The sequence below is a fragment of the Bradyrhizobium sp. 147 genome (assembly GCF_023073935.1).
Taxonomy (GTDB): Bacteria; Pseudomonadota; Alphaproteobacteria; order Rhizobiales; family Xanthobacteraceae; genus Bradyrhizobium.
Genome location: NZ_JADPKL010000125.1, coordinates 95,001 through 151,515, shown reverse-complemented (window position 1 = coordinate 151,515; position 56,515 = coordinate 95,001). Strand labels below are relative to the sequence as shown.

General features: G+C 64.4%; 50 protein-coding genes, 2 tRNA genes, 2 rRNA genes, 1 pseudogene and 1 riboswitch (2 of these 56 only partly in view). Of the genes and pseudogenes, 31 read left to right on the top strand and 24 right to left on the bottom strand.

Annotation, left to right across the window (positions count from 1 at the left end; translation table 11 throughout):
* The 4 genes in view from IVA87_RS30530 to IVA87_RS30515 are tightly spaced (each overlapping or abutting the next) and all read left to right on the top strand, a layout consistent with a single transcriptional unit that may run on beyond the window.
* On the top strand, positions 1–350 hold the 3' portion of the coding sequence (locus tag IVA87_RS30530) for an ABC transporter permease (RefSeq protein ID WP_247279718.1). The gene continues 610 nt to the left of window position 1, outside the view; 350 of the gene's 960 nt are visible here — the last part of the coding sequence; the start codon falls outside the window, past its left edge; it ends in the stop codon at positions 348–350.
* On the top strand, positions 316–1,233 hold the full coding sequence (locus IVA87_RS30525) for an ABC transporter permease (protein ID WP_247279717.1): 918 nt from the start codon (positions 316–318) through the stop codon (positions 1,231–1,233). The genes IVA87_RS30530 and IVA87_RS30525 overlap by 35 nt, the downstream gene beginning before the upstream one ends.
* Entirely contained in the window at positions 1,233–2,228 is a 996-nt protein-coding gene (locus tag IVA87_RS30520; RefSeq protein WP_247299026.1) for an ABC transporter ATP-binding protein, read from the top strand. The genes IVA87_RS30525 and IVA87_RS30520 overlap by 1 nt, the downstream gene beginning before the upstream one ends.
* Positions 2,225–3,193 (top strand): dipeptide ABC transporter ATP-binding protein, encoded by a 969-nt coding sequence (locus IVA87_RS30515; protein ID WP_247279715.1) that lies wholly within the window; start codon positions 2,225–2,227, stop codon positions 3,191–3,193. Before IVA87_RS30520 ends, IVA87_RS30515 begins: the two co-directional genes overlap by 4 nt.
* 24 nt (positions 3,194–3,217) lie before the next feature.
* On the opposite strand, the gene IVA87_RS30510 is transcribed toward IVA87_RS30515, so the two are convergent.
* The 5 genes and pseudogenes from IVA87_RS30510 to IVA87_RS30490 all read right to left on the bottom strand — a co-directional run.
* Positions 3,218–3,865, bottom strand: a complete 648-nt coding sequence (locus tag IVA87_RS30510) for an HAD family phosphatase (protein WP_247299028.1) — start codon at positions 3,863–3,865, stop codon at positions 3,218–3,220.
* Positions 3,866–3,926: 61 nt separating this feature from the next.
* Positions 3,927–5,831 carry a sensor domain-containing diguanylate cyclase gene (locus IVA87_RS30505; protein ID WP_247336599.1) on the bottom strand — a complete coding sequence of 635 codons (1,905 nt, stop codon included), beginning with the start codon at positions 5,829–5,831 and terminating at the stop codon, positions 3,927–3,929.
* 181 nt (positions 5,832–6,012) lie between these two features.
* A complete protein-coding gene (locus tag IVA87_RS30500; RefSeq protein ID WP_247279712.1) occupies positions 6,013–6,234 on the bottom strand; it encodes a dodecin in 222 nt (73 codons plus the stop codon).
* A gap of 143 nt (positions 6,235–6,377) precedes the next feature.
* Positions 6,378–7,646: a glycosyltransferase family 87 protein gene (locus IVA87_RS30495; protein WP_247336596.1), complete on the bottom strand. Its 1,269-nt coding sequence runs from the start codon at positions 7,644–7,646 to the stop codon at positions 6,378–6,380.
* Between the two features lie 161 nt (positions 7,647–7,807).
* Positions 7,808–7,882: pseudogene (locus IVA87_RS30490) on the bottom strand (HNH endonuclease); the annotation flags it as partial.
* Between the two features lie 157 nt (positions 7,883–8,039).
* Here IVA87_RS30490 and IVA87_RS30485 point away from each other — a divergent pair.
* Entirely contained in the window at positions 8,040–9,653 is a 1,614-nt protein-coding gene (locus IVA87_RS30485; RefSeq protein ID WP_247336592.1) for a hypothetical protein, read from the top strand.
* A 29-nt stretch (positions 9,654–9,682) separates the two neighbouring features.
* Here the strand turns inward: IVA87_RS30485 and IVA87_RS30480 are convergent, their stop codons facing one another.
* The 4 genes from IVA87_RS30480 to IVA87_RS30465 all read right to left on the bottom strand — a co-directional run bounded on the left by IVA87_RS30480 (position 9,683) and on the right by IVA87_RS30465 (position 14,161).
* Positions 9,683–10,240: an HNH endonuclease gene (locus tag IVA87_RS30480; protein ID WP_008543309.1), complete on the bottom strand. Its 558-nt coding sequence runs from the start codon at positions 10,238–10,240 to the stop codon at positions 9,683–9,685.
* Between the two features lie 211 nt (positions 10,241–10,451).
* The gene (locus IVA87_RS30475; protein ID WP_247299037.1) at positions 10,452–11,429 is read right to left on the bottom strand and encodes a peptidyl-alpha-hydroxyglycine alpha-amidating lyase family protein; all 978 of its coding nucleotides are present in this window, start codon (positions 11,427–11,429) and stop codon (positions 10,452–10,454) included.
* 140 nt (positions 11,430–11,569) lie between these two features.
* Positions 11,570–13,330, bottom strand: a complete 1,761-nt coding sequence (locus IVA87_RS30470; RefSeq protein WP_247299038.1) for an NAD(P)/FAD-dependent oxidoreductase — start codon at positions 13,328–13,330, stop codon at positions 11,570–11,572.
* Between the two features lie 183 nt (positions 13,331–13,513).
* Complete coding sequence (locus IVA87_RS30465; protein WP_247336588.1) at positions 13,514–14,161, bottom strand: DNA-3-methyladenine glycosylase 2 family protein; 648 nt, start codon at positions 14,159–14,161, stop codon at positions 13,514–13,516.
* 180 nt (positions 14,162–14,341) lie between these two features.
* Here IVA87_RS30465 and gluQRS point away from each other — a divergent pair, with 180 nt between their 5' ends.
* Entirely contained in the window at positions 14,342–15,211 is an 870-nt protein-coding gene (gene gluQRS, locus IVA87_RS30460; RefSeq protein WP_247299042.1) for a tRNA glutamyl-Q(34) synthetase GluQRS, read from the top strand.
* A 91-nt stretch (positions 15,212–15,302) separates the two neighbouring features.
* Positions 15,303–16,595, top strand: coding sequence for an ATP-binding protein (locus IVA87_RS30455; RefSeq protein ID WP_247336584.1), 1,293 nt, complete (start codon positions 15,303–15,305; stop codon positions 16,593–16,595).
* On the opposite strand, the gene IVA87_RS30450 is transcribed toward IVA87_RS30455, so the two are convergent.
* Positions 16,522–17,415, bottom strand: coding sequence for a YihY/virulence factor BrkB family protein (locus tag IVA87_RS30450; RefSeq protein WP_247279706.1), 894 nt, complete (start codon positions 17,413–17,415; stop codon positions 16,522–16,524). The two genes, IVA87_RS30455 and IVA87_RS30450, sit on opposite strands and share 74 nt — an antisense overlap.
* Positions 17,416–17,713: 298 nt before the next feature.
* Between IVA87_RS30450 and IVA87_RS30445 the strand changes: the two genes are divergently transcribed.
* From IVA87_RS30445 to IVA87_RS30420, 6 genes are all read left to right on the top strand, one after another.
* Entirely contained in the window at positions 17,714–17,908 is a 195-nt protein-coding gene (locus tag IVA87_RS30445) for a twin transmembrane helix small protein (RefSeq protein WP_024337274.1), read from the top strand.
* A 1-nt stretch (position 17,909) separates the two neighbouring features.
* Entirely contained in the window at positions 17,910–18,482 is a 573-nt protein-coding gene (locus IVA87_RS30440) for a cob(I)yrinic acid a,c-diamide adenosyltransferase (protein WP_247299046.1), read from the top strand.
* 124 nt (positions 18,483–18,606) lie between these two features.
* Entirely contained in the window at positions 18,607–19,356 is a 750-nt protein-coding gene (locus IVA87_RS30435; protein WP_247299048.1) for an electron transfer flavoprotein subunit beta/FixA family protein, read from the top strand.
* Positions 19,356–20,300, top strand: a complete 945-nt coding sequence (locus tag IVA87_RS30430; RefSeq protein ID WP_247299050.1) for an FAD-binding protein — start codon at positions 19,356–19,358, stop codon at positions 20,298–20,300. Before IVA87_RS30435 ends, IVA87_RS30430 begins: the two co-directional genes overlap by 1 nt.
* 195 nt (positions 20,301–20,495) lie before the next feature.
* On the top strand, positions 20,496–21,377 hold the full coding sequence (locus IVA87_RS30425) for a 3-hydroxybutyryl-CoA dehydrogenase (protein ID WP_247279737.1): 882 nt from the start codon (positions 20,496–20,498) through the stop codon (positions 21,375–21,377).
* Positions 21,378–21,493: 116 nt separating this feature from the next.
* The gene (locus IVA87_RS30420) at positions 21,494–21,688 is read left to right on the top strand and encodes a hypothetical protein (RefSeq protein WP_247299052.1); all 195 of its coding nucleotides are present in this window, start codon (positions 21,494–21,496) and stop codon (positions 21,686–21,688) included.
* Between the two features lie 6 nt (positions 21,689–21,694).
* Here the strand turns inward: IVA87_RS30420 and IVA87_RS30415 are convergent, their stop codons facing one another.
* Positions 21,695–22,360 carry a TlpA disulfide reductase family protein gene (locus IVA87_RS30415; RefSeq protein ID WP_247299053.1) on the bottom strand — a complete coding sequence of 222 codons (666 nt, stop codon included), beginning with the start codon at positions 22,358–22,360 and terminating at the stop codon, positions 21,695–21,697.
* Between the two features lie 105 nt (positions 22,361–22,465).
* Between IVA87_RS30415 and argH the strand changes: the two genes are divergently transcribed.
* The 3 genes from argH (at position 22,466) to lysA (ending at position 25,540) form a co-directional block, all read left to right on the top strand.
* A complete protein-coding gene (gene argH, locus IVA87_RS30410; protein ID WP_247299055.1) occupies positions 22,466–23,863 on the top strand; it encodes an argininosuccinate lyase in 1,398 nt (465 codons plus the stop codon).
* Between the two features lie 94 nt (positions 23,864–23,957).
* On the top strand, positions 23,958–24,251 hold the full coding sequence (locus IVA87_RS30405) for a lipoprotein (protein WP_247299057.1): 294 nt from the start codon (positions 23,958–23,960) through the stop codon (positions 24,249–24,251).
* A gap of 23 nt (positions 24,252–24,274) precedes the next feature.
* Positions 24,275–25,540: a diaminopimelate decarboxylase gene (gene lysA / locus IVA87_RS30400; RefSeq protein WP_247299059.1), complete on the top strand. Its 1,266-nt coding sequence runs from the start codon at positions 24,275–24,277 to the stop codon at positions 25,538–25,540.
* Between the two features lie 158 nt (positions 25,541–25,698).
* On the opposite strand, the gene IVA87_RS30395 is transcribed toward lysA, so the two are convergent.
* Together IVA87_RS30395 and IVA87_RS30390 are read right to left on the bottom strand one after the other, a co-directional pair.
* Entirely contained in the window at positions 25,699–26,604 is a 906-nt protein-coding gene (locus tag IVA87_RS30395; protein ID WP_247299063.1) for an NAD(P)-dependent oxidoreductase, read from the bottom strand.
* Between the two features lie 143 nt (positions 26,605–26,747).
* Positions 26,748–27,131, bottom strand: a complete 384-nt coding sequence (locus IVA87_RS30390) for a carboxymuconolactone decarboxylase family protein (RefSeq protein WP_247299064.1) — start codon at positions 27,129–27,131, stop codon at positions 26,748–26,750.
* A gap of 170 nt (positions 27,132–27,301) precedes the next feature.
* Between IVA87_RS30390 and IVA87_RS30385 the strand changes: the two genes are divergently transcribed.
* Positions 27,302–29,296 (top strand): TIGR02302 family protein, encoded by a 1,995-nt coding sequence (locus IVA87_RS30385; RefSeq protein WP_247299066.1) that lies wholly within the window; start codon positions 27,302–27,304, stop codon positions 29,294–29,296.
* On the top strand, positions 29,284–30,435 hold the full coding sequence (locus IVA87_RS30380) for a DUF4175 family protein (RefSeq protein ID WP_247299068.1): 1,152 nt from the start codon (positions 29,284–29,286) through the stop codon (positions 30,433–30,435). Before IVA87_RS30385 ends, IVA87_RS30380 begins: the two co-directional genes overlap by 13 nt.
* Before the next feature lie 156 nt (positions 30,436–30,591).
* Here IVA87_RS30380 and IVA87_RS30375 read toward each other — a convergent pair whose 3' ends face one another.
* Both IVA87_RS30375 and IVA87_RS30370 read right to left on the bottom strand, forming a co-directional pair.
* On the bottom strand, positions 30,592–30,966 hold the full coding sequence (locus IVA87_RS30375) for a response regulator (RefSeq protein WP_247299070.1): 375 nt from the start codon (positions 30,964–30,966) through the stop codon (positions 30,592–30,594).
* A 46-nt stretch (positions 30,967–31,012) separates the two neighbouring features.
* Positions 31,013–31,891, bottom strand: a complete 879-nt coding sequence (locus IVA87_RS30370) for an MJ0042-type zinc finger domain-containing protein (protein WP_247299496.1) — start codon at positions 31,889–31,891, stop codon at positions 31,013–31,015.
* Between the two features lie 179 nt (positions 31,892–32,070).
* On the opposite strand from IVA87_RS30370, the gene ftsE reads away from it, so the two are divergent.
* From ftsE to IVA87_RS30350, 4 genes are all read left to right on the top strand, one after another.
* Positions 32,071–32,730 carry a cell division ATP-binding protein FtsE gene (gene ftsE, locus IVA87_RS30365; protein WP_247299072.1) on the top strand — a complete coding sequence of 220 codons (660 nt, stop codon included), beginning with the start codon at positions 32,071–32,073 and terminating at the stop codon, positions 32,728–32,730.
* A complete protein-coding gene (locus IVA87_RS30360) occupies positions 32,723–33,691 on the top strand; it encodes an ABC transporter permease (protein WP_247299074.1) in 969 nt (322 codons plus the stop codon). Before ftsE ends, IVA87_RS30360 begins: the two co-directional genes overlap by 8 nt.
* A gap of 272 nt (positions 33,692–33,963) precedes the next feature.
* Complete coding sequence (locus IVA87_RS30355) at positions 33,964–34,668, top strand: YdcF family protein (protein ID WP_247299076.1); 705 nt, start codon at positions 33,964–33,966, stop codon at positions 34,666–34,668.
* Between the two features lie 22 nt (positions 34,669–34,690).
* On the top strand, positions 34,691–35,464 hold the full coding sequence (locus tag IVA87_RS30350) for a 1-acyl-sn-glycerol-3-phosphate acyltransferase (protein ID WP_247336580.1): 774 nt from the start codon (positions 34,691–34,693) through the stop codon (positions 35,462–35,464).
* Here IVA87_RS30350 and IVA87_RS30345 read toward each other — a convergent pair.
* Positions 35,461–36,072, bottom strand: coding sequence for a gamma-glutamylcyclotransferase (locus tag IVA87_RS30345; RefSeq protein ID WP_247299080.1), 612 nt, complete (start codon positions 36,070–36,072; stop codon positions 35,461–35,463). The genes IVA87_RS30350 and IVA87_RS30345 overlap by 4 nt on opposite strands.
* Before the next feature lie 211 nt (positions 36,073–36,283).
* Between IVA87_RS30345 and IVA87_RS30340 the strand changes: the two genes are divergently transcribed.
* On the top strand, positions 36,284–37,468 hold the full coding sequence (locus IVA87_RS30340) for a DUF2125 domain-containing protein (RefSeq protein WP_247299082.1): 1,185 nt from the start codon (positions 36,284–36,286) through the stop codon (positions 37,466–37,468).
* 109 nt (positions 37,469–37,577) lie between these two features.
* On the opposite strand, the gene IVA87_RS30335 is transcribed toward IVA87_RS30340, so the two are convergent.
* From IVA87_RS30335 to IVA87_RS30325, 3 genes are read right to left on the bottom strand one after another with little or no spacing between them, the layout of a single operon-like run.
* Positions 37,578–38,513, bottom strand: a complete 936-nt coding sequence (locus tag IVA87_RS30335) for a prephenate/arogenate dehydrogenase family protein (RefSeq protein WP_247299084.1) — start codon at positions 38,511–38,513, stop codon at positions 37,578–37,580.
* Complete coding sequence (gene hisC, locus IVA87_RS30330) at positions 38,510–39,607, bottom strand: histidinol-phosphate transaminase (protein WP_247336578.1); 1,098 nt, start codon at positions 39,605–39,607, stop codon at positions 38,510–38,512. Before hisC ends, IVA87_RS30335 begins: the two co-directional genes overlap by 4 nt.
* Positions 39,608–39,640: 33 nt before the next feature.
* Positions 39,641–40,489, bottom strand: a complete 849-nt coding sequence (locus IVA87_RS30325; RefSeq protein WP_247299088.1) for a chorismate mutase — start codon at positions 40,487–40,489, stop codon at positions 39,641–39,643.
* A gap of 205 nt (positions 40,490–40,694) precedes the next feature.
* A riboswitch (SAM riboswitch) is annotated at positions 40,695–40,774 on the top strand.
* Positions 40,775–40,864: 90 nt separating this feature from the next.
* Here IVA87_RS30325 and IVA87_RS30320 point away from each other — a divergent pair.
* A complete protein-coding gene (locus IVA87_RS30320) occupies positions 40,865–42,067 on the top strand; it encodes a homoserine O-acetyltransferase (RefSeq protein ID WP_247299090.1) in 1,203 nt (400 codons plus the stop codon).
* A gap of 1 nt (position 42,068) precedes the next feature.
* A complete protein-coding gene (gene metW, locus IVA87_RS30315) occupies positions 42,069–42,731 on the top strand; it encodes a methionine biosynthesis protein MetW (RefSeq protein WP_247299092.1) in 663 nt (220 codons plus the stop codon).
* A 115-nt stretch (positions 42,732–42,846) separates the two neighbouring features.
* Here the strand turns inward: metW and IVA87_RS30310 are convergent, their stop codons facing one another.
* Positions 42,847–43,710, bottom strand: coding sequence for an alpha/beta hydrolase (locus IVA87_RS30310; protein ID WP_247299094.1), 864 nt, complete (start codon positions 43,708–43,710; stop codon positions 42,847–42,849).
* Between the two features lie 197 nt (positions 43,711–43,907).
* Between IVA87_RS30310 and IVA87_RS30305 the strand changes: the two genes are divergently transcribed.
* On the top strand, positions 43,908–44,594 hold the full coding sequence (locus IVA87_RS30305) for a TIGR02594 family protein (protein WP_247299096.1): 687 nt from the start codon (positions 43,908–43,910) through the stop codon (positions 44,592–44,594).
* Positions 44,595–44,716: 122 nt separating this feature from the next.
* Here the strand turns inward: IVA87_RS30305 and IVA87_RS30300 are convergent, their stop codons facing one another.
* On the bottom strand, positions 44,717–45,502 hold the full coding sequence (locus IVA87_RS30300) for an MOSC domain-containing protein (protein ID WP_247336574.1): 786 nt from the start codon (positions 45,500–45,502) through the stop codon (positions 44,717–44,719).
* A 238-nt stretch (positions 45,503–45,740) separates the two neighbouring features.
* Between IVA87_RS30300 and clpB the strand changes: the two genes are divergently transcribed.
* Positions 45,741–48,380: an ATP-dependent chaperone ClpB gene (gene clpB, locus IVA87_RS30295; RefSeq protein WP_247299100.1), complete on the top strand. Its 2,640-nt coding sequence runs from the start codon at positions 45,741–45,743 to the stop codon at positions 48,378–48,380.
* Positions 48,381–48,459: 79 nt separating this feature from the next.
* On the opposite strand, the gene IVA87_RS30290 is transcribed toward clpB, so the two are convergent.
* From IVA87_RS30290 to IVA87_RS30280, 3 genes are all read right to left on the bottom strand, one after another.
* Entirely contained in the window at positions 48,460–48,726 is a 267-nt protein-coding gene (locus IVA87_RS30290) for a hypothetical protein (protein WP_247276784.1), read from the bottom strand.
* Between the two features lie 87 nt (positions 48,727–48,813).
* On the bottom strand, positions 48,814–50,445 hold the full coding sequence (locus IVA87_RS30285; protein WP_247336570.1) for a hypothetical protein: 1,632 nt from the start codon (positions 50,443–50,445) through the stop codon (positions 48,814–48,816).
* Between the two features lie 93 nt (positions 50,446–50,538).
* Complete coding sequence (locus tag IVA87_RS30280) at positions 50,539–52,602, bottom strand: M23 family metallopeptidase (RefSeq protein WP_247299104.1); 2,064 nt, start codon at positions 52,600–52,602, stop codon at positions 50,539–50,541.
* 1,002 nt (positions 52,603–53,604) lie between these two features.
* Between IVA87_RS30280 and IVA87_RS30275 the strand changes: the two genes are divergently transcribed.
* The 4 genes from IVA87_RS30275 to IVA87_RS30260 form a co-directional block, all read left to right on the top strand.
* Positions 53,605–55,093 (top strand): 16S ribosomal RNA (locus IVA87_RS30275).
* Positions 55,094–55,318: 225 nt separating this feature from the next.
* Positions 55,319–55,395, top strand: a tRNA-Ile gene (locus tag IVA87_RS30270).
* Between the two features lie 114 nt (positions 55,396–55,509).
* Positions 55,510–55,585 (top strand) — tRNA-Ala (locus tag IVA87_RS30265).
* Between the two features lie 482 nt (positions 55,586–56,067).
* Positions 56,068–56,515 (top strand): 23S ribosomal RNA (locus tag IVA87_RS30260) (it continues 2,397 nt past the right edge of the window).
* The 16S and 23S rRNA genes sit together here with 2 tRNA genes alongside, the layout of an rRNA operon.

The following is a 56,515-nucleotide window of genomic DNA, read 5'->3' as shown; positions in this document are numbered from 1 at the left end:
TCGTGCGCTCGGCGATGCTCGACGTGATCCGGCTCGACTATGTCACCACGGCGCGCGCCAAGGGCCTCGGACAAACCAAAGTCATCGTCAAGCACGTGATGCGCAACGCCATGATCCCGGTCGTGACGCTCATTGCGTTGCAGATGCCGGCGGTGTTCGGGGGCGCCATCGTCACCGAGCAGATCTTCCGCATTCCGGGCATCGGCTCGCTGCTGATCTCCTCGATCCTGTCCAACGACACGCCGGTGGTGATGGCCGTCACCTTCGTGTTCGCTTGCCTCGTCGTGCTGTTCAATCTCATCGCGGACATCCTTTATGGCTGGCTTGACCCTCGCATCTCCTTCCGCTGAGCGGCGCGTTTACTCGCCCTGGCGGGAGACGTGGCGGCGCTATAGTCGCCACAAGCTCGCTGTAGTCAGTGCGTTCCTGCTCCTCGTCCTGATCCTGGCGGTGGTGATTGGCCCCTTCGTCTGGCGGGTCAAGATCGACGACATCGACATCGTCGCGGGTATGCAGGGCCCGTCGCTGGCCCATCCTTTCGGCACCGACGATCTCGGCCAGGACATCCTGGCCCGCATGATCTATGGCGGGCGCATCTCGCTCGCGGTCGGTCTCGCCGCAATGCTGGTCTCGGTCTTTGTCGGTGTGCTGATCGGCGCGCTCGCCGGCATGTCGCGCGGTGCGCTCGGTCATGGGCTGATGTGGCTCACCGATCTCTTTTTGTCGCTGCCGCAATTGCCGCTCCTGCTGTTGCTCATCTATCTCTTCCGCGACGGGCTGAAAGCCGCGTTCGGCCCAGAGGGCGGCATCTTTATTCTGATCGTGCTCGTGATCGGCGGCCTCCGCTGGATGCCGGTGGCGCGCCTCGTGCGCGCGCAGTTCCTGTCGATCCGCGAGAAAGAATTCGTCGAGGCCGCGCGAGCGCTCGGCGCCAGTCCAGTGCGGCAGGTGGTGCGCCACATCCTGCCCAATGCGCTCGGCCCCGTGATCATCGCCGGCACCATCGACGTCGCTGCCGCCATCATCGCTGAATCGACGTTGTCGTTCCTCGGCCTCGGCTTTCCGCCGGATACCCCGACCTGGGGGCGGCTGCTGTATGACGCCAAGGATTTTCTCGACATCGGCCCGCATTGGGCGCTGTTCCCGGGCGGCGCGATCTTCATCGCGGTGGTCGCCATCAACTTCATTGGTGACGGCTTGCGTGACGCGCTCGATGCGCGACGGGTGATCTGATGCCGCCACTGCTCGAAATCAAGGGTCTGAAAACCCACTTCTCCACCGACGACGGCATCCTCCAGGCCGTCGACGGCGTCGACATCTCCGTCAATCGCGGCGAGACGCTCTGCGTCGTCGGCGAGTCCGGCTGCGGCAAGACCGTGACGGCGATGTCGATCCTGAAACTGATCGCTATGCCGCCGGGCCGGATCGCGGCCGGCCAGATCATCTTCGAGGGCCGCGATCTCGTCCCTTTGACGAGCAATCAGCTTGACGAGGTTCGCGCCAAGGAGATCGGCTTCATCTTCCAGGAGCCGATGACCTCGCTCAATCCGGTGCTCACCATCGGCGAGCAGATTGCCGAGAGCCTGCGGCGGCACGAAGCGGTAACCAAGAAGCAGGCGCTCGAGCGCACCATCGAGATGCTGAAGCTGGTGCAGATCCCGAACGCCGAAGGCCGCGTGCACAACTATCCGCACCAGTTCTCCGGCGGCATGCGCCAGCGCGTGATGATCGCGATGGCGCTCGCCTGCAAGCCGAAGCTGATCATCGCCGACGAGCCGACAACCGCGCTGGACGTCACCATCCAGGCCCAGATCCTCGACCTGCTCCAGGACATGAAGGACCGCTTCGGCATGGCGGTGATGCTGATCACCCATGCGATGGGTGTCGTCGCCGAAACCGCGCAGCGTGTCGTCGTAATGTATGCCGGCAAGGTGGTGGAGGAGGCGCTCGTCGACGACCTGTTCGGCGATCCCCGCCATCCCTATACGCAAGGGTTGATCCGCTCGATCCCGCGCATCGATCTCGACAGCGAGCACAAGACGCGGCTGGAGGCGATCGGCGGCTCGGTGCCGATCTTGATCAATCCGCCGGTTGGCTGCCGCTTTGCCCCGCGCTGCAAGTTCGCCATGAACGTCTGCACCGAGAAAGAGCCGCTGCTGCGCGAGATCGCGCCCGGGCATCGCGTGGCCTGCCACTTGGGAGATACCACTCTGGGAGGCGCGGCATGAGCCAACCGTTGCTGCGCGTCAGCGGCCTGAAGAAACATTTTCCCGTGCTCGGCGGTCTGCTGTCGCGCCAAGTTGGCACCGTCTACGCGGTCGACGGCGTGTCTTTCTCCGTCAATCGCGGCGAGACGCTCGGCCTCGTCGGCGAGTCCGGCTGCGGCAAGTCCACGACGGGGCGTTGCGTGCTGCGCCTGATCGAGCCGACAGACGGCGAGGTCACCTTCGACGGCCAGGACGTGCGTAAGCTCGGCGGCAACGATCTGCGCGCGATGCGGCGGAACATGCAGCTCGTATTCCAGGATCCGTTCGCCTCGCTCAATCCGCGCATGACAGTCGGTGCGATCCTCGGCGAGGCCTTCACCATCCACAATCTCGCCTCGTCCGCGAAAGAGCGCGAGGAGCGCGTCGCGGGTCTCCTGGTCAAGGTTGGGCTCAAGGCCGAGCACATGCGGCGCTACCCGCACGAGTTCTCCGGCGGCCAGCGCCAGCGCATCGTGATCGCGCGGGCGCTCGCGGTCGAACCGAAGCTGATCGTCTGCGATGAGCCGGTCTCCGCGCTCGACGTGTCGATACAGGCGCAAGTGATCAACCTGTTGGAAGATCTGCAGGCCGAGCTGAACCTCACCTATCTGTTCGTCGCGCACGATCTCTCTGTCGTCGAGCACATCTCCGATCGCGTCGCGGTGATGTATCTCGGCCGCATCGTCGAGCTCGCGAAGGCGAGCGATCTTTACCGCAACCCGCAGCATCCCTACACCAGGGCACTTCTGTCCGCGGTGCCGGTGCCCGATCCCAAGTTCAAGCGCGAACGCATCCGCCTCAAGGGCGACGTGCCGAGCCCGATGAAGCCGCCATCCGGCTGCCACTTCCACACCCGTTGTCCGATCGCCCAGCCGCGCTGTGCGGAAAGCGCGCCGGAGCTGAGGGAAGGGGCGGGCGGGCACTTCGTGGCGTGCCATCTGGCTTGATGCCGCCGGAAGGCGGAGCGCGAGTCATTCGTGAAGCAGGCCGTGCTCCGAAAGGGCCTGCTTGAAAGCCTGCACCGACGTATGGTGATGCGCGGAGAGACCCGCCTCGCGCGCGCCGGCAACATTGGCCGCGACATCGTCGACGAACAGGGCCGTCTCCGGCCTCACGTTGAGCTCGGACAGGCAGAGGCGGTAGCAGCGCGGGTCCGGCTTCGCCGTCTTGAACTGGGCCGAGGTGTAGATTCGAGCGCCGAACAGCGGGCGCAGGTCCGGCAGCAGAGTGTCGATATGGTCAGCGACCAGCGTGGTGTTGTTGGTCAGGACGGCAATGTCGACGGTTTTGCGCAAGCTGCCGGCAATCTCCAGCATCGCGCGTTTGGCCTGCATTGAACGGCGCCGCGCCTCGACCCATTCGTCGAGCGACAGGGAATAGCCTATGCGCTCGCCGAACCCGCGCAGATAGTCTGAAGCGTCGAGCGCGCCAGTGTCGCCGAGAAACTCGAATCCGGATTCCCAGATCGCCTTGTAGACGGCTTCACTCGTGATCCCGGCCAGCTCCGCAAGAAAGGCGACGCGCTTTTCCCTCTCGTAGTCACAGAGGACGTTGTCCATGTCGAAAAGGACAAGCTTAATCTCGCCAGTCACCGCAGCACTCTCGGATCGGCCGAACATCCGGCCGCGGTGCAAATCATATCCCGTCCGAACCCGACGGACAAATCCAGAGGAGAGGTCGTCACGCGCTCTTGGCCGGCCACGGAACGACCCGTCCCGACATCACCAGCCGGTCACGGCCGCTGTCCTTGGCTGCGTAGAGCGCGCGGTCGGCGGCCGCGACCAGCGTGCTGCAATCCATCGTGGTTTGGGACGGAAGAGCCGTCGCGCCGCCAACGCTCGCAGTCACCAGCCGGGAAGGTGGATTCTGTGCATGCAGCATGCCGAGACCGTGCAGCGCCTGGCGAATCCCTTCGCCGACCTCGGCGCAGCCATCCGGGCCGGTGTTCGGCAACAGCACGGCGAATTCCTCGCCGCCGTAGCGCGCGGCGAGGTCGGCCGGGCGCTTGGCCTGGGCGGACAGGATCCTGCCGAGCGCGCGCAGGCAGGCGTCGCCCGCCTGATGTCCGTAATGATCGTTGAACTTCTTGAAATGATCGACATCGACCAGCAGCAGCGAGAGCTGCGTGCCGTCGCGCCGGGCGCGCGCCCATTCATCGGCGAGACGTTCGTCGAATGTGCGTCGGTTGGCGAGGCCGGTAAGGCCGTCGGTCGTTGCGAGCGAGGCGAGTTTGTCCTGAAGGTCCTTCTGCTCGGTCATGTCGCGCACCACCGCGACGACGCCGTCGATGGCACCACTGTCCGAGGCAAGGGTCACGTGCAGCGCCGCCTCGGCCCAGATCTCGCCCTTGTCGCGATGACGCTGGCGATAGACGAACCGCGCTTCCTCGGCTTCGCCATTCTTCAGCGCGATGATCGCCTGCTCGACCCGTTGCATGTCGTCCGTGTGAATGCCGGCCAGGGCCGACGTGTCCAGCAGTTCCTCGGCGGACCAGCCGGTGATGCGCGCGCATGAGGGAGAGACGTAGAGCAGCCGGTTATCGAGCCCGATCCGGGTCACCATGTCGCTGGATTGCTCGGCCAGCAGGCGGAAATTCGCTTCCTTGGCAACCAAGGCCTGGGCCATGAGCTGCCGCTGCACCAGCTGACGGACCAAGTAGAAGCCGATCACCGCGATCAGCAGAACGAGGCCGAGGACGAAGGTTATGCGCGCGGCCGCCGCGCGTCGCCAGGGCGCCAGCACGTCATCTTGCGACTTGCTCGCCAGCACCATCAGCGGATAGCGGCTGCTGCGCTGGTAGTAGCTCAGCCGCTCCACGCCATCGAGCGGCGACTTGAAATAGTAGACCGAGGCGGCGGGGCGGCTTTTCCAGCTTCTGAACAGGGGCGCATTGGACAGGTCGCGTCCAACGAAGGCGCCGCTCTCGTCGCGACTGCGCGCCAGCATGATGCCACTATTGTTGAGCAGCGATGCCGAGCCGTTCGGACCGATGTCGAACCGCTCGTAGAACTTGACGAAATAGCTGACGTCGATCGTGAGCAGGGCAACGCCGGCGAAGCCGCCGTCGGAATCGTTGATCCGGCGGGATGCGGTGATGATCCATTGGCCGCCGGCTCTGCTCTTGACGGGCGGTCCGATCAGCGTGCCGGTCGCAGGCGAGTCGCGATGGTGGCGGAAATAACTCCGATCGCTGTTGTTGAGGTTGGAAAAGTCGAGGCGTTCAGTCGTGGCAAGCCAGCGGCCGGTCGCGTCGTAGACGAAGATGCCGCGGATGCGGTCCGATGATTTGCGTGTCGGCAGATAAGCCTGGAGTTTCGCAATCGTGTCCGGACCCGTCCCGTCGATTTCGAGCCGATGGACCAGCCCGACCAGGATCGTATCGACGAGCTCGAATGTATCGTCCGCGTGCTGGATCAGCGAATGCGCCAGATTGGTGACGTCGACTTCGGCTGCCCTGAGATCGGCATTGCGCGCTTCCCATTCGCGCCAGGCGCTCAAGCCGAGGATCGCCACGCAAGTCAGCGCGACGAAACTCGCCGCCCAGAGCGGAAGGCGCGTCTTGCCGAGTTCGCGGCTCGTGACCATCAGGCTTGCTCCAAATCGGCGCAAACCTCTCACTTTGGCCTTAACGGCCTGTTGCAACTTCTGCGATGATTTTGTGCGTCCGTAGTCAACCGGACGGGTCGCCGAGATCTTGACCGACTCTGCTCGGCGATTGTTAACCACCTTCGCCGCAGCGTGACGGCCTCATCCTGCGTCCGCCGCGTCATCCTTCCAGCGTGAAGCCAACGCGCAGCGTGACCTGATAATGACGGACAGTGCCGTTCTCGATGTGGCCGCGCGTCTGCACCACCTCGAACCATTTCATCTCGCGAACGGTCTTGGCGGCGCGGCCGATCGCGTTCTGGATCGCATCCTCGATCGAGGTCTCGGATGATCCGACCAGTTCCAGGATCTTATAGACGTGATCATGTTCGGCTGTGGGCATGACTGCTCTCCCTGGCGCTACAGCGGGTTCGGATATGCATCTCGCGAGGCAACTTGGGTTGGCGAGACAAAACGGGCCTCACTCTGAACCGACTCCGGCGCTTCGGGTTCCATGCTCGCCCGGCGCGCGCAGCGGATCTGGAGTTATCCTGCGAGGTGCGTAGTTTGATGCTGTACCGATGCTGGCCGTGCTCCCTGCCACAACATCTTCAACAGCAGCGCAAGCAGGGCCATCATGGCGAGGCCGGCGATGGCGGGCGTGAAGTGCTGGCTGGAATCGGCCTTCGGCCCGAACTGCACTGTGAGCCGCGCCGACTGCAATAATCCGTAGGCGCCTGCGAGCAGGATCAGGCCGTACATCACACCGCGCTCGCGCGCGCTCGCCAGCTTGGCGAGATCGGGCAGCATCAGGGCGAGACCGATCCCGAGCACCGGCAGATCGTAATCATAGGCATAGGGGCTGACCATCACCGACGCCGTCGCGACGACACCGAGCGCGAATGCGGCCGAGGCGCCACGTGCCCGGTGGAGGAAGACGGCGAGCACGACAGCGAATAACGCGATGCAGGCAAGGCTCGCCTGCCCCCAGAATGCAAAGCTGGCGGAGACGCCGGCCTTGTAGAGCGCCGCGTAAGCCGAGATCATGCGAAACAGCGGATAAAAGCCCTGCTCGAGATAGCTCGCCGATTCCCTGATCGCGCCGAGCCAGGCGGTCCAGATCTGCCAACCGAACAGGAGCGTGCACAGGAGCGAGCTCGCCAGCACCACGGCTGTGGCGGCCGCGAGCGCCGCCCAGCGTCGCGTCGCCAGCAAATAGATGCCCAGGGCAACAGCGAGATGCGGCTTGATCACCATGGCCCCGAGCGCCAGGCCCGAGAACAGCGGTCGCCGCTCGAGGTTGAGGCAGACGAGCCCGATCAGCGCGCCGGTGAGAAAGCCGTTCTGCCCGCAGCCGATGGTGATCGCCAGTGCCGGAAACAGGATCACCAGCACTTGCGCCAGATTATTACCTGCGATCCTTCGCAGCGTCAGGAGATAGAGCACGAGCGTCGCCGCGGTGAACAACAGATAACTGATGCCGACCGGCAGGAATGCGAAAGGCGCCACCAGAAGATCGTATTGCGGCGGATAGGTCCAAGGCATGAAGCCGGTCATGCCGCCGGCCGCCTCCGCCTGCATCTTCAGCAGCGCCTCGAAATGATAGACCTGGTCGAGATCGCCGCCCCAGACGCGCTGCGCGACGATGTGAAAGGCGTCGAAGTCGGCGAGCTCGCGGTTCGCCCAGGCGCCGAAGCGCCCGAACCAGCAGGCCTTGAAGGCGACGATCGCCATCAGCGCCGCGAGCACGAAGCGCACGTAGGCAATCCGCTTCGAAGGCGAGGACTGAATCGCTTCCAGCGTCGCGGCGAACATGAATGGCAGCCTCATGGTAGCCGGACGGAGGCCGCCGGCCATGCCAAGATGGCCCGCAGAGGCTTAAAGGATGGTAACGAAGCGGAAAGGATTGTTGCCGGCGCCGGAGCGCAGTTCGGTGATCCGCAAACGCTAGCGGGACGCGGGACCAGACGTCCACGCTACGGGTCCAGCTCCGTATCCCAGTAAAGATAGTCGAGCCAGCTGTCGTGCATAGAGTTCGGCGGGAATCTGCGGGCAAGCCAAAGCAGCCGGCCACCGTAGTTAACAATGAACTGACGCAATCGATCAGAATCGAAGGCGCCGAAAATCCAGGATTAAGCACTTGTACCGTATGGTCAGTCAGACTGACGGCGGTCCTCGCACAGACCGCGCTTTGACTGGGGGAGCCGTGTGACGGTCATCGTTGGTGATTTCGATCGCCTGAAAGAGGTGCGCGGGTCATCGCCTGAGCGCGTGGGCGCTGTGTGGAGAAGCCCTTCAACGATCGCCGTACTGCTTTGGCTGTCGCTATTTGCGGCGGCGATCATCGTCAGCGTGGTTCTCTGCGACTTCAGGCTCGTATTCACGTTTGACGACGCCTATATCCATCTTGCGGTCGCGGATCAAATTCTCTCAGGTGGCTACGGCATCAACGCTGGGGAATATTCGTCGCCCAGCTCGTCGGTTGTGTGGCCATATATTCTGGCACTGACCGAGGCGATGCATCTCGGCGTTTTCGGTCCGCTGCTGATCAATGCGGTCGCCGCGTGTGCGACAGTTTTCGCCCTGCTGCGCCTGTTCGAAACGAGTCGGCTGCTCGATGCGGGTCCACTTACCTGCGTGATCGTGCCGCTTCTCATTTTCAACACCAGTGCCGTCGCGCTACCCATGACCGGCATGGAGCACAGCGTTCACGTTTGGGCATCTGTCGTGACCTTTGCTGGCCTTGCCGGGGCGGCGCGCAAATCCACGCCAACCTCGCTGCATTTTCTCGCTCTGGTGCTTCTTCCCTTGATCCGCTTCGAAGGGGCAGCATTCGCCTGTGCCGCGACTGCCGGTTTTGCGATGCTTGGTTACAGACGCTTTGCCGCCGGCGCGGCATTTGTCATCATCATCAGCTTGCTGGGTTATTGCGCGCTGATGTCGTCGCGTGGCCTGCCGCTTCTGCCGAGTTCGGTGCTGTTGAAGGGATATCTCGCCAACCTCGATGAGACCGCAGCCTCATTTCGGGCGATTGTCAACAACGTGCTGCGGAGCTTGACGAGCGTCTATGGCCTGCGGCTGACCATGCTTGGGCTTGCAGTTGCGATCTGCGCGAACTGGCTGCGCGCAGATCGCGAAGCGCTGATTGTTCTTCTGACCGTCATAGCTGCCATCGGTGCGCATCTGGTCTTTGGCCAATACGGCTGGCTCAACCGGTATGAGGTCTACATCATGGCGCTCGCGACGGCTGCGCTATTATGGGCTGCCGGGCAGGTGAGGCCGCATCTCTCGGCGTTGCGGTGGTCGATTGCGAAGGTCGTCCTGGCTTTCGGGCTTGGCACTGCAGCCATGCCGTACGTGACAGCGGCGATAGTCTCGCCGATCGCGGCAAGCGATATCTACGAACAGCAATATCAATTGGCTCGCTTTGCCCGTTCATTCTACAGGCATGCGGTCGGGGTCAACGATTTGGGTCTGCTCGCCTACGGCAATACCGATTACGTGCTCGATCTCTGGGGCCTTGGTTCGGAGGACGTACGCAAGGCGAGGATCGCGGGGGAGTACGGGCCGCCCGAGATGGCGGCTCTCGCGAGCAAGCATGTGGTCGGCCTGGTGATGATCTATGATGCCTGGTTTCCGAAGGGGGTACCTGCGGACTGGACAAAGGTCGCCGTCCTCGAGACAAAGACCGTGACGCTGTCGCAAAGAAACGTCGCATTCTATCGAACGCCACTGGGCAACGAGGCGGAAGTGACCTCAGCGCTTCATGCATTCAGCACGACGCTTCCGCCGCGGGACACGCTGCACATCATTGCGCCGTAGCGCCGTGCGAGCCGCAGAACGCGCGCCCCCTACGGATCCAGCTCCGTATCCCAGTAAAGATAGTCGAGCCAGCTGTCGTGCAGATAGTTCGGCGGAAACAGGCGGCCGTTGCGGTGGAGTTGGTGTACGGTCGGCGCGAACGCACTCTGGCGCGGAAACATTTTTGCTTGCGCCGGGGTGAGATTGCCCTTGCGCAGATTGCAGGGCGAGCACGCCGCGACCACGTTCTCCCAGGTGGTCTGGCCGCCTTTGCTGCGCGGGATGATGTGATCGAACGTGAGGTCTTCAGGCGAGCCGCAATATTGGCAGGCGAAACGATCGCGCAGGAAGACGTTGAAACGGGTGAAGGCGGGATGGGTGGTCGGCTTGACGAAGGATTTGAGCGAAACCACGCTCGGCAATTGCATTTCTAACGTCGGACTTCGAACCGCCTGGTCGTAATGCGCGACGATGTTGACGCGGTCGAGGAACACCGCCTTGATCGCGTCCTGCCACGACCACAAAGACAGTGGGTAGTAACTCAGCGGCCGGAAGTCCGCGTTCAGCACCAACACCGGCCAACTGCCTTGCGAGACATGTGCGTTCAAGTAACGCTCCCGGCCTCCAATGTACGCTGCGAAGCAGCAAGTACTGACATACTACATGCAGCGTGACGGGATTGTGAAGCCCGTTGAGCGACTGATTCAGTCGCAAGCAATGCGGCGGCGAGGTGGCAAAAGCGCTCAAAAAGCCGCGATCCCCGGGGACCATGCAGCCGGCCCGGAACCGCCTTCACGGTGCGTTGCAGCTCTATCTTCGCTACTCCCGCACCCGCTCGAGCTTCTGCAAACATCGCGTGGCGCGCACCGCGGGCGGCATCTCCTCGTCCGGAAAGCTCGTCTTCCAGTCGGTAACACCGACTTCACCGACATAGATGGCGCCCTTCGAATCCAGGGCGATGCCGTGCGGCGCCAAAAACTTTCCGCTGGCCACGCCGGACCCTTCCTCGCCGCCAAGCCGCGCGATGCGCCTGCCCTGCGCGTCTACGATCGATAGCCGCGGCCCGAGATTGGGCACCTTGCGGTTGACGGCCAGGCCGGGGCCGAGCTCGCCGACCACGAAGGTCGGGCTCTTAGCCCCACCGCAGCAGCACAGCGCGCAGGGGCGGTGCAAGTTGTTCCACTGCGCCTCGTATTTGCCGTCTCCATCGAACACCTGCACGCGGTGGTTCTCGCGGTCGGCGATGTAAACCCAGCCGTGGGCGTCAGTGGCAATATTGTGCACGATGTTGAACTGACCGGGATCGGTCCCCGGCTCGCCCCAGCTCCTCATCAGCTTGCCGTCGGGGGTGAACTTGTGCACGCGCGCATTGCCATAGCCATCGGAGACGTAGATCTCGCCCTTCGGCGACAACGCGGTGTGGGTGCAGCGGTGGAAGGGATTGCCGCTCATGAACGGCGCTGGCTTCTCGGGAATGCCGATCGTCAGCAGTACCTTGCCCTCAGTGGTGCATTTGCGCACGGTGTGGTCGCCGTCATCGGTGCAGTAGAGATTGTCCTCCGCGTCGATATGCAGGCCATGCGCGCGCGAGAACAGGCCTTCGCCCCAGCTGCGCAGGAAATTGCCTTCGCGATCGAGTACCACCATGGGATGAGCGCCGCGGTTGAAAACGTAGATCTGGTCCTTGCTGTCGACCGCGACCGAGGCGACGTCGGTGAGTTGCCAGCTGTCCGGCAGCTTGGCGAAGTTTTCGACGACGCGGTAGCGGTGCTCGCCGCTGCCAAGAATGGCTGGCATGGGTTCCTCCTCCTGTCATTCGGGGGCGCGCGTTATCGCGAGCCCGGAATCCATCCATCCGCCAATATGCGACGCAATGGATTTCGGGCTCGCGACTTCGTTGCGCCCCGGAATGACGGCTGGATCATGTGGCACTCACCTCACGCCCGCAATATCCCCTCCTCGATCGCCTTGATCTGGAGCGCGAGATATTTCGAGTTGATCCGGCACTGCGCGAGGCTGCCTGCGATGAACCAGAGACCTGGCTGCTTCGTGCGTGTGTACATGTTGCGCAGCTCGAAGCCATCGCCAAAACCCCAGACCGGGCCGACGCGGTCGGCGATGGCGTCCCCAAACAATTTACGCACCAGATATTCCTGCGGCTTGTAGCCGGTGGAGAGGACGATGAGATCAGCCGGAATGATCGAGCCGTCCTTCATCCGTGCACCCTCGGTGACGAAGCTCTCGATGTCGGTAAACTGCTTCAGCTTGATCGCGCCCTCGATGATCAGGTTGGAGCAGCCGACGTTGAAATAATAGCCGCCGCCGCGGGTGAGGTATTTGAATTGCCAGCCGGTACCGGCCTCGCCGAAGTCGAGCTTGAAGCCGACGCGCCGCAGGCCGTCCAGCAGCTCCTTGTCCAACTCCTTCGACTGCTCCGTCAGCATCACATGGGTCTTCCGCGCGAGCGGTGTCGGCATCGAGGCCGCGATCAGATCATTGTCCTCGAGCGTGCCCTCATTGTAGGTCGCGTAAGCCAGTTGCGCCGACGGCTCGATATTGGTGACAAGCGTCGGCGAGCGCTGCACCAGCGTCACCTTCGCGCCGCTGGAGTGAAGGTCCTGCGCGATGTCGTGGCCGCTATTGCCGGTGCCGATCACGATGGCGCGCTTGCCCGTCCAGTTCTCGCCGTCCTCATAGCGGCTGGAATGCAGCAGCGTGCCCTTGAAATCGGCAAGGCCCGCAATGTCGGGCATGTTGGCGATGCCGCTGACTCCGGTCGACATCACCACATGGCGCGGATGCATGGTCCGCTTGCTGCCGTCGGCGCGGCGCAGCGTCACCAACCAGCGCCCCTTCGCCTCGTCATAGACGCCGCCCTCGAGTTCGGTGCCGGTCCAGAAATTCAGCTCCATCGCCTCGACGTAAGCTTCGAACCAATTGGCGAGCTTGTCCTTTGGAATATAGACCGGCCAGGTCGGCGGGAACGGCATGTAGGGCAGGTGATTGACCTGCACCTGGTTGTGCAGGGTCAGCGCATGGTAGCGCTTGCGCCAGTTGTCGCCGATCCTCATCTCGCGATCGACGATCAACGTATCGACATTCAACTGCTTCAACCGCGCCGCGATGGCGAGCCCGGCCTGGCCGCCGCCGACGACCAGCACCGCCGGGTCGCGATCGGCGTAGTGACGCGAGGCGTTGCGGTGGTCGAGCCAGTTCGGCCCGCGGAAATCGCGCGAATAGGCCTGGTCGCGGGGCCGCGACCTGCCGAGCTGCTCCTCGAACCCCTTGAGCTCGTCGAGGGCGGTGAGCAGCGTCCACGCCTGCAGGCGGTCGCCATTGGCAGTATCGGGAACGAGCCGCACGATGCCACTGCCGCGTCCGATCGCCGTCTCGAAATCGAAGATCGCTTCGATGGTGTTGGTGCCGGCGCGCGTGACCCAGCGCGGCGGCGCTCGGTTTGGCGCGATCTTGAAACCGGTCGGTGCCGCCTTCGGTGCGACGATGGTCAACTCCCGTGCGATAGCATCGTGGCCTGCGAGCGTCTGCAGATTCCAGCTTAGTGCCAGCACATCGCGCCAAAAGCTGTCGGTGAGAAAGAGGCGGTCCAGCGCAGCGGGCTCGGGCCGGCCCAATGTGCGCTCGAATTCATCGAGCCAAGCCTGTGCGGAGACGGAAATATCCTTCGTCCTGTCCAGCATGCGCGACCTCGTGGCCGTCTTCGCGGCGTTTGCTCGCGAGCATGATCCGGAAAGGCGTGTAGCGGTTTTCCGAACAGATCATGCTCTGATATAGAGCTCGACGCTATACTGGATGAGCTTTCGTCGAAAGCGGTTTACCCGAGCAGCGAAAGCATGTGGCCCTGCTCGGGCGGAATACGCCCGTCAGGCCGAGAGCACGCCCTCGCGCTTCTTCACCGCGCGATAGTAGCTCCACCACAGATGCGCCGCGGCGCCGCGCAGCGGACGCCAGGGTTCGGCGAGCGGCGCCATCTGCTTCTCCGTCGGCCGCGTCTTCAGGCCGAGCCCAATCTTGATCCCCTCCTGCACAGCGAGGTCGCCGGCCGGCCAGGCGTCGCCATGGCCGAGGCAAAACAGCAGATAGACGTCGGCAGTCCAGGGGCCGATGCCGGGCAGCGAGATCAGCGTGTGATGCGCGGCGTCGGCATCCTCCTCGGCGAGCACCTCGAGGTTCAGCCGTTGCGCGCCGATCTCGCGCGCGAGGTGTTTCAGCGTCTTGATCTTGGCGGCGGATAGGCCGAGCCGCCCCAGCCGGTCGGTGCGGGCGCGCCGGACCGCCTCATGGTCGAACGGATCGAAGGCGGCGGCCAGCCGTCCCCAAATCGCCGCCGCGCTCGCCGTCGACAGCTGCTGCCCGCACACGATATGGGCAAGCCCCGCAAAACCCGGCTCGCGCCGCCGCAAGGCCGGCATGCCGGCAATTTCCAGCACGGGCTTGAGGCGCGGATCGCGCTTGATGAGCGCATGGACGGCCTCTTCGAGATCGGACTGGGATTCGAGGTGGATGGCCATTGCTTTGCTCAACTCGTCATGCGCGGGCTCGCCGTTTCTGCTACAGCTACGCCGGCCCAATGCCGTAAAGCCCGCCGAAGCCTTCGGCGTCGGCGGGACCGGCGCATCGATCTCCTCACAAGAGTCCTGGAAGATGGATTGCCGGGTCAAGCCCGGCAATGACGAATACACCGAGAACTCATGCCGCCCGTTTTCCGATTTGCCCCGAGCCCGAACGGCTTCCTGCATCTCGGCCACGCCTATTCCGCGCTGCTGAACTTCGAGCGCGCACGCGAGACCGGGGGGCGGCTGTTGCTGCGGATCGAGGACATCGACGCGACGCGCTGCCAGCCGGACTATGAGTCGGCGATCTACCAGGATCTCGCCTGGCTCGGGATCTCCTGGGAGACACCGGCGCGGCGGCAGTCGGAGCATCTTGCCGACTATCGCGCCGCGCTGGAAAAGCTCTCTGCGCTCGGTCTCGTCTATCCCGCCTTTGAAAGCCGCGCCGAGATCGCAAGGCTCGTTGCCGCGCGCGAGGTGGATGGGCCGTGGCCGCACGATCCCGACGGCGCGCCGCTATATCCCGGCGACGCCAAATTGCTGTCGGCCGGCGAACGCGAGCAACTGATGACGTCCGGCGCGCCTTATGCGCTGCGGCTCGACATGGTGGCCGCCTCTCGGCGCGTCGCCGGTCTGACCTGGAACGAACTCGGCGCGGGACCGGATGGCGAGCGCGGCATCGTCCCGGCGCGACCGGAAGCCTGGGGCGACGTCATTCTCGCCCGCAAGGAGACGCCAACCAGCTACCATCTGTCCGTCGTGGTCGACGACGCCCTCCAGGGCGTCAGCGAGATCGTGCGGGGCCAGGACCTGTTTCATGCCACATCGGTGCACCGCCTGCTGCAGGTTCTGCTTGGCCTGCCGGAACCCGCTTATCGCCACCATGCTCTGATCCGCGACGGCGAGGGGCGGAAGCTGTCGAAATCGAGCCGCTCGACGGGCCTGCGGGACTTGCGCGCAGCCGGCGCCACGCCGGCCGATATCCGCCGAACGGTGGGATTAGGTTAAGTTTCTCTGGGGGTTAGCCAAACGCCGCCGTGACTCCGGGCGTTCTGCCGTGCCATGCTTCCCCCCGATAGCCCGGGGTTCGAAGGGGATCATGGCGGCGAAAACGCGCCCAGTGCGCACCACGCGGACGTCCAAGCGACCGCCTCGGAAGCGGTCCGGGGCGGCCGGCCGGTTGGGCAAGCGCAGCGCCAAGGCGGTCGCGCCGGACGTGGTCCAGGCCGCGCTCGCCGCCTTTGCCCATGAGGTCCGCACTCCCCTGACCGGTATACTGGCAATCAGCGACCTGCTCGCGACCTCCGATCTCGGCGAGCGGGAGCGGCGCTGGGCCGACACCATCAAGGCCGGCGCCGAACATCTGGCGAGCCTTGCCACGCTGTTTGTGGACGCGGTCCGGACAGGAAAGCGGGCCGGGAAGGGTGGACACGCGCTCCGGCAGGACCTGTTCGACCTGCGGACGCTTGCCCGCAGCGCCGGCGATTCGCTGGCCGGCCGCGCCGCGGCCAAGGGTCTTCGAGCCCAGGTCGATATCTCCGAGAAGTTGCCGGGGCTGGTGGTCGGCGATCCGGTCCGCCTGCGCGCTGCGCTCGAGAACCTGATCGACAATGCCGTGAAGTTCACCGACCAGGGCGGCGTGGCGCTTGCGGTGGCGCCCTGGCGCCCCGTCAAGGACGAGCGCAAGGGCAAAGCAAAGGATAAAGCAAAGGGTAAAGGTAGAGTCGGCATCGCCTTCGCCGTGTCTGACAGCGGCATCGGCCTTACCATGGCCGAGATCAAGCGGCTGTTCCGCCCGTTCACCCAGGCCAATGTGACCATTGCCTCGCGCTTCGGCGGCGCCGGCCTGGGGCTATCCTCGGTGAAGCAATTGGCGCGCGCGATGGGCGGCGACATCACGGTCGCTGCGCGCCGCGGCGGCGGCGCCACGTTCACGCTGACGGTGTCGCTGGATGCGATGGAAGCGGGTAAATCGCGCAAGGCGAAGGACGGTAGTGAGCCCGAGGCGATGGCCGCCCTCCGCGTGCTCAGCGTCGAGGACAATCCATTCGGCCGCGTGGTGCTCAACACCATTTTGACCGAGCTCGGCCATCATGCCGAGTTCATCGGCCGCGGCGAGGACGCGGTGGACCGGCTCGCGCAGGGCACCTTCGATGCGGTGTTGATGGACATGGTACTGCCCGGAATCGACGGCGTCGAGGCCATCCGGCGGATACGCAGCATGGCGCCGCCGCTGGCGCAGATTCCGATTATCGGGGTGTCAGGTCGCGGCGAAGACGAAGCGGCGTCGCGCGAGGCCGGTGCCGACGCCTTCCTGGTCAAGCCTGTGTCCCCGCGGGCCTTAGCGACTGCGCTGCTTGAAGCGACACGCCGTGTGGCAGCCGCGACTTGATGATCGCCGCGTTGAGCTCGCCGCCGTACACGAAGATCGCCGCGATGAAATACAGAAACACCAGCGCGATGATCACCGAGGCCAGCCCAGCATACATCGTCACATAGTTGTTGGCGAAGCGCGCGAGATATTGGCCGAACACGATGCTCGAGATCAGCGACGCCACGATGGTGAAGACGATGCCGGGCAGGATCTGGAGAAAACTGCGGCGTCCCGCCGGCAGCCAGGCGTGCAGGATGAGCAGCGCCACCACCAGCGCGCTGATGGAGATGCCGTAGCGCAGCCAGGTGAGAATGCTTTCGTTTGACTCGACGAACAAGGGAATGTGGCGTCGTGCCGCTTCGATGATCAGCGGACCGAGCACGATCAGGAACGCCATGGCGAGTGCAGTGAAGGCGGCAATCAACGTGTAGGCAATCGATTCCAGCCGCAGCCAGTACCAGCGCCGCATCTCCACCACCGCATAGGCGCGGTTGAGCGCGACGCGGAGCGCCTCGACGCCGTTGGAGGCGAAATAGACCGACAGCGCCGCGCCGATCGTCAGAATACCGGTGCGGGTCGTGGTCAGCACGTCGTGGACCTCGCCGGAGATCGAGTCGGCGACCTGCTTTGGCCAGACCTGGAGCATCAGGCTGGCGGCCTGGTCGGCGAGTTCCTTGGAGCCGAAGAAGCCGGCGAGCGAGGTCAGCACGATCAGGAACGGGAACAGCGCCATCAGCGTCGACAATGCGATGTGGCTCGCGATCGCCCAGCCGTCGTCGGCGAGGAACGTGTAGAAGGCGTCCATCACGACGACGTAGATGTAGCGGATCGCTTTCACGTAGCACCTACACCGCTGCTCTCTCCCCCTGCGCGCAGGGAGAGATCGGAAGAACAGGCAATCGGCGCAAATCGGAAATCATCGCGCTACCATCTGATATTATCGGCCCAAAAGCCAGTTCGCGAAGCGCGGCGCTGGTCATTCCGGGGCGCGCGCAGCGCGAGCCCGGAATCCATTTAGCCGCAGGACAGATGGCCCGATGGATTCCGGGCTCGATGCTTCGCATCGCCCCGGAATGGCGCCGGAGGCTGGCGTGGCACCATGGCGGAGCGGCGCACACGGTGCTATCTACCCTCAAATGGCATCTCTCCTGAGTACTTTCATCCTGCCGGCGGCAGCCGGCGCCGTGGCCCTGGTGCTGCTGCTCGGGCTCATCAACATGATGCGCGGCGGCTCGCCCAACACCTCGCAGAAGCTGATGCGCTGGCGCGTGCTGCTTCAGTTCGTGGCGATCATCATCGCAATGGCCGCGGTCTGGGCGATGGGGCGCTGACATGGTTGTATTGAATCGAATCTACACGAAGACAGGCGACGACGGCACCACCGCGCTCGGATCCGGCGAGCGTCGTCCGAAATACGATCTGCGCATCGAGGCCTATGGCACCGTGGACGAGACCAATGCCGCGATCGGCGTGGTGCGGCTCCACACCTCTGATATGCCCGAGCTCGACGCGATGCTTGGCCGCATCCAGAACGATTTGTTCGATCTCGGCGCCGACCTTGCGGTGCCCGAGCGTGAAGGCAAAGCGGAGCGGCTGCGGGTGGTGGCGAGCCAGGTCGAGCGGCTCGAGCGCGACATCGACGCACTCAACGACAAGCTCGCGCCGCTGACTTCCTTCGTGTTGCCGGGCGGCACGCCGGCCGCGGCTCATCTCCATGTCGCCCGCACGATATGCCGCAGGGCGGAACGAGTGGTGGTAGAGCTGGCGGCCCGGCCCAGCGAACCGGTGAGCGCGGCTGGCATCCAATATATGAACCGTTTGTCGGACTTCCTGTTCGTGGCCAGCCGAGTCGCCAACGGGGACGGTGCCGGCGACGTGCTCTGGGTTCCCGGCCAGAACCGCTGACCCATTTGGGCCGGGCGTTTCTAAGGTCTAAAATTTGGCCCTTCGCGCGTTGACCGGGCCTGATCAGGCCTTTAGGTTCCGCGCCAGTTGATAACCCCTTCCCAAATTGACTGAAAGAGGATCGATGAAGGTCTTAGTGCCGGTAAAGCGGGTGGTCGATTACAACGTCAAGGTCCGCGTCAAAAGCGATGGATCGGGCGTTGAACTCGCCAACGTCAAAATGTCCATGAACCCGTTCGATGAAATCGCGGTCGAGGAAGCGCTGCGCCTGAAGGAAGGCGGCAAAGCGACTGAGATCGTGGTGGTCTCGATCGGGCCCGCACAGGCGTCGGAGACGATCCGCACCGGCCTCGCCATGGGCGCCGACCGCGGCATCCTGGTGAAGGTCGATGGCAATGTCGAGCCGCTCGCGGTGGCCAAGATTTTGAAGAAGGTTGCCGAAGAAGAGCAGCCGGGCCTGATCATCCTCGGCAAGCAGGCAATCGACGACGACTCCAATCAGACCGGCCAGATGCTGGCCGCGCTGCTCGGCTGGTCGCAGGCGACCTTCGCCTCCAAGCTCGAGGTCGAAGGTTCTGACTTCAAGGTCACGCGCGAAGTCGATGGCGGCCTCCAGACCGTGAAGCTGAAGGGACCGGCGATCGTCACCACCGATCTGCGTCTCAACGAGCCGCGCTATGCCTCGCTGCCCAACATCATGAAGGCCAAGAAGAAGCCGATCGCGGAAAAGACCGTCGCCGATTACGGCGTCGACGTCGCTGCGCGCCTCGAGATTCTCAAGACGACCGAGCCGGCGGGCCGCAAGGCAGGCGTCAAGGTCAAGGACGTCGCCGAGCTGGTGTCGAAACTCAAGAACGAAGCCGGGGTGCTCTGATGACGACGCTTCTGATTGCCGAACACGACAATGCGTCGTTGAAGGATGCGACCAACAAGGCGCTCACCGCGGCTGCCGCGCTCGGCGCGGAGGTCGAGGTGCTGGTGGCCGGCCAGAACGCCAAGGCCGCGGCGGATGCCGCCGCCAAGCTTGCCGGCGTCAAGAAGGTGCTGCTCGCCGATGGCGAGCTCTACGCGCACGATCTCGCCGAGCCGCTGGCCGCGCTGGTCGTGTCGCTGGCGTCCAGCTATGACGCGATCGTCGCGCCCGCGACCTCGCGCTTCAAGAACGTGATGCCGCGTGTCGCAGCCCTGCTCGACGTCATGCAGGTCTCGGAGATCATCAAGGTGGTCGCACCCGATACCTTCGAGCGCCCGATCTATGCCGGCAACGCCATCCAGACGGTGAAGTCGAAGGACGCCAAGAAGGTCATCACGGTGCGCACCTCCACCTTCGCCGCAGCAGGCGAGGGCGGCAGTGCGCCCGTCGAGAACGTCGCGGCGGCCGCCGATCCCGGCCTGTCGACGTTCGTCGGCGAGGAAGTCGCCAAGAGCGACCGTCCGGAACTGACCTCGGCCAAGATCATCGTGTCCGGTGGCCGCGCCATGCAGAGCCGCGAGAATTTCGCAAAGTACATCGAGCCGCTCGCCGACAAGCTGGGCGCCGGCGTCGGTGCCTCGCGCGCGGCGGTCGACGCGGGCTATGCGCCGAACGACTGGCAGGTCGGCCAAACCGGCAAGGTCGTGGCTCCCGAGCTCTATGTCGCGGTGGGCATTTCCGGCGCGATCCAGCATCTGGCTGGCATGAAGGACTCCAAGGTGATCGTGGCGATCAACAAGGACGAGGACGCGCCGATCTTCCAGGTCGCCGATTACGGCCTGGTGGCGGACCTCTACCAAGCGGTTCCGGAGCTGACGGCCGAACTCGGCAAGCTCGGCAAGTAAAACGGGCTAAAAACACCGGCCGGAGCTATAAACTCCGGCCGGTGTTGCTTTTCTGAGGCGTTTTCTTTGGCGTGGGGCACGCCTTGGAAGCGATCCAATCTAGGTTTCGAGCCAGGGTTCTGATTAAATCGGAGCTCCCGGCTCGAGGGGATAGGCAGGGCGCGCTCGTCGCGCGCCGTTCCGGTGGATGACATGATGGCGGCAGTGATCAAGAAGGTCGGCGTGATCGGCGCGGGTCAGATGGGCAACGGTATCGCGCATGTTGCGGCGCTGGCCGGCTTCGACGTGGTGCTCAATGACGTCTCGGCCGACCGCCTCAAGTCGGGCATGGCCACCATCAACGGCAATCTGGCGCGACAGGTCTCCAAGAAGGCCGTCACCGAGGACGACAAGGCCAAGGCGCTCGCGCGCATCAAGCTTGCCGAGAAGCTGGACGACCTCGCCGACTGCGACCTCGTGATCGAGACCGCGGTCGAGAAGGAAGAGGTCAAGCGCAAGATTTTCCACGAACTGTGCGCGGTGTTGAAGCCGGAGGCGATCGTCGCCTCCGACACGTCGTCGATCTCGATCACGCGGCTCGCCGCCGCCACCGACCGGCCGGAGCGCTTCATCGGCATTCACTTCATGAATCCGGTGCCGCTGATGGAGCTGGTCGAGCTGATCCGCGGCATCGCTACCGATGATGCGACCTTCGAGGCATCCAAGGAATTCGTCGCCAGGCTCGGCAAGCAGGTCGCAGTCTCCGAGGATTTCCCGGCCTTCATTGTCAACCGCATCCTGCTGCCGATGATCAACGAGGCGATCTACACGCTGTACGAAGGCGTCGGCAACGTCGAGGCGATCGATGCCGCGATGAAGTTAGGGGCCCATCATCCCATGGGCCCGCTGGAGCTCGCCGATTTCATCGGCCTCGACACCTGCCTCTCCATCATGCAGGTGCTGCATGAGGGGCTGGCAGATTCCAAGTACCGCCCGTGCCCGCTGCTCGTGAAATACGTCGAAGCCGGCTGGCTCGGCCGCAAGACCCAGCGCGGCTTCTACGACTATCGCGGCGCCAAGCCGGTACCGACGCGGTAAGGTACTCTCGTGCCCCCGGACGCAGCGCGGAGCGCTGCCGAGCCGGGGCACGGAAACTCGCTCACCTCTCGTTAACCCCTCACGCCTAGGTTAGGGCCGGTACGAGGGTTCGCGTAATGGACATGATGGCGATGGTCAGCACCATGCTGGCCGCTCAGCAAGGCGCGCTGCAATCGAATATCGCAGCGACGCTGACCAAGCAGAACATGGACATGGAGAAATCCACCGTCCTGGCGCTGATGGGCGCCGGCCAGCCCTCGCTCGCCAATGTAGGCCCCGGCATCGGCGGCAATCTCAACGTCACGGCCTAAAATTCTCTAAAGCGACGCGGCAGCCTTGCCCGTCGCCGCCCGGATCAGCTTGAGCGCGTCCTCGCTGGCCCATTCCGCCGGCCCCGCAATCGTCGCGATCTCGCAGCCTTGCGGGTCGACCAGCACCGATGTCGGCATCCCCAAGGCCCGGCCCACGGCTTTAAGATCCTGAAAAACCTTGGCTTTCTGGTCGCTGAAATAGCCGAGCCGGGTCAGATTGGCCTCTCTCAGGAAGGTCTTGGGCTTTTCGGGGTCGCGGGTGTCGATGTTGATCGCCACCACCTCGAAATTCGGGCCCGACAGCTTGCCCTGGAGCTCGTCCAGCGCCGGCATCTCCTTGCGGCAGGGCACGCACCAGGTGGCCCACAGGTTCACCAGCAGCGTCTTGCCGCGGAAGTCGGACAGCTTCTTCGGCTTGCCGTCGGCGTCCTCGAAGACGAGGTCTGGCAGCTTGAAGGGGGTGCTCGCCATGGTCAGCGCCGCCACCTCGCCATGGGCGAGCGGGGCGATTTTCTGCGCAGTCGCCACCGCGGACCGGCAGACCGGATCGCCCGACGGCGCCCGGCTCAGACCCAGCCCGTACAGCGCGGCGAAGCCGGCCAGGCCCCCGATCGCCACAATGGCGATGACGAGTGGGATTCGGCGCGTGGCCGAAGGCGTTTTGTCGAGCATATCGTTTGTCATCCGGTCGCAGATGTGGCTATCAGGGGCCTCTTAATACGGCTGGCCGCGGCCAGCAAACGTGACTAGCGACAGGCAAGGCGTGAGCAGGGGATCATGAGCAACAAGATGTGGGGCGGCCGGTTCTCGGAACGTCCCGATGAGATCATGGAGGAGATCAACGTTTCTATCGACGTCGATCGTCACCTGTTCGCCCAGGACATTGCCGCGTCCAAGGCCCACGCCGCGATGCTCGCCAGCCAGGGCATCATCACTGCCTCTGATGCGAAAAATATCGGCAAGGGTCTAGACACGATTTTGTCAGAGATCGGCAAGGGCGGCTTCGCGTTCAAGCGCGCGCTCGAGGACATTCACATGAACGTCGAGAGCCGGCTGTCCGAGCTGATCGGCCCCGCCGCCGGAAGGCTGCACACGGCGCGCTCGCGCAACGACCAGGTCGCAACCGATTTTCGCCTGTTCGTCCGCGACGTCATCGACGAGACCGATGCTGCGCTGGCCGCGTTCCAGCAGGCGCTGGTGGAGCGCGCGCTGGAGCACGCCGCGACCGTGATGCCCGGCTTCACGCATCTGCAGACCGCGCAGCCCGTCACTTTCGGCCACCACCTGCTTGCCTATGTCGAGATGGCCGCGCGCGACCGCGGCCGCTTCCAGGACGCGCGCAAGCGGCTCAATGAATCGCCGCTGGGCGCGGCCGCGCTCGCCGGCACCTCATTCCCGATCGACCGCCACGCCACGGCGAAGGCGCTCCTCTTCGACCGGCCGATGGCGAACTCGCTCGATGCGGTGTCCGATCGCGACTTCGTGCTGGAGACGCTGGCGGCCGCCTCGATCTGCGCTGTGCACATGTCGCGCTTTGCCGAGGAGATCGTGATCTGGACCTCGCCGCTGGTTGGCCTCATCCGCCTCAGCGATAAATTCACGACTGGCTCCTCGATCATGCCGCAGAAGCGCAACCCGGATGCCGCCGAGCTCGTGCGCGCCAAGACCGGCCGCGTGATCGGTGCGCTCAACGGTCTTCTGATCGTGATGAAGGGCCTGCCGCTCGCCTATCAAAAGGACATGCAGGAGGACAAGCAGGGCGCGATGGAAGGTTTTGCCGCGTTGTCGCTGGCGATCCGCGCCATGACCGGCATGGTCCGCGACCTCGCGCCCGACGAAGCGAGGATGAAGGCGGTCGCGGGCGAGGGTTACGCCACCGCGACCGATCTCGCCGACTGGTTGGTGCGGACGCTGAAGATGCCGTTCCGCGAGGCCCACCACGTCACCGGCCGAATCGTGGCCAAGGCCGCCGAAGGCGGCGTCGCGCTGCACGAGCTGCCACTGAAGGAGATGCAGGCGATCGAGCCCAAGATCACCAAAGACGTGCTCGGCGTGCTCTCGGTCGAATCGTCGGTGAAGAGCCGCACCAGCTTTGGCGGCACCGCGCCGAAGAACGTGGCGTCGCAGGCCAAGGCTTGGGCGAAGCGGCTGGAAAAGCAGCGAAAATCGGGCTAATGGCAAAATTTGGCTTGTTTTTCATGGTCATGCGGGCTCTCGCCAGAGCGCACCAATCTCTGTATGGTGCGCGCCGCGTAGTGGGGATTTCGTCGTGACGTCAAAGTTTCGCCCGGCCGGCTCGGGGTGGGCCATCATTGTCCTTAGTCTGACGGCGCTGGCGCTCGCCGGCTGCGGACGCAAGGGTCCGCTGGATCTGCCGCCGACCGCCTCCAATGCGCCCACGGCCAACGGTGCGGCGCCGACCGACACCGAGATCGAAGCCCAGGGGACGCCGAGCGTGTTCAATCCCACCTACGGTGTGGACGCCGCGCCCGCGGCGGCCAAGGGCAGGAAGAAATCGTTTATTCTCGATCCGCTTCTGGACGAACCTCCCGGTAAGAAATAAGCCGGGACAACCGAGCCTGCGCCATGAACCATTTCGACTATCGCAACGGCGTGCTGCACGCCGAGGCGGTGAACCTGTCCGAGCTGGCCGCAACCGTCGGCACGCCGTTCTATTGCTATTCGACGGCGACGCTGGAGCGGCACTATCGCGTCTTCTCGGAAGCCTTCGCCGGCGAGAAGGTGCTGGTCTGCTACGCCATGAAGGCGAACTCCAACCAGTCGGTGCTGCGCACCCTGGCCAAGCTGGGCGCCGGCGCCGACGTCGTCTCCGGCGGTGAATTGAAGCGCGCGCTCGCCGCGGGCATCCCCCCAGCTAAGATCCTGTTCTCCGGTGTCGGCAAGACGGAAACCGAATTGCGCGCGGCGCTTGCCGCCGACATCCTCTGTCTCAACGTCGAATCCGAGCCCGAGCTCGAGCTTTTGTCGCGACTTGCGACCGAGATGGGCAAGACCGCGCGCATCTCCGTGCGCGTCAATCCCGACGTCGATGCCGGCACGCACGCAAAAATCTCCACCGGTAGGTCCGAGAACAAGTTCGGCATTCCGATCGCTCATGCCCGCGAGGTCTATGCCCGCGCCGCAAGACTCCCGGGCATCGAGGTGACCGGCACCGACGTGCATATCGGCAGCCAGATCACCGACCTCTCCAAGATGGAGACCGCGTTCCGGATCCTCTCCGAGTTCGTGCAGACGCTGCGCGCCGACGGCCACAACATCTCGCATGTCGATTTCGGCGGCGGCCTCGGCATTCCTTATTACATGGATCGCGAGGCGCCGCCGGCACCCGACGCCTACGCCGCCATGGTCAAGCGCGTCAGCCACAATCTCGGCTGCACGCTGATGTTCGAGCCGGGGCGCATGATCGTCGGCAACGCCGGCATCCTGGTCACGAAGGTCATCTACGTGAAGCATGGCGACGGCAAGAATTTCGTCATCATCGACGCTGCCATGAACGATTTGATCCGCCCGACGCTGTACGAGGCGCATCACGACATCCTGCCGGTGACGCAGCCCGCCAAGGGTGCGGCCACCATCATGGCCGACGTCGTCGGCCCGGTCTGCGAGACCGGCGACTATCTCGCCCTCGACCGCACGCTGCCGACGCCAAAGGCGGGCGATCTGCTCGCCATCATGACCGCCGGCGCCTATGGCGCGGTGCAGGCGGGCACCTACAACACGCGGCCGCTGGTGCCGGAGGTGCTGGTGAAGGGCGAGCAATACGCAGTGGTGCGCCCGCGCATCGAGGTCGAACAGCTGATCGCGATGGATACGCCGGCGCCGTGGCTGTGACAGCACGACGGCGGGGCGCCACAAATTCAGTGTCGTCGTGCGACAGCCAGGATCCATAACCCCCGAGGGCGTGTCGCGCGAAGCTGCTAACGACGAATCTTCGGCAGACCTTTCCCTCGGGTAGTGGGTGCTGCATCTGCACTTCGATCTGCACTTCGCTACTTCCCGGCCAAACCGCCCTTCGCTTCAACCACAACTCCCGCCTTCCTCTCGATCGGCTTGATTGCCGCGGTGAAGTCGGACTCGGCGCCTTCCGCGCTGATCACCGTCTCCCACAACCGTCCCACGGCATCAGCGACTTCCATCGATAGCCCGAGCTGCTTCATCTCCTCCAGCGCCAGCCGCACGTCCTTCACCATCAATCCCGTGGCGAAACCGAAGTCGAAGGTGCGCGGCAGAACCGAACGCGGAAACTTGTCGCGGCTCGCCGTGTTCATGCCCGAGCCCGCATTGATGACGTCGATCATCACGGCGGGATCGAGCCCGGCCTTGACACCCATCACCACGGCCTCCGACGTTGCCACGATGGCCGTGGCCGACAGGAAATTGTTGGCGAGCTTCATGGTCTGCGCTGCGCCCGGCTTCTCGCCGATGAAGAACACCTTTCCGATCACGTCGAGCGCCGGCTTGAGCAGCTCGAACTCGGCTTTCGGCCCTGAGACCATCACCGCCAGCGTGCCTTTCTCGGCGCCGCCGACCCCGCCGGACACGGGGCAGTCGACCTGCACGATGTTGCGTTTGGCGAGCAGGCCGTGAATCTTCGAAGCCATCTGCGAGCCGACCGTCGACAGATCGACGAAGCGTTTCGCGCGCCTGCCCTCGATCACGCCGTTTGCGCCCGTCGCGACCTCGAGCGAGGCCTGCAGCGACGGCAGGCTCGCCATCACCGTCTCGACCTGGTCGGCGACATCCTTCGGTGATGTCGCAGCCGTCGCGCCGCGTGCCATCAGCCTGTCGACGACCTCCTTGCGCGTGTCGAACGCGACGAGCTTGTGTCCGGCCTCAATCAGCCGTCGCGCCATCGGGAAACCCATGTTTCCGAGCCCGATGAATCCGATGTCCATGCTGTTTCCTTGGGTTTGTTATTCGTTGTTATGAAAGATGCGCACTCCACCCTCGGAGTCGTCCCGACAAGCGCGGCTCAAGCGCGCGCCGATCGAGATTTGCGCTGACGCTTGACCGGGATGACGGCGGAGGTGGCTTGCCCTCACGCCTTCCCATCGATCTCTGCGAACACCTCGCGCGCGATGCGGAAACTGTCGACGGCGGCCGGCATGCCGCCATAGATCGCGACCTGCATCAGGATCTCGCGGATCTCCTCTCGGGTGACGCCGTTGGTCAGTGCGCCCTTCAGATGCGCGCGGAACTCGTGCTGGCGGTTGAGGATCGCGATCATCGCGATGTTGAGCATGCTGCGGGTCTTGCGCGGCAGTTCCTCGCGGCCCCACACCGCGCCCCAGCAATATTCGTTGAGCATCTCCTGGAACGGACGGTTGAAATCGTCGACGTTCTTCAGGGCGTTGTTGACATAGGCCTCGCCCAGCACCGCTTTGCGGACTTCCAGGCCCTTGTCGTGCATCTTCTTGTCCATGGCGTTTCCTTCGTTTTTCCTCGGAATGGCGTCGCGGAAATTACGGGGTTGCGCCGGGCCAGTCACGTCCTCGTGTTATGCGGGAAAAGGGGGCTCTCCCGTGCCGGAATGGATGCCTCAGTGCTGCCGTTGTGGTAGGCTTCTCTCTACCGGGCAACCTGGAGAGCTGATTGAACGGCGTCACCCCCGACCCGTCAGACCCGATCCGCGAGGGCGACGCTCTGTCGCGGCTGAAGCTGGCGCAGGCCCTCGATCGGGCGACCTATGCCATCGCGTGGGAGCGTGCCTGGCCGAATCTGGCGCGGCTCCTGACTGTCGCCGGCCTTTTCCTGGTGGTGTCCTGGGCTGGCCTCTGGCTGTCCTTGCCGTTTGTCGCCCGCGCGATCGGTCTTGTCATCTTCGCCGGCGTCGCGATTGCTACCCTGTTCCCGTTGATACGCTTTCGCTGGCCGAGCCGTGAGGAGGCGCTGAGCCGGCTCGACCGTGGCTCCGGCATCCGCCACCGCCCGGCCACCACACTCACGGACACGCTGACCTCGCAAGACCCGGTCGCCAAGGCGCTGTGGCAGGCGCAACGCGAGCGCACGCTGGCCTCGCTCAAGCGCATCCGCGCCGGTCTGCCGCATCCGCGGCTCGCGTTTCACGATCCCTGGGCGCTGCGTGCGCTGGTCATGGTAATGCTGGTTGCGACCTTCTTCGCCGCCGGCGACGAGCGCGCGATGCGGCTCCGGGCCGCCTTTGACTGGAATGGCGTGCTGGCCCCGACCAATGTTCGCGTCGACGCTTGGGTGACGCCCCCGCTTTACACCGGCAAGCCGCCGGTCATCCTGTCGGCCGCCAACAAGGAAGCCGCGGCATTGCCGGCCAGCAGCCCCCTTGCCGTCCCGGCCGGCTCGACCCTGATCGTGCGCTCCTCCGGCGGCAGTCTGGATGTCGCGGTCTCCGGCGGCCTCAAGGAGGTCGCCCCGGTGGAAGCCGCGCCCAAGGGCACCAACGAAAAGCACTTTGCCATCGCCGCCGACGGCACCGCGCATGTCCGCGCGCCCTCCGGCCAGCCGCAATGGACCTTCACGGCGACGCCGGACCGCCCGCCGACGATCGCGCTCGCCAAGGACCCCGAGCGGCAGGCGCGCGGCGCGCTCCAGCTCTCCTACAAGATCGAGGACGATTACGGCGTCACCGGTGCCGACGCGCACATTGCGCTGCGCCCCGCCGACGCCAAGGATGCTGCCAAGGATGCCGGCAAGAATGGCGCCAAGGATACCGCCAAGGATAACAAGGACAACAGCAAGGACGCCGACGGCAAAGGCGCGGCGCGGCCGCTGTTCCAGCCGCCGCAATTCCCGCTGGTGCTGCCGAACGCGCGCACCCGTAACGGCGTCGGCCAGACGGTGAAGGACCTCAGCGAGGATCCCTATGCCGGCGCGGAGGTCACGCTGACGCTCACCGCCAAGGACGAGGCCGGCAACGAGGCGCGAAGCGAGCCCTTCAACATGCGCCTGCCCGAACGGCTGTTCACGAACTCGCTCGCGCGCGCGCTGATCGAGCAGCGCCGCATCCTCGCGCTCGACGCCAACAGGAATTCCGACGTCTACACCGCGCTCGACGCGCTGATGATCGCGCCCGAATTGTTCACGCCGGATGCCGGCTGCTATCTCGGCCTGCGCAGCCTGGCGTCCCAGCTGGAGGCGGCCCGCACCGACGACGCGCTGCGCGAGGTGGTGGCGAGCATGTGGGCGTTCGCGGTCACCATCGAGGACGACGGCGTCGCCGGCAGCGTCAACGCGGCGCTGCGTTCGGCGCAGGACGCGCTCAAGGCGGCGCTGGAGCGCGGCGCCAGCGAGGACGAGATCAGGGTGCTGACGCAAAAGCTCCGCGAGGCCATGGCCGGCAAGGTGCGCGACCTCGCGCGGCGCGCCGAGCAAAATCCGCTCGGAGCGCGGCAGCCGTTCCCCGCGGAGGTCCAGCTCATCCTCGACAAGGCGATCGAGCTGCGACAGAAGACCCAGCATGCGACGCCCGAGCAGCTCGCAGAGCTGGCGCAGCAGCAGGACACATTGCGCGAGCAGCTTCAGGCCTATCGGAAGTCGGCAAGCAGCGGTGCCAACAAGACGGGGGACGACAAGACCAACCAGTTTACGCGGGACCGGAAATGCGGAAGCTAGCACGCGTGCCAGTCTTGAAGGCGATGTCGATCGCCTGTGTCGCCCTGCTGCTCGGCGGCGTCTCGCCGGTCGCTGCCCAGCTGGATCAGGATCCTGACGCGCTGCTCGACAGCGCCGAAAAGGCGATGCAGGAGTCCGGCGACAGCCTCAGGCAGAAGGAATCCGGCAAGAGCCTGAGCAATCAGTCTGACGCCATCCAGAAGCTGGAGGAGTACAAGCGGGCGACGGAACGCAGCCAATCCTCCAGCCGCGATCGCAATGTCATCACGCAGCGCGATCTGGACGACCTCTTGCGGCAGATCGAGAAGGCGGCGCGCGAAGGCAACCGCGAGGCGGCCCAGCGCATGCTCGAGCAGCTCGCGCAGATCATGGAAAATCTCCAGATGGCGCAGCCCGGGCAATCCGGCGACAGCGACATGGAGCAGGCGCTCAACGAGCTCAGCGACATGATCCGCAAGCAGCAGCAATTGCGCGACAAGACGTTCAAGCAGGGCCAGGACTCCCGGCGCGACCGTTCGCGCGGCAAGCAGCAGGGCGACCAGTCGATGTCGGACCTCCAGCAGGACCAGCAGGCGCTGCGCGACCGTCTGAAGAAGCTGCAGGACGAACTCGCCAAGCGCGGCCTCGCGCAGAAGGGACAAAAAGGTCAGAGTCAGAAAGGGCAGAAGGGTCAGCAAAGCGACCAGGGCCAGCCCGGCCAGAATGGCGATCAGGACGGCGACCAAGGCGATGACGACGGCAGTCTGGATGACGCCGACGGGGCCATGGGCGATGCCGGATCGAAGCTCGGCGAGGGCAACGCCGACGGCGCCGTGGATTCGCAGGGCAAGGCCCTCGATGCCTTGCGCAAGGGCGCGCAGAAGATGGCCGAGGCCATGCAGCAGGGGGACGGTGACGGGCAGGGCGATGGTCCCGGCAATCGGGCCGGCCGTCAGCAGAGCGGCGCCAATCAGACCGATCCGCTGGGCCGTCCGCTTCACGGCCGCGATCTCAGCGACGACTACACCGTCAAGATCCCCGGCGAGATCGACGCCCAGCGTGTCCGCCGCATCCTCGAAGAGCTCCGCCGCCGCTTAGGCGATACCTCGCGCCCGCAGATCGAGCTCGACTATATCGAGCGCCTGCTCAAGGATTTTTGACCTCACACTTGGTGTCATCGCCCCCCTTGTGCGCTTGCGCACTGGGGCGGGCGATCCAGTATTCCGACACAATTGTGGTCCGAACGATAGGCTGCAGCGTACTGGATGCCCGCCTTCGCGGAGCATGACAGCGCTTTGCGTGGCTAATGCCGCCCGCTACCCCTTCCTCGCTGCCAGCGCATCCGCCACGGCGGTGCGGATGTCGGCGACCGAGAAGGGTTTTGTCACGACATCATGCACCAGCGCATTGAGGTTCGAGGCGCGCTCGCGCTGATCGGCAAAGCCGGTCATCAAGAGAATGGTCAGGTTGGGGAAATCGCGCGCGGCGGAGAGGGCGAGCGCGATTCCGTCCATAACGGGCATCTGGATGTCGGTGAGCAGCAGGTCGAACGCCCCGCCCTCTCGGTTCAGGATCTCCAGCGCCTCGGCGCCGTCTTGCGCGGTGACGGTCTCGTGGCCGTCCATGGCGATGGCGCGCGCCACCAGCGTGCGCATCGAATCTTCGTCATCGGCGATCAGGATTTTCGGCATCAGACAAACCTCGGGACCAACTCCCGCGCGGATCTTGTGAGGCTGATTATACGCTGCCACCGGCAATGTCGCGCCGGTTGAAGAAGCGAACGTCGATATTGCGGCCGTCCGGCGGCGGCGAGGCCAGGCGCGAGCGGAAGAAGGCGCGCTCGCCGGGCCGCAGCACGGTCTGCTCCAGCACCGTGTTCCAGGCGTAGATCTCCGCTCCTTGCGCGTCGCGCACGGCGAAGCGCAGGCGCGGGATGTCGAGCGGCTTCTTGCCCTCTCCGACGATCACGCCCTCGATCACCAGCACCTGCTTACCGTCCACGGTCTCGCTGGATAGCTTGACGTCCTTGAAGGCCAGCCCTCTCACATTAACCTCGAGCCCCACCAACTTGTAGAACGCCGCCGTCTGCGGCAGCAGCCGCACCATGTCACCGCGCCAGATCACCAATGCCAGCACCAGCGCGCCCATGGCGGCGCAGGCCGTCGGCAGGCCGAAATTGGATTTTGGCGACGCCGCCGGGGCGGCCGGGCGACTGACCCGCGCGCCGCGGCGACGGAATAGGCCGCGGAACCAGGACTGGTGCTGCGCGCCGGCGACGTCCTCCTCGGCGGCCCGGGCCGCCGCCGACCACTCATCCTCGATCTCCTTGATGTCCTCGGTCGGCCAGTCGCTGGCGATCGAGGGGCTTTCGACAACCGGAGTGTCGGCAGTGCTATCGTCCTTGGCGTATGAGTTCCACTGCGCGGCGAGGTCGGACTGGTCCTCGGCCTGGCTTGCCGCGGCCATGGCCGGGACGGACGCCTCCTCGATCGCATCCTCGGCATGGGCGACCCAGGTCTCCTTGCAACGGGAGCAGCGCACCGTCCGGCCGTTCGCACCCAGGCTCGCAGGCTTGATGGCGTAGGATGTCGTACAATGAGGGCAGACGATATGCATGGACGAGCCTTGATGCATGGACTGGTCTTGACGATGTCACGGTCGCGAAGAACCGGGTTGTCCTTATGCTACCGGGCGAGCGTTAACGAACCGGAAACCATAACGGTCGCAAAACCCGTCAGTCGCGTATGGCAGGGTGCAGCCGTGTGGCCCGCGCCCCCTCTCGAACGGAGCTGAGCTTGGTTCGGTTCGAAAATGTCGGATTGCGTTACGGTCTGGGGCCGGAGGTTCTGCGCGACCTCAACTTCCAGATCCCGGCGCATTCCTTCCAGTTCCTCACCGGACCGTCCGGCGCCGGCAAGACCTCACTGTTGCGCCTGTTGTTCCTGTCGCATCGGCCGACACGGGGCCTCGTCAATCTATTCGGCGAGGATATCTCGCGGCTCGGCAAGGACGAGATCGCCGACCTGCGCAAGCGCATCGGCATCGTGCTCCAGGATTTCCGCCTGCTCGACCACATGACGACCTATGAGAACGTCGCGCTGCCATTCCGCGTCATGGGGCGTAGTGAGTCGAGCTATCGCAAGGAGGTCATCGATCTTCTGCGCTGGGTCGGCCTCGGCGACCGCATGGATGCGCTGCCGCCGATCCTGTCCGGCGGCGAAAAGCAGCGCGCGGCGATCGCGCGCGCCGTGATCTCGCGCCCGCAGCTGCTGCTCGCGGACGAGCCGACCGGCAGCGTCGACCCGACGCTCGGCCGCCGCCTGCTGCGGCTGTTCATCGAGCTCAACAAATCAGGCACGGCCGTCATCATCGCAACCCATGACATCGGCCTGATGGACCAGTACGAGGCGCGGCGCCTGGTGCTGCATCAGGGACGGTTGCACGTCTATGAGTAGGACCGACGAGCGCGGCGTGCTGGTTGACCTCGGGCAGGAGCGTCCGCAGCTTCCGGCCCAGGCGCGCAACATGTCGCCGATCGTGCCGCGTGCCTCGATCCACGGCCGCGCGCTGGTCGCCGTCGTCGCCATCATGACCTTCCTCGCCTCGATGACGACCGGCACGGTGCTGCTGGTCAGCGCTTCCGCCGCCGAATGGCAGTCGGAGGTCGCGAGCGAAATCACCATCCAGGTCCGTCCGCAGGCTGGCCGCGATCTCGAACGCGACACCGCGGCGGTAACGGAGGCGATGCGCGCGCAAGCCGGCATCGTCGAGGTCAAGCCGTTCAGCAAGGACGAAAGCGGCAAGCTGCTCGAGCCTTGGCTGGGCAGCGGCCTGTCGATGGACGATCTGCCGGTGCCGCGCATGATCATCGCGCGCGTGCAACCGGGCACGCCGCTCGATCTCGGCGTCCTGCGCGCGCGGGTCACCCAGGTGGCGCCGAGCGCGAGTGTCGACGATCACCGCGCCTGGATCGAGCGCATGCGCTCGATGACCAACGCCACCGTGCTCGCCGGCATCGGCATTCTCGCCCTCGTCATCATCGCCACCATCATCTCGGTCTCGTTCGCGACCCGCGGCGCCATGGCGGCGAACCGCCCGATCGTCGAGGTCCTGCATTTCGTCGGCGCCGGCGACCGTTACATCGCCAACCGCTTCCTGCGCCACTTCCTCAGGCTGGGCCTGGAGGGCGGCGTGATCGGGGGCGGCGCCGCCATGCTGGTGTTCGGCTTCTCCGAGTCGATCGCGGGCTGGTTCTCCGGCACCCCTGTCGGCGATCAGTTCGCCGCGCTGCTCGGCACCTTCTCGCTGCGGCCATCCGGCTACATCGTGCTCGCGGTCCAGGCGGTGCTGATCGGCGCCATCACCGCGGTCGCCTCCCGCCAGACGCTGTTCGCGACGCTGAATGATATCGATTGAGTGTTGGGTGATAGAGTTGGACGACATACTCGCGACTGACTCGCTGCTTCCCTTCTCCCCTTGTGGGAGAAGGTGGCGCGAAGCGCCGGATGAGGGGTATCTGTCCGCGCGCACGAACGTCGAGGCCGAATGTGCGGAGACAGACCCCTCACCCGTCTCGCCGCTTCGCGGCGAGCCACCCTCTTCCACAAGGGGAGAGGGTAAAGAAACCAGACTCCACTTCGCCTCAAAACGTCTTAAAATCACCTCTGGGAAGGGATCACCGACATCGCATGACCTCGCCGACCGACGATCGATCGCCAAAACTGCCGCGCGGCTGGCTGCGCGCGGCAATCGTGTCGACGATCGCGCTTGCCTTCATCGGCGCGGCAGCAGGCTTCGTTGCGTTCCTGTCGCAATTGCGCGGCGCCGAGATGGTGCCGGATCGCAAGGCGGACGGCATCGTGGTGCTGACCGGCGGCTCCTCCCGGGTGTCGGACGCGATGGAGCTGCTCGCTGCCGGCTACGGCAGGAGGCTCCTGATCTCGGGCGTGCATCCGACTTCGACGGCGAGCGACATCTCCCGCACCCTGCCGGAGAACCACTCCTTCATGTCCTGTTGCGTCGACCTCGACCGCACCGCGCTCTCGACCCGCGGCAATGCGGCGGAGGCGCGGCGCTGGGCCGAGGGGCGCCAGTTCAAATCGCTGATCGTGGTCACCTCGAACTATCACATGCCCCGCGCGCTGGTGGAATTCTCCCATGCGATGCCGCAGACCACATTGATCCCGTTCGCGGTGGTCGGGGACAAATGGCGCGAGGAGCCGTGGTGGACTTCGGCGCCGACGTTGCGGCTGCTGCTGTCGGAATACGCCAAGTACGTCGCGGCCGAGCTCAGGGTGCGGCTGGAGAATTTCGGGATTGACCTTTCGCCCGAAGTGTCGGAGCAGCCTGTGGGCGTGCAGCCGAAGCGGCCCGCCACAGCACAGGCCAATTGACCGGCAATTGATCGGATCGTCGATGTTCCTGATTTTCCTGCGCTCGCTCGTGTTCAACGTGCTGTTCTACGCCGTGCTGGTGTGCCTGGCGATCGTGGCGCTGCCGACCTTCGCATTGCCGCCGCGCGCCATGCTGACGGTCGCGGAATGGTGGGCGAAGGCGACGCTGATCCTGATGCGCGTGATCTGCAACATCAAGGTGGAATTCCGCGGGGTCGAGAAGATCCCGCAGGGACCGTTGCTGGTCGTGGCAAAGCACCAGTCGTTCTGGGAGACGTTCGTGCTGCCCGGCTTTTTCGAGCACTCGATCTTCATCCTCAAGCGCCAGCTCATGCAGATCCCGGTCTTTGGTCAATTCCTGGTCAAGACCGGCATGATCGCGATCGACCGCAATGCCGGCGTGAAAGCGCTGCTGGACATGACACGGCGGGCGCGCGAGGCCGTGCGCGGCGGCCGTCAGCTCGTGATCTTTCCGGAAGGCACGCGCCGCGCGCCGGGCGCTGCCCCCGCCTACAAGACAGGGTTTGCGCAGATCTACTCCTCCTGCGGCGTGCAGTGCCTGCCGGTCGCGCTCAATTCCGGCCTGTTCTGGCCGCGTCGCACCTTCATGCGCTATCCCGGCACGCTGGTGGTGGAATTCCTCGATCCACTGCCGTCGGGCCTGCCGAAGGACGAGTTTCTCGCGCGCGTGCAGACGGCGATCGAAGACGCGACCGACCGTCTCGTCGAAGCCGGCCGGAAAGAGCAGGAGCACTTGATCGGCTCCGCGCCGAGCTACGCGCGGTCGGACAGTTAGCGGTTCTCGCGATCTTCGGTCGGCGCCGGCGCGTGCAGGGAATGCGCATCGCCGTGCAGCATCGTCGCAAGCTGGTGCAGCTGCGTGTCGCGAAAGCCTTCGGCTTCGATCGCTTTCACCGTCGCGGTGACGTAGTCGCGATTGGCGCCGGACTGGCCATGGCCCTGGATGACATGGCGGTGCTGCTCGGTGAGCGAGAGCCGGCCGGCATATTGGACATGACCGCGGTCCACGACATAAGTGAGTGCGGAGACGCGCTGCCGCGCATCGTTCTCCAGCCATACCGAGCGCATCACCTCGCGGTAGACCGAGGTGACCTGCTCGCGTGCCCGCAAATAGGCGACGACCTCGCTGCGGTTCTTCTCGGCGACGCGGAAGGCGATGCCGCGGCAGGCGCCGCCGCGGTCGAGCCCGAGCACCAGGCCGGGCTTCTCCGGCGTGCCGCGGTGCACGAAGGAATAGACGCAGAGCGCGCGATGCTCGCCGACCAGCCGCGCCGGGACGCGCTCCTCGAATTCGAACCCCGGCCGCCACATCAGCGAGCCGTAGCCGAACACCCAGAGGTCGCCGTTGGCGGTGGTGACGGAGGGGAGGGTGATTTCCGACATTTCGGGCACGGCTAAAGCATGATCCGGAAAAGTGTGAAGCGGTTTTCCGAAAAGATCATGCTCGAACAAGGAGCCAAAGCGCGATGACGATTTTTCCAAATCGCGCCGCGCTTTAGCAGAACGGTGCCCCCAAGCGAAGCGGATTCTCCGCCTTTCGTCGGGGGCGGACCTCGCTTACATTTGCCTGAATCTGGGGTCAAAGGGTCGCCGCATGTCCAATATGACCGTTGCCACAGGCCGTCGCTCCCGTTGGGGCCTTTTCATCGCACCCGTTCTCGTCCTGGTCCTCGCGGTCGCCTGGAGCTGTTTCTGGTTCTACGCGGCGTCGCAGGCCGAAATTGCCGCAGACGCCTGGCGCGCGCAGGAGGCCAAATCCGGACGCATCTATGATTGCGCCAAGCGCTCGATCGCGGGATTCCCGTTCCGCTTCGAGGTCCAGTGCTCCGGCGCCAGCGTCGCCCTGGTGTCGCAGAATGCGAGCAAGACGCCGTTTACGGCCAAGCTCGACAACATCCTGGTCGTCGCCCAGGTCTACGACCCCAAGCTCGTCATCGCCGAGTTCTCCGCGCCGGCGACGCTGACTGACGGCGTCACGCAAAACACCTTCGTGGTGAACTGGAGCAAGGGCCGCGCTAGCGTGGTGGGTCTGCCGGCCGTGCCGGATCGCGCCTCCATCGTGTTCGACGATCCCGGCCTCAACCGTCTCGACGGCAGCGTGCCGGTGCCGCTCGCGCGCGCCAAGCAGGTCGAGCTGCACGGCCGCCTCGCGGACGGATCGTCGCCCGATCATCCGGTCATCGAGACGGTGCTCCATGTCGCGCAGGGCAGCATCCAGGGCGTTCATCCCTTGCTCGCCGAGCCGTTCGAGGCCGACACGCGCGCGAAGGTCACCGGCCTCACCGACGTCACGCCAAAACCCTGGCCGCAGCGCTTCCGCGAGATCCAGGCCGCCGGCGGCCATATCGAGATCGTGCAGTCGCGGATCCAGCAGGGCGAGATGATCGCGGTTGCGGCCGGCACGCTCGGCCTCTCGGCCACTGGCCGGCTCGACGGCGAATTGCAGATGACGGTGACGGGCCTCGAGCGCGTGATCCCGGCGCTCGGCATCGACAAGATACTGGAGGAGGGCGTACCGCAGGCAACGCTCGACCGCGTCGCGCCCGGCGTGAAGTCGCAGGATCTCAACAATCTCTTCGGCGCGCTCGACCGCGCCGTTCCGGGGCTCGGCAAGGTCATCAAGCAGAACGCCAATGCCGGCGTCGCCGCCGGCATCAATTCGATCGGCACCGAGAGCACGCTCGAGGGCAAGAAGGCGAGAAGCTTTCCGCTGAAATTCGTCGACGGCGCCGTGCTGCTCGGTCCGGTCAAGGTCGGCCAGATCCCGCCGCTGTATTGACTCGCCGTCATTCCGGAGCATTTGCGAAGCGAATGAACCCGGAATCTCGAGCCGCAATCTCGAGATTCCGGGTTCGCGCTTCGCGCGCCCCGGAATGACGGGAGTGAAGTTACGGCTTCTTCAGCGCAGCGTGCGGCCGGCCGAAATCGGGCGCGGCCGAATCCTGGCCGATCTCGACGATGCCGCGGCGGATGGCGCGGGTGCGGGTGAAGTGGTCGAACAGAGCTTCGCCGTCGCCGCGGCGGATCGCGCGGGTGAGCTTGGCGAGGTCCTCGGTGAAGGTGCCGAGCATCTCCAGCACGGCCTCCTTGTTGGCGAGGAAGACGTCGCGCCACATCGTCGGGTCGGACGCGGCGATCCGGGTGAAATCGCGAAAGCCGCCGGCGGAGAATTTGATCACCTCGGATTCCGTCACCTGCGCCAGCTCGTCGGCCGTGCCGACGATGGTGTAGGCGATCAGATGCGGCAGATGGCTGGTGATCGCGAGCACGAGATCATGATGATCCGGCGTCATGATTTCGACCTTGGCGCCCATCGCCGCCCAGAACGCGCGCAGGCGATCGGTGGCAGCAGCATCGACGCCTTCCGGTGGCGTGAGGATGCACCAGCGGTTGATGAAGAGCTCGGCAAAGCCCGAATCCGGACCGGAATGCTCGGTGCCCGCGACCGGATGCGCCGGCACGAAATGAACGCCCTGCGGCAGATGCGGGGCCATGTCCCTGACCACCGCGCCCTTGACCGAGCCGACGTCGGAGATGATTGCACCCGGCTTGAGATGCGCGGCGATCTCCCGCGCGACCTCGCCACAGGCGCCGACGGGAATGCAGAGGATGACGAGATCGGCATCCTTCACCGCTTCCGCGTTGGTCGCCACGACGTGGTCGACGATGCCGAGCTCGGCGACCCGCGCGCGCGTCTTTTCCGAGCGCGCGGTGGTGACGATCTCACTCACCAAGCCCTGGAGCTTCGCAGCGCGCGCGATCGAGCCGCCGATCAGGCCAAAGCCGATCAGCGCGACGCGCTGGAAGTGCGCCTGCGCGCTCATTTGCCGCCCATGAAGTCGCGCAAGGCCTCGACCACGAGGCGGTTGGCCTCCTCGGTGCCGATAGTCATGCGCAGCGCATGCGGCAGGCCGTAATTCTTCAGCGCGCGCAGCACCAGGCCCCGCTCGGTGAGGAAGGCGTCGGCATCATCCGCGGTCTTGCCCTTGTCGGTCGGGAAGTGGATCAGCACGAAATTGGCGACGCTCGGCGTCACCTTCAGCCCGATCTTGCCGATCTCCTCGGTCAGCCGGTTGCGCCAGGTCTCGGTGAACTGCTTCGACATCGCCTGGTGCGCGGTGTCCTCGATCGCGGCGACCGCGGCATACATCGCCGGCGTCGACACGTTGAAGGGACCGCGGATGCGGTTGACTGCGTCGATGATGTGCTCGGGGCCGAACATCCAGCCGATGCGCAGCGCCGCAAGTCCGTGGATCTTGGAGAAGGTGTGCGTTACCACCGTGTTCTCGGTGGTGGCGACGAGCTCGATTCCCATCTCGTAATCGTTGCGCGAGACGTAGTCGCAATAGGCGGCGTCCAGCACCAGCAGCACCTGCGAGGGCAGGCCGGCGCGCAGGCGCTTGACCTCATCGAACGGCAGATAGGTGCCGGTCGGGTTGTTGGGATTGGCGAGCCAGACCAGTTTTGTCCGCGGTGTCACGGCCTCGAGGATGGCGTCGACGTCGGCGGTGAAGTTGGTTTCGGGCGCCACCACGTTCTTGGCCCCGTTCGCCATGGTCGCGATCGGGTAGACCAGGAAGCCGTGGGTGGTCGAGATCGCCTCGTCGCCCTGGCTGAGATAAGTGTGCGCGAGCAGATTGAGGATCTCATCGGAGCCGGCGCCGCAGATGATGCGGTTGGGGTCGAGGCCGAAGCTGCGGCCGATCGCTTCGCGCAGCACGCGCGAGGTGCCTTCCGGATAATCCTCCAGATGATCCGCCACGCGCTTGAACGCCTCGATCGCCTTCGGCGAGGGCCCGAACGGCGTCTCGTTGGCCGAGAGCTTGAACACCTTGCGGCCCGGCTCCGGCACCGGGCTCTTGCCGGGCGTGTAGGGCGCAATATCGAGAATGCCGGGATTCGGCACGGGGCGGGACATCTTCAACTCCGGATTGGCGGGACGGCTCGCGACTTACGATTTCGGCCCGGTCGGGGGCACCGTATAGCGCGTTGCGTGGCTGCCGACGAGGGCCGTGGAGCGCACCGAGGCCCCCGCCTCGATCAGGGCAGCCCTGATCTTGTCGATGCTGGTCGCGCTCGTGACCGAGACCAGCAGGGCGGCGCCGTCGAAGGCGGTATCGGGCACCGCCACGATTTCGGCAAGCGGCGACAGGGCGCGCGCGACCTCGGCGTTCCAGCCCGATACGCGCACGCTGAAGGTCTCGACCTCAGTCACCAGCGCGCTGTCGGCGACGCGCGAGATCGCGAACACCGGCAGTGCAGCCGGATGGTCGGCGCGCTCGACGAACGGCATCCGCGCGATGATCTTGGGCGCGCCGGTCTCTTCCAGCTCCAGCCACCACGGCGTGCGGCTCGAGGTCGCCGAGACCAGCGCCAGGTCGCCCTTCGACTTCGCCACCGCCTCGACCGCGGCCTGCGCGCTGAAATGCGCGATGTAGGGCACGGTGAAGCCGAAATGGAAGCGCGCGGAATCGCGCATCGCCGGCTCGCTCACCGAGATGTCGGCATGCACGGAGAACGGCGCCTGCACATAGGTGAAGGTCGAGATGATGACGCGCCAGATGCTCTCGACCGTGTCGAGCGGCAGGATGCCGCGATGACGCTGGACGAGGTCGCGCATCATGGCGGCCTCGCGCGCCGGCCGGAATGCGGAGCCGACCTCCTGGGTCTGCTTCACCTGGATCAGGCGGTGGATGATGTCGCCGCGCTGCATCAGGAGGCGATGCATGCCCTCGTCGATCGCGTCGATCTCCTTGCGCAATTCCTGAAGCGATGGCGGCGCGGGCGGACGTTGGGACATGACTGACAACGGCTGTTCAGAGGCGTTCCAATGCGGATCGGTCAGTGCCGTCACCGCTGCGGTCGATGTCCTGATTAGGCAGGATAGGCCGCGAAAGCAAAGAGAAATGCTAGGAGAAGCTGGGCCTTTTCAGGCGACGTATCAGGGACGAATGGGGTTAATCCGGACCGCGGCTTGACGAAGACCGCTCCAAACAGTAAGTTTTTGCCTGTTCCGTGGTCATTTGAGCCGGCCGGCTTGCAGCCACGTTAAAAAACTCGCTAAACAGGCCGGGGACGCTTCCGATCCCGGCCGAACCTATCGTTCAGGCCGGGTTTTTTATGGCCTGATGTCACTGCGGTCGTAAGTCTGATCGCAAACGAGGTCGATGCTCAGATGGGTAGCGTCAAGTCGATTCCGAGTCCCGCGATCAGCGCCGACGATCGATCGCACGAGGTAGATCATCCGAGTTCGCAGGTTGTGCATTTCGGCGCCGATCAGCCGCTGCGGCTCGATTGCGGCGTCGATCTCTCCCCGTTCCAGATCGCCTACCAGACCTATGGCGAGCTGAACGCCGATCGCTCCAACGCCATTCTGGTTTGCCATGCGCTGACCGGTGACCAGCATGTCGCCAACGTGCATCCGGTCACCGGCAAGCCCGGCTGGTGGGAGACGCTGGTCGGCCCCGGCCGTCCGCTTGATCCTCAACACTACTTCATCATCTGCTCCAACGTGATCGGCGGCTGCATGGGCTCGACCGGGCCGGCTTCGATCAATCCCGCGACGGGCAAGGTCTGGGGCCTCGATTTCCCCGTCATCACCATTCCCGACATGGTACGGGCGCAGGCGATGCTGATCGACCGGCTCGGCATCGACACGTTGTTCGCGGTGGTGGGCGGCTCGATGGGAGGCATGCAGGTGCTGCAATGGACCGCGGCCTATCCTGCCCGCGTGTACTCCGCGCTGGCGATTGCGTGCTCGACGCGGCACTCGGCGCAGAACATCGCCTTCCACGAGCTCGGCCGCCAGGCCGTGATGGCCGATCCCGATTGGCACAATGGCGGCTATGCCGACCATGGCATCCACCCGCATCGCGGCCTCGCGGTGGCACGGATGGCGGCGCACATCACCTATCTCTCAGACGCCGCGCTGCACCGAAAATTCGGCCGCCGCATGCAGGACCGTGAGCTGCCGACCTTTTCGTTTGACGCCGACTTTCAGGTCGAGTCCTATTTGCGCTATCAGGGCTCGTCCTTCGTCGAGCGCTTCGATGCCAATTCCTATCTCTATCTGACGCGCGCGATGGATTATTTCGACATCGCCGCCGATCATGGTGGCGTGCTGGCAAAGGCGTTCGTGGGCATCAAGACCCGCTTCTGCGTGGTCTCCTTCACCAGCGACTGGCTGTTCCCGACATCGGAATCGCGCGCGCTGGTGCACGCGCTGAATGCGTCGAGCGCGCGGGTGTCGTTCGCCGAAATCGAGACCGATCGCGGCCACGACGCCTTCCTGCTCGACGTCCCCGAATTCTTCGACATCTCGCGGGCCTTCCTGCAATCCGCGGGCAAGGCCCGCGGTCTCAACGGCAAAGGTGGCTAAGATGTCGGTACAGGAGGTGCTGCCGCTGAACGGCGTTGCGACGGGGCCGTCCGGTCAGTTTCGCGCCGATCATCTGCTCGTTGCCGACATGGTCAAGCCCGGCTCGAAGGTGCTCGACGTCGGCTGCGGCGAGGGCGATCTGCTCCAGCTGCTGGAAACGCGTGGCATCGACGGCCGCGGCATCGAGCTGTCGCGCGAGGGCGTCAACCGCTGCGTCGCCAAGGGGCTCGCGGTGGTGCAGGGCGATGCCGATACCGACCTCGTCAACTATCCCGACGACGCCTTCGATTACGTGATCCTGTCGCAGACGCTGCAGGCGACGCGGCAGCCGCGGGTGGTGCTGGAGAACCTGCTGCGCATCGGCCGCCGCGCCATCGTGTCGTTTCCGAATTTCGGCTTCTGGAAGATGCGGCTCCAGCTCCTGATCGGCGGCCACATGCCGCGCACGGAGAATCTGCCGGCAACCTGGTACGACACCGCCAATATCCACTTCTGCACCATCAAGGATTTTGTCGAGCTCTGCGACGAGATCAACGTCAAGATGGAGCGCTCGGTCGCGCTCGACCTCTACGGCCGCCCGGTGCCGCTGAACCTGCCCTGGTGGGTGTGGAACATGTTCGGCGAGCAGGGCGTGTTCCTGCTGAGCAGAGGCGAGGGGAAGTAGTCTCTGTCCGTCATTCCGGGGCGCGCGAAGCGCGAGCCCGGAATCCATCGTGCAACAGCGACCGCGGCCCGATGGATTCCGGGCCTGCGCCTTTCGGCGCATCCCGGAATGACAGCTAATGCGCCGCCAGCGACCTCGGATCGCGCACCGGCCAGCGGCCCGCTTCCACCAGCGTGACGAACCGCTCCACGCTCTCGTTGAATAGCGCCGGCTCTTCGAGGTTGAGGACGTGGCCCGACTTCGGAAACATCGCGAGCCCTGCGGCCGGAAGATGCTTCTTCAGGAACAGGCTCGGTCCGACGCACGGATCGTCCTCGTCGCCACAGATGATCAGCGCCGGCGTTGCAACGCCTCTGATCGCATCCGTCATAGTATAGATCGAGGGACGGCCGCCCTGGAAGCCGCGCATCGTGCGCGCCGATCCCTTGGCATCGTGGCGAGCAAGGGCAGCGTAGAAATCGGCGTGGCCGCGCGGGTCCTTCACCAGGAAGGGAATCCGGCTCGGCGCCTCGCGCGTGACCTTTGCGACCTCGGCGGAGCCGAGCGTCTCGAACTGCTCGGCGTTGGCGCGGCACTGCCTGCGCCAGGCGTCGAGATTCTCGATCTCGGAGCCCGAGCCGACGCCGGCCAGCGTCATCGACAATGCGCGCTGTGGCGCATTAAGCCCGATCTGAAGCGACGAGTAGGCCCCCATCGACAGGCCGACGAGATGGGCGCGCTCGATCCTGAGGTGATCGAGCACCGCGAGCGCGTCGGTGTAGAAATGCGTGTAGGTGTAGGCCTCGCCATCGGGCACGTCGGACGGCGTGTAGCCGCGCGCAGAATAAGTGATGCAGCGATGGCCGCGCGAGAAGTAGCGCATCTGCGGCTCCCAATTGGTGTAGTCGGCCGCGAACTCGTGCAGGAAGATGATCGGCGTACCGGCGCCGGCTTCCTCGAAATACAGACGGCAATCATCCTTCGTCACGGCGTAAGGCATGCGGTTCTCCCTGAGAGTGCTGCGGCATTGGAATGCCGTTCTGCAGTTCACGCATGAGGGTTCTAGCACCGTTAACCTCCGCGCAAAATCTCCCGGGACGTGTCTTGATCTCGCCACATCGGGATTCTGATACGCAAAGTAGATGTCGGCCGCGCACGGGCCGATCGGGGAAGTGGGGGTGTAACGAAGGATGAAGAATGTTCGAGTTGTTTGCGTCTCGCCTGTCGCGTTGTGTTGTCGCGCTGGCGCTCTTCTTCGCGACGGTCGTCGCGTTCGTTTCTCCGGCCTCAGCGCGGCCGCATCATCGTCATAGCGCAGAGCGGCACGCTTACGTGCACCACGCCAGACATCATCACAACCGCCACCATGCCCGCAGCTCGCGCTTCGAGCGCAGCGCGGCGCGATTGCAGGCGAGCGGATTCGCCAACATTCAGGCGAGCTATGATCCGAACGCCAATAGCGGCGGCATGGCCACTAATGGAATAGCCCCTAGCGGCTTGGCCAATAACGCCATGAGCAGCGGCGGTTTCGGCGGCGGATCGGGCCTCGTGTCCGAGGCGCGCCGCTATCTCGGCGGCAATCCCACCGGACGCGGCAGCCTGTGGTGCGCGCGCTTCATGAACATGGTGCTGCAACATACCGGGCATCAGGGCACGGGCTCCGATATGGCGAGTTCGTTCGCGCGCTATGGCACGCGCATCTCCGGTCCGCAGGTCGGCGCCATCGCGGTGATGTCGCGCGGCGGCCGCGGCGGCCATGTCGGGATCATCAGCGGCATCGATGCGCGGGGTAATCCGATCATGATCTCCGGCAACAATGGCAACCGCGTCCGCGAGGCGCCGGTCTCGCGCGGCAAGATCTATGCGTATGTGATGCCGAACTAACGATGGAGCCGAGGGTGGGCAAAGGCGCGAAGCGCCGTGCCCACCAGCGGTGCGTCAACATTCGAAAACGGAAGTGGTGGGCACGCTTCGCTTTGGCCACCCTACGGCAGCGAAGGGTTCGCTCACACCAGTCTCGGCTCTTCCACCGCGACCGCATCGCCGACGCCGATCTCGCCGCCTTCGATCACCTCGGCATAGATGCCGCAATCCATGTGGCCGAGATGGCGCGAGAGCGCCGGCGGGATCTCGAGGTCGCGCTTGGCGGTCACCGGGTCGACGTTGGTCGCCGGGCAGCGCTTGATGCGCTTGACCACCTTCAGCCGCGCCTGCCCGATCGCGAGCGTCTGGTCGACGAGGTCGAGCTCGGACCAAGCCGGCCAACCTCGGACATAGAGATTGGCGCGGAAACGCAGGGGGTGGACGGCGGCGCCGAGCATGGTCTCGAGGGCGCGGACGCTGTCGAGATTGATGATGGACACGACCTTGCGGGCGACGTCGGAGAAGCTGTGGTCGCGGCCGGACAGGACCTTGGGCGGGCCCTTCAGTTCCGGCTGAAAGTTCTCGCTGAAATAGCTCTCGATGGCGGCGCGCCCGGCAGCGGTCTCGAGATCGCCGCTGGCGACGATCTGGCCGTCCTTGCGGATGGTCAGGCGATTGGTCGCGTCCTCGAACCAGCTGTCGAGGGAGGCCAGTCGCTCATTGCGCGCCAGCATCAGAAACTGGATTTTCGGCTTCCACTGGGGCGCCTCGGGATCGAACCCGCTCGGCCCGTTCTCAATGGCGTAGCGGCGGTCGGCGGGCAGGGTCTGGCCGCTCCGCAACACGACGCGGGTCAGGTGTTCCGGCGTCAGGCCCTTGATCGGGTAGCGGTAGAGGCCGGTAATCTCGGCGGTGCGGCTGGCTATCATGCCGCTACTTAGGGGATTCGGCAGGCCCGCGCCAAGCGGCCCGTGAGCGCACGAAATTGTGAACGCGCCTCTTCCGCATCAGCGACCCGCTTCCCACATTTGCCTCAGGTCGGCGGCACCGCCGGCAGAACACGACTGTTACCGGTTGAAACGTCAATACGGTGATCGGAAACCCAATGAAGATGCCGTCTGGAGTGCCTTTGAGGGCTCCGAGGGCAGGCCGAGGGATAGAAAAGACATGAATATCGAGAAGTACACCGAACGCTCCAGGGGCTTCATCCAATCCGCGCAGTCGCTTGCGATGCGCGAGGGGCACCAGCAGTTTTCCACCCTGCATGTGCTGAAGGTCCTGCTGGACGACACTGAAGGGCTGGCTGCCGGTCTGATCGAGCGCGCCGGCGGCAATTCGCGTGCAATCCTGAAGGCGACCGAGGACGCGCTGAACAGGGTACCGAAGGTCTCCGGCGGCGGCGCTGGCCAGATCTATCTCGCGCCCGAGCTCGCCCGCACCTTCGATGCGGCCGAGAAGGCCGGCGAGAAGGCCGGCGACAGTTTTGTCACCGTCGAGCGGCTGCTGCTCGGTCTGGCGCTGGAGAAGACCAGCGAGGCCGGCACGATCCTCAATAAGGGCGGTGTCACCCCGCAAAATCTCAATGCGGCCATTGAAGCGCTGCGCAAGGGCCGCACCGCGGACAGCGCGACCGCCGAGAATGCCTACGACGCGCTGAAGAAATATGCCCGCGACCTCACCCAGGCGGCGCGCGACGGCAAGCTCGACCCGGTCATCGGCCGTGACGAGGAGATTCGCCGCACCATCCAGGTGCTGTCGCGCCGGACCAAGAACAATCCCGTGCTGATCGGTGAGCCCGGCGTCGGCAAGACCGCCATCGCCGAGGGCTTGGCGCTGCGCATCGTCAATGGCGATGTGCCCGACAGCCTCAAGGACAAGAAGTTGCTTGCGCTCGACTTGGGCGCCCTGATCGCCGGCGCGAAGTATCGTGGTGAATTCGAGGAGCGGCTGAAGGCCGTGCTCCAGGAAGTCACCGCGAGCGAGGGCACCTACGTCCTGTTCATCGATGAGATGCACACGCTGATCGGCGCCGGCAAGGGCGATGGCGCGATGGACGCCTCCAACCTGCTCAAGCCGGCGCTCGCCCGCGGCGAGCTGCACTGCATCGGCGCGACCACGCTCGACGAGTACCAGAAGCACGTCGAGAAGGATGCGGCGCTGGCGCGGCGCTTCCAGCCGATCTTCATCAGCGAGCCGTCGGTCGAGGATACCATCTCGATCCTGCGCGGCTTGAAGGACAAGTACGAGCAGCACCATGGCGTACGGATCACCGATTCGGCGCTTGTGGCGTCCGCGACCCTGTCCAACCGCTACATCACCGACCGCTTCCTGCCCGACAAGGCCATTGACCTCATGGACGAGGCCGCGGCGCGGCTGAAGATGCAGGTCGATTCCAAGCCCGAAGAGTTGGACTCGCTCGACCGCGAGATCATCCGGCTCAAGATCGAGCAGGAGGCGCTGAAGAAGGAAAGCGATGCCGGCTCCAAGTCCCGGCTCCAGACGCTGGAGAAGGACCTTGCCGAGCTCGAGGAGAAGTCTGCGGCACTGACGGCGCGCTGGAGCGCGGAGAAGAGCAAGCTCTCCGATGCCCAGAAGCTGAAGGCCGAGCTCGACGGCCTGCGAGTCGAGCTGGCCAACGCCCAGCGGCGCGGCGAATTCCAGAAGGCCGGCGAGCTGGCCTATGGAAGGATCCCGGAGCTGGAGAAGAAGCTCGCGGAGATCGAGGCCAAGGAGAACGCCGGCGAGATGATGGAGGAGGCGGTCACCGCCAACCACATCGCGCAGGTGGTCTCGCGCTGGACCGGCGTGCCCGTCGACAAGATGCTGGAAGGCGAGAAGGAGAAGCTCCTGAAGATGGAGGATCAGCTCGGCAAGCGCGTCGTCGGCCAGGCCGAAGCCGTGCGTGCGGTCGCAACCGCCGTGCGCCGCTCGCGCGCAGGCCTGCAGGACCCGAACCGGCCGACCGGCTCGTTCATGTTCTTGGGCCCCACCGGCGTCGGCAAGACCGAGCTGACCAAGGCGCTTGCCGAGTACCTGTTCAACGACGAGACCGCGATGGTCCGCCTCGACATGTCCGAATACATGGAGAAGCACTCGGTCTCGCGGCTGATCGGCGCGCCTCCGGGCTATGTCGGCTATGACGAGGGCGGCGCGCTCACCGAAGCGGTGCGGCGCCGGCCCTATCAGGTGGTGCTGTTCGACGAGATCGAGAAGGCGCATCCCGACGTGTTCAACGTCCTGCTCCAGGTGCTCGACGATGGCCGCCTGACCGATGGCCAGGGCCGCACGGTCGACTTCCGCAACACGCTGATCATCATGACCTCGAACCTCGGTTCGGAATTTCTGGTCAACCAGCCGGAAGGCGAGGACACCTCGGCCGTGCGCGAGCAGGTGATGGGAATGGTGCGTGGGCATTTCCGCCCCGAATTCCTCAACCGCGTCGACGAGATCATCCTGTTCCACCGCTTGCAGAAGAGCGAGATGGGCCGGATCGTCGAGATCCAGTTCGCGCGGCTGCAGAAGCTCCTCAGCGATCGCAAGATCGTGCTGACGCTCGATGCCGCAGGCCGCGACTGGCTTGCTGCCAAAGGCTGGGATCCCGCCTACGGCGCACGGCCGCTGAAGCGGGTGATTCAGCGCTATCTCCAGGACCCGCTCGCCGAGATGATCCTGGCCGGCGAGATCAGCGACGGCGACAGGGTTGCGATCTCGTCCGAGGGCAACGTGCTGACCTTCAACGGCAAGGCGCCGCAAACCGCGGAGATCGCCCAGTTCGAGGCCCCGGTGCCGAAGCGGAAGCTGAACTGAGCGTATCTGCCGCCTGAAGCAACAGGACGCCCCGGAGAGATCTATCTTTCCGGGGCGAATTCGTCGGTTGGCTTGCTGGCTAGCTGAGCGCGGACGCGGAGCCGGGAGCGGCGGGGCCTTGCTCCTCGTCGTCCTCCTCGAGCTCCGAGAGAATATCCACCAGCTCGCGCACCCGGCCCTGCGCCAGCGGCCGCAAGTCGTTGATCATCGGCTCGTCATTGGCGAGCCAGGCCTGGGCTTCGGCGAGTTCCTCGGCCGTCGCGCCGGTCCCGATGATCTGGGCAATGGTGACGTCATCGGCCCGGTCCACGGCCTTGACGACATCGTCACGTGAGAGGCGCGTCATGGGCGATCCTCCTGCTGGTACGCTTCCGTCAGCGTCTAACCGGGAACCCGAGCCTGGGTTCCGCGGTCAGCTCTTGTTCGGCGATTGCTACTTCTTCACCGCCTTGTAGATCGCATTCTCCACGTCCGAGGTGAAGTAAATGACGCCGCTCGCACCGACCGCGACGCCCGTCGGGATATGCGTCGGCAGGCCGCCGGGTGCGCCTGTCAGGCCGATCGGAAGATTGGCCGCGATCTCCGTCACCTTGCCGGTCTCCGGCGCGATCTCGACCAATCGTTTGGCGCCGACTTCCGCCACGATCAGCTTGCCGTCGCTGGCGCGCGCAATGCCTTCGGGCATTTTCAGCTCCTTGGCGAGCACGGTCTTTGCGCCGTTCTTGTCGATCCGGGAGACGGCGCCGGAGAAGGCCTCGGTGACATAGACTTCGCCAGCCGATCCGCCGACGAGACCCACCGGTCCCTCGAGATCGCCGATCAGCGTGGCGCGATCCTGGCCATGCTCACCGCTCACCTTGACCAGCGATTTGGTGCCGAGCTCGGCCACCAGAATGCTGCCGTCCGCGAGCACAATCGCGTCATGCGGGGCCTTGAAACCGTGCAGCATGTCCCGCGTGGCGCCGGTCTTGCCGTCGATCACCTGCACCGTGCCGGTGAACCAGCTCGACAGGACCACGTCGTTGCCCTTCGCAGTCGCGCTCATCGGATATTCGAGAGTGACGCCGGCGGCGTGCATGCGCGCCTTCTCGGTGACCTCGCCGGTGGCACCGTCGACCGTACGATAGGCGAACACGTCGGCGACATGGATGGTATCCTTGCCATTGTCCGAGGTGACGCCGATGCCGCCGGGCAGGGCCAGCTTGCCGATGATAATTTGCTTGGCCTGGCCGGTCGCCGGATCGACCTCCTGGATGCCGTTATCGGCCATGTTGGAGACGTAGATGCGGTCCTTGCCGTCGATCGCGAGATTGTCCAACGACGGCTTCAGTTGCGCGACCATGGTCTTGGCGCCGGACTTCGGATCGACCCGGACGAGCTGGCCGAGCGCGGTGTCGACGACAAAGAGGTTGCCTTTGGAATCGAAATTCACCGCGGCCGGAACCTTGAAGCCATCGGCGACGACGGTCAGCTCGGCCTTGTCGACGTCGACTTTTGCGACCTGTCCCTTGAACCAGAGCGGACCGTAGAGCTTGTCGCCGGGACCGAACTCGAAGCCGTTGAGGCCGCCCATCTTCTCCATGATCTGGCGCGGCGGCTTGATGCCCTCGACGTCGATCTCGTAGAGCGTGTCGCCGAGGAAGACGGTGGTGGCGTAGAGCCTGCCGTCCTTGCGGAAGGCGAGCGAGTTGATACCGGGAAGGCCGGAAGCAAGCTTCTTGATCGGGCCATCACCCTTGCGGGCATAGAGATCGCCGGCGAGGAAACCGGTCCAGGCCATGGTGCCGTCGGGCGCGAACGCGATGTCGTCGGCCATTCCGATCGGCGCGGGGATCGCGATCTTGGCCGTGCCGCCTGCGATGTCGACCTCGTAGAGCGCGGCGCCGGCGACACTGCCGGCAAACAGATGGCCGGCCTTGTCGATGCCGAGCCCGTGGACGCCGTGGAATGCGGAGCCCGGGACGAGCTTGGTGACCTCCCAGGTTGCCGGCAAGGTCTCAGCCGATGCACTCGTGATGGAGAAAACTGCAGCAACCAGGGCTGCGCAGGCGAGCCTGTTCTTCATGGCGAGACCTCCCTTTTTCGGAAAGTATTCGCCCGTCGAGCGGCTTTGGCAAACGAAACTTGACGTTGTGAGGTGGCGCGCGGCCGCGCCGATTTAGCGGTTCGTCACCTGCAACGGTCCGCCGGTCGCATCCGACATCCTCGCGATGGCGCCGCCGCGGCCGCTCATCATGCCGTCGAGCCGGTCGCGCTCTTTCTCGAAGCTCGCCAGCATCGGGCCCTCCAGCGAGCGCCCGCGCGGCAGCTTTACCCGCATCGGATCGACGAAGCGTCCGTTGACCAGGATCTCGTAGTGAACGTGCGGGCCGGTCGACAGGCCGGATGAGCCGACGAAGCCGATCACCTGGCCCTGCCGCACCTTCTTGCCGACTTCCATGCCCTTGGCGAAGGCCGACATGTGGCCGTAGGCGGTCTCGTAGCCGTTGGCGTGCTTGATGCGGATGTACTTGCCGTAGCCGCCCTCGGGGCCGGCCTTCTCGATCATGCCGTTGCCGGAGGCGAAGATCGGCGTGCCGTAGGTGGTGGCCCAGTCGACGCCGGTGTGCATCTTCACGTAGCCGAGGATCGGATGGCGGCGGCCGCCGAAGCCGGAGCGCATGATGGCGTTGTTGACGGGCTTCCTGACCAGGAACTTCTTCGCGCTCTTGCCGGTCTCGTCGTAGTAGTCGACGACGCCGTCGTCGGGGCTCTGGTAGCGGTAATATTTCTTGGTCTCGCCGCCGACGGTGAGCGAAGCGAACAGCACCTCGTTCTTCTCGCTCGCGGTCACGCCCTCGTCCTCGCCGGCGTAGAACACGTCGAAGGAATCGCCTGGCTGCACCTTGCGCTGAAAATCGACGTCGTAGGAGTAGATCTTGATCATGTCGTCGATGACAGGCATCGGCACCTTGTTGCGCATCGCGGTCTCGTAGATGCTCTGATAGAGCCGCACGCCGGAGCCGTCATCGTCGTCATCGTCGTCGCTGTTGGCGCTGGCCGCAGCGTCGGTGACGGTGTTCATGCTGGAGACGTCAACCGCGACGTATTTGCCGAGATCGGACAGCGCCGCGATCGCCTCGACCATGGTGTCATTGGCGACGACGACGCGGTAGGGCTGCAGGCGCGCGCCGGGGCTTGCGGGCGCCATCAGGATGCGGAGCTTCTCGCCTTCCTTCAGACCACCGTCGCGGCCGCGCGGACCGAGCGTTGCGGTGATCGCCTTGATCTCGTCGGCGGTGGCGCCGAGATCGCGCAGCACGCCAGCGACGCTGTCGCCCTTCTTGACCATGTGGACGCGTTCGCCGTTGGGATTGCCGCCGGTGATCTGCTCCTTGGTCTTGGGCAGCAGCGTGACGTTTTCCGGCACCACGCGCGTCTCGAAGCCGGCATAGGGATCGGACGGCGATACTTCGGTGGCATAGGCCATCTTGATGTCGGAGGCGCCGGTCGCGCCGGAGACGTCGGCGGCGGCATTGGCGAGCGAGGCGTAGCGCACCCCGCCATTGCCGCGCCAATTGGCGGCATCGCGCACCCGCATCAGGATGTCGTCGAGCGCCACCACCGCGGAAATCTTGGCCTTCGGCAGCACAGGCGACAGGTCCTTGGTGACGAAGGAGACCTCGGCGTCGGGCTCGACGGCTTCGGGATTGTTCGGGTCGTCGGAGGCGGTCTTCGGATCGGAGCCGACGTCGGTGAGCATGCGCTGGGCGTTGAACGGCGGAATCTTCGCCGACAGATCGCTCGTCGTCATCGACAGATTGCCGGCGATGCGGACGAACGGGCGCACCCGCATCACGTCGCGGTTGCCGACGCGGGCGACCGTGGAGACGCGGACGATGTTGCGCGAAGCCGTGGATTCGCTTGGCGGCGGCAGGCGGTCGCTCTTGTGCAGCGTGGCGGCGCGATCGGCTGCGCCGAATGCACCGCGCAGCGCGCCTTCGACCCGCTCCGGCACTTTGGCGAAGGTCATCTCGCCATCGAGCGACGCAAAAACGGCGCCGCCGATGAGGGCCGCGCCGCAGAGTCCGGTCAGAATCGTCCCGCTGAACCATTGTACCGAGACTCGGCGGCGATCGATCACGGCGGCCTCAGAACCGTCGACCGACAGCGGCGGCTCGTGGCCGAGATCGATGATCCCGGTCTCACGCCCGTAAGCGCTGCGTGACGTCCTGTGGTTCAACCCAAAGTCCCCCAATTCAACGACCCAAAAGCCCCGTATCGAGCCTTTTCCCGGTCGCCCTCTTCGAGGCGTATCGCAGGAAAAGGGCAAGCCGCATAGGCGTTCGCGGTCAGAAGGCCCCGATGACGGGCCGGCCGAAATTACGAACAGCTAAACGGAAAAAGGTCTCTCGATGTCTCTCGAATGCCGGAGGAAGGCCGCGCCATCTGCAAGATCGCCTTCCTCTGACCCATGAAAACCGCCGGCAGCCCCCACTGGCATCCCCGCGATTCAAGCTTGTCTCTTATCAGAACGCCGCGGGATTGTGGCTCAAGTACGGCGCCTCCTATGGAAAAAGTTTCCTGAAGGGCGGTCGCGGGAGGCCTCCTTGGACGGGCGTCCCAAGCCCTCTCCCAAGCCGCCTCCGAAGCCCGCTCCAGAGCCCGCAGGGGCCCAAACTTTTTTCAGTTTTTTCCTCGCACAGCATCGGCCCGGCCGTTCTCCGTCCTCCTAAGTGGCTGTAAACACGAGAAATTTTCAGGTGGTCCACTGTGCGACGATTTGTTGACGATGGGCGTTGACAATCCCGATGAGGGGGGACTATAACCCCAACCACTGAGCGCGGCGCCGCCGGGTCACTGACCAAGGCGAGCGAACGCGCCACTGATGCTCCTCACCTTGTTGAGTGACACAACAATCGACACCAGTCGGTTGGAGTCATTCATCGTCGGTAAGGGTGTCGGAACCCTTCCACGCTGGAAGGTTGGGGTCTCCAAGGTCCCGGGCTGTTTGACAAGTGAAGATGAAGAAAGAGAAACGTGGACGGCGGAGTCCTTGCGGGTCTCGCTTCTGAGAAGCTTCGGCTTTTCTGATCGAGACCGGACGAAAGACTTCGGCGGTACACGTTTCAAAGGTAACACCATGGCCTCTTCATTGAGGTCAGTTCGCAAGCGATGTGAATCGCTTCGCGAGTATGGTGGGACCTCGTCAAACGTTGTGATCAGCCGGTTCAAAGTTCAAGTCCAACTTGAGAGTTTGATCCTGGCTCAGAGCGAACGCTGGCGGCAGGCTTAACACATGCAAGTCGAGCGGGCGTAGCAATACGTCAGCGGCAGACGGGTGAGTAACGCGTGGGAACGTACCTTTTGGTTCGGAACAACACAGGGAAACTTGTGCTAATACCGGATAAGCCCTTACGGGGAAAGATTTATCGCCGAAAGATCGGCCCGCGTCTGATTAGCTAGTTGGTGAGGTAATGGCTCACCAAGGCGACGATCAGTAGCTGGTCTGAGAGGATGATCAGCCACATTGGGACTGAGACACGGCCCAAACTCCTACGGGAGGCAGCAGTGGGGAATATTGGACAATGGGGGCAACCCTGATCCAGCCATGCCGCGTGAGTGATGAAGGCCCTAGGGTTGTAAAGCTCTTTTGTGCGGGAAGATAATGACGGTACCGCAAGAATAAGCCCCGGCTAACTTCGTGCCAGCAGCCGCGGTAATACGAAGGGGGCTAGCGTTGCTCGGAATCACTGGGCGTAAAGGGTGCGTAGGCGGGTCTTTAAGTCAGGGGTGAAATCCTGGAGCTCAACTCCAGAACTGCCTTTGATACTGAAGATCTTGAGTTCGGGAGAGGTGAGTGGAACTGCGAGTGTAGAGGTGAAATTCGTAGATATTCGCAAGAACACCAGTGGCGAAGGCGGCTCACTGGCCCGATACTGACGCTGAGGCACGAAAGCGTGGGGAGCAAACAGGATTAGATACCCTGGTAGTCCACGCCGTAAACGATGAATGCCAGCCGTTAGTGGGTTTACTCACTAGTGGCGCAGCTAACGCTTTAAGCATTCCGCCTGGGGAGTACGGTCGCAAGATTAAAACTCAAAGGAATTGACGGGGGCCCGCACAAGCGGTGGAGCATGTGGTTTAATTCGACGCAACGCGCAGAACCTTACCAGCCCTTGACATGTCCAGGACCGGTCGCAGAGATGTGACCTTCTCTTCGGAGCCTGGAACACAGGTGCTGCATGGCTGTCGTCAGCTCGTGTCGTGAGATGTTGGGTTAAGTCCCGCAACGAGCGCAACCCCCGTCCTTAGTTGCTACCATTTAGTTGAGCACTCTAAGGAGACTGCCGGTGATAAGCCGCGAGGAAGGTGGGGATGACGTCAAGTCCTCATGGCCCTTACGGGCTGGGCTACACACGTGCTACAATGGCGGTGACAATGGGATGCTAAGGGGCGACCCTTCGCAAATCTCAAAAAGCCGTCTCAGTTCGGATTGGGCTCTGCAACTCGAGCCCATGAAGTTGGAATCGCTAGTAATCGTGGATCAGCACGCCACGGTGAATACGTTCCCGGGCCTTGTACACACCGCCCGTCACACCATGGGAGTTGGCTTTACCTGAAGACGGTGCGCTAACCCGCAAGGGAGGCAGCCGGCCACGGTAGGGTCAGCGACTGGGGTGAAGTCGTAACAAGGTAGCCGTAGGGGAACCTGCGGCTGGATCACCTCCTTTCTAAGGATGATCCTTCAGCGAGCTCACGCTCACTATCGGATCGTTTTAGAAACATCAGTGGCCAACAGATCGCCAGATCGTTGAGCTGCATTGGCGGGATTTCGCCGTCTTCGTTTCTCTTTCTTCGCGGACGAACACGCGCCGGGGCTGCGCTGTGCGATTGCATTCGGCGCTGGTCGCCGATGCATGCACGCAAGACCCTAGTCCTGATAAGGATAGCGTTAGGGGCTTGTAGCTCAGTTGGTTAGAGCGCGCGCTTGATAAGCGTGAGGTCGGAAGTTCAAGTCTTCCCAGGCCCACCACGCTTCGCCGTTGGCTTTGCGTGGCACCGCCACGCGAGACAAGAAGCGAAGCGTGTCCGGCATAGCCCCTCGGGCGGCGCCGGACTTAAGAGAGGCGCTTCGTCTTCTGGTTACGGGGCCATAGCTCAGCTGGGAGAGCGCGTGCTTTGCAAGCATGAGGTCGTCGGTTCGATCCCGTCTGGCTCCACCAGCCTCCGCAGGCTTCGCCTGCTTCGGCTCGGCAAGCCAGCCGGTAGCGAAGGCTGCCGCGCCGTAGCCGAAAGGCGAAGGCGGGCTACTTCTGATCCCGTAACCATCATCGTCCGCGAAACATCACTTCGCACTCATTAGTCCGGATGGACAATGAGCTGCGTGTTTTCTGACATCGTAAAGAGGAGATCGATCCGAGTTGGGTCGTGCAGCAAATCGTTGCGCGAGCCTTCATTATCTCCGGATCATTTCGGCGCTCGCGCGCCTTTCAGTGCGGCTCACAAGGTTGCACCGGGAAGATGGGCGAGTTGTAAATGATCCTTTTAGCGAAGCTTGACCGCCTCGCTATCGGAACGATCTTACGAAGCAAGCTGGTCTTTCTAGTCAATGTCCGGCTGTACGTAGCATTCATCGAGGGTGCGCGCCGCAAGGCAATCGTACAGACAACATTCTGCCGAGTGTGTGGACATTGATAATGAGAGCAATCAAGTGCCTTAAGGGTGTTCGGTGGATGCCTTGGCGCTGAGAGGCGATGAAGGACGTGCTACGCTGCGATAAGCCGTGGGGAGCTGCGAAGAAGCTTTGATCCGCGGATTTCCGAATGGGGAAACCCACCTTCGATAGCCGGAACTCCAAGACCTTGTGTGTTGGGGTTCGACCAGAAATGTGAGAAATCAAACCGCGAGGTTTTGGATTTCCGGTTATCAAGAGAAGGTATGAGACTTCTGAATACATAGGAGGTTTCAAGCGAACCCAGGGAACTGAAACATCTAAGTACCTGGAGGAAAGGACATCAACAGAGACTCCGTTAGTAGTGGCGAGCGAACGCGGACCAGGCCAGTGATACATCAGAGACAATCGGAACCAGTCAGGAAAGCTGGGCCTTAGAGGGTGATAGCCCCGTACGAGTAATGCGATGATGTATCCACGA

Coding starts and splice junctions, on each gene's coding strand:
- IVA87_RS30525 (WP_247279717.1), top strand. CDS start 316: ATGGCTGGCTTGACCCTCGCATCTCCTTCCGCTGAGCGGCGCGTTTAC.
- IVA87_RS30495 (WP_247336596.1), bottom strand. CDS start 7,646: ATGTTCGCCGCGACGCTGGAAGCGATTCAGTCCTCGCCTTCGAAGCGG.
- clpB (WP_247299100.1), top strand. CDS start 45,741: ATGAATATCGAGAAGTACACCGAACGCTCCAGGGGCTTCATCCAATCC.
- IVA87_RS30360 (WP_247299074.1), top strand. CDS start 32,723: ATGAGTAGGACCGACGAGCGCGGCGTGCTGGTTGACCTCGGGCAGGAG.
- IVA87_RS30340 (WP_247299082.1), top strand. CDS start 36,284: ATGTCCAATATGACCGTTGCCACAGGCCGTCGCTCCCGTTGGGGCCTT.
- IVA87_RS30285 (WP_247336570.1), bottom strand. CDS start 50,445: ATGAAGAACAGGCTCGCCTGCGCAGCCCTGGTTGCTGCAGTTTTCTCC.
- IVA87_RS30470 (WP_247299038.1), bottom strand. CDS start 13,330: ATGCTGGACAGGACGAAGGATATTTCCGTCTCCGCACAGGCTTGGCTC.
- IVA87_RS30305 (WP_247299096.1), top strand. CDS start 43,908: ATGTTCGAGTTGTTTGCGTCTCGCCTGTCGCGTTGTGTTGTCGCGCTG.
- IVA87_RS30325 (WP_247299088.1), bottom strand. CDS start 40,489: ATGTCCCAACGTCCGCCCGCGCCGCCATCGCTTCAGGAATTGCGCAAG.
- IVA87_RS30520 (WP_247299026.1), top strand. CDS start 1,233: ATGCCGCCACTGCTCGAAATCAAGGGTCTGAAAACCCACTTCTCCACC.
- IVA87_RS30420 (WP_247299052.1), top strand. CDS start 21,494: ATGGACATGATGGCGATGGTCAGCACCATGCTGGCCGCTCAGCAAGGC.
- IVA87_RS30355 (WP_247299076.1), top strand. CDS start 33,964: ATGACCTCGCCGACCGACGATCGATCGCCAAAACTGCCGCGCGGCTGG.
- IVA87_RS30310 (WP_247299094.1), bottom strand. CDS start 43,710: ATGCCTTACGCCGTGACGAAGGATGATTGCCGTCTGTATTTCGAGGAA.
- lysA (WP_247299059.1), top strand. CDS start 24,275: ATGAACCATTTCGACTATCGCAACGGCGTGCTGCACGCCGAGGCGGTG.
- metW (WP_247299092.1), top strand. CDS start 42,069: ATGTCGGTACAGGAGGTGCTGCCGCTGAACGGCGTTGCGACGGGGCCG.
- IVA87_RS30395 (WP_247299063.1), bottom strand. CDS start 26,604: ATGGACATCGGATTCATCGGGCTCGGAAACATGGGTTTCCCGATGGCG.
- argH (WP_247299055.1), top strand. CDS start 22,466: ATGAGCAACAAGATGTGGGGCGGCCGGTTCTCGGAACGTCCCGATGAG.
- IVA87_RS30505 (WP_247336599.1), bottom strand. CDS start 5,831: ATGGTCACGAGCCGCGAACTCGGCAAGACGCGCCTTCCGCTCTGGGCG.
- hisC (WP_247336578.1), bottom strand. CDS start 39,607: ATGTCCCGCCCCGTGCCGAATCCCGGCATTCTCGATATTGCGCCCTAC.
- IVA87_RS30320 (WP_247299090.1), top strand. CDS start 40,865: ATGGGTAGCGTCAAGTCGATTCCGAGTCCCGCGATCAGCGCCGACGAT.
- gluQRS (WP_247299042.1), top strand. CDS start 14,342: ATGCCGCCCGTTTTCCGATTTGCCCCGAGCCCGAACGGCTTCCTGCAT.
- IVA87_RS30510 (WP_247299028.1), bottom strand. CDS start 3,865: ATGTTCGGCCGATCCGAGAGTGCTGCGGTGACTGGCGAGATTAAGCTT.
- IVA87_RS30375 (WP_247299070.1), bottom strand. CDS start 30,966: ATGCCGAAAATCCTGATCGCCGATGACGAAGATTCGATGCGCACGCTG.
- IVA87_RS30390 (WP_247299064.1), bottom strand. CDS start 27,131: ATGGACAAGAAGATGCACGACAAGGGCCTGGAAGTCCGCAAAGCGGTG.
- IVA87_RS30515 (WP_247279715.1), top strand. CDS start 2,225: ATGAGCCAACCGTTGCTGCGCGTCAGCGGCCTGAAGAAACATTTTCCC.
- IVA87_RS30345 (WP_247299080.1), bottom strand. CDS start 36,072: ATGTCGGAAATCACCCTCCCCTCCGTCACCACCGCCAACGGCGACCTC.
- IVA87_RS30370 (WP_247299496.1), bottom strand. CDS start 31,891: ATGCATATCGTCTGCCCTCATTGTACGACATCCTACGCCATCAAGCCT.
- IVA87_RS30435 (WP_247299048.1), top strand. CDS start 18,607: ATGAAGGTCTTAGTGCCGGTAAAGCGGGTGGTCGATTACAACGTCAAG.
- IVA87_RS30380 (WP_247299068.1), top strand. CDS start 29,284: ATGCGGAAGCTAGCACGCGTGCCAGTCTTGAAGGCGATGTCGATCGCC.
- IVA87_RS30455 (WP_247336584.1), top strand. CDS start 15,303: ATGGCGGCGAAAACGCGCCCAGTGCGCACCACGCGGACGTCCAAGCGA.
- IVA87_RS30300 (WP_247336574.1), bottom strand. CDS start 45,502: ATGATAGCCAGCCGCACCGCCGAGATTACCGGCCTCTACCGCTACCCG.
- IVA87_RS30475 (WP_247299037.1), bottom strand. CDS start 11,429: ATGCCAGCCATTCTTGGCAGCGGCGAGCACCGCTACCGCGTCGTCGAA.
- IVA87_RS30290 (WP_247276784.1), bottom strand. CDS start 48,726: ATGACGCGCCTCTCACGTGACGATGTCGTCAAGGCCGTGGACCGGGCC.
- IVA87_RS30335 (WP_247299084.1), bottom strand. CDS start 38,513: ATGAGCGCGCAGGCGCACTTCCAGCGCGTCGCGCTGATCGGCTTTGGC.
- IVA87_RS30430 (WP_247299050.1), top strand. CDS start 19,356: ATGACGACGCTTCTGATTGCCGAACACGACAATGCGTCGTTGAAGGAT.
- IVA87_RS30415 (WP_247299053.1), bottom strand. CDS start 22,360: ATGCTCGACAAAACGCCTTCGGCCACGCGCCGAATCCCACTCGTCATC.
- IVA87_RS30500 (WP_247279712.1), bottom strand. CDS start 6,234: ATGCCCACAGCCGAACATGATCACGTCTATAAGATCCTGGAACTGGTC.
- IVA87_RS30465 (WP_247336588.1), bottom strand. CDS start 14,161: ATGGCCATCCACCTCGAATCCCAGTCCGATCTCGAAGAGGCCGTCCAT.
- IVA87_RS30440 (WP_247299046.1), top strand. CDS start 17,910: ATGGTTGTATTGAATCGAATCTACACGAAGACAGGCGACGACGGCACC.
- IVA87_RS30445 (WP_024337274.1), top strand. CDS start 17,714: ATGGCATCTCTCCTGAGTACTTTCATCCTGCCGGCGGCAGCCGGCGCC.
- IVA87_RS30425 (WP_247279737.1), top strand. CDS start 20,496: ATGGCGGCAGTGATCAAGAAGGTCGGCGTGATCGGCGCGGGTCAGATG.
- IVA87_RS30350 (WP_247336580.1), top strand. CDS start 34,691: ATGTTCCTGATTTTCCTGCGCTCGCTCGTGTTCAACGTGCTGTTCTAC.